We start from the raw sequence: 57,671 nt of genomic DNA on the forward strand, positions 1-57,671 counted from the left end.
CCTGCTGATCGTGGGCAGCCCCGTCTACCGCGCATCCTTCACCGGCCTCTTCAAGCACTTGTTCGACTTCGTGGGTCAGTACGAGCTCGTCGGCAAGCCGGTGCTGCTCGCGGCGACCGGCGGCGGCGAACGCCACGCGCTCATCATCGAGCACCAGCTGCGGCCGCTGTTCGCGTTCTTCCAGGCGCTGACGCTGCCCCTGGGTGTCTACGCCAGCGACACCGACTTCGACGGCTACGTGATCGCCTCCGACGTGCTCCACGCGCGCATCGCCCTCGCTGCCGAGCGTGCGCTGCCGCTCGTCGGCTATGCGGCATCCCGGCCGGCGGAGCTGCTCGTCTCCTGACCGTCTCGTCAGGCGTCGATCGGCGTAGCGTGGACGTATGACGAACCGGCTCGCCGACACGCTCAGCCCGTACCTCCGCGCCCACGCCGACAATCCTGTCGACTGGTATCCCTGGGGCCCGGAGGCCTTCGCCGAGGCGCAGCGCCGCGATGTGCCGCTGCTGATCTCGATCGGGTATTCGACCTGCCACTGGTGTCATGTGATGGCCAGGGAGTCGTTCGCCGACCCCGACACGGCTGCGCTGATCAATCGCGACTTCGTCGCGGTGAAGGTCGACCGCGAAGAGCATCCCGACGTCGACGGCGCCTACATGGCTGCTGCCTCGGCGTTCACGCAGAATCTCGGTTGGCCCCTCACCGTCTTCACGACGCCGCGGGGCCGCACGTTCTACGCCGGAACCTACTGGCCGCCCGAGGCGCGACAGCCGATGCCCGCGTTCCGTGACGTGCTCGCCGCGGTGCAGGAGGCGTGGACCCAGCGCCGTGCCCAGGCCGAGGAGTCTGCGGATGCCGTCACGGACGCCCTCGCCCGCGCAGGCGCCTCGACCCCCTCCGATCTTCCGGACGCCGATGCTCTCGCCGGCGCGGCGCGGACGATCGCGGCTCAGGAGGATCGCCGCTTCGGCGGTTACGGCGATGCGCCGAAGTTCCCGGTCGCGACGACCCTGAGGATGCTGCAGACACCGCTCGTGCGCAGAGAGGCCCCGGATGCCGCCGAGTCGGCCGACCGGGCGCTCGCCGCGATGGCCGCCTCCGATCTGCGCGATGCCGATGGAGGGTTCTTCCGCTACGCGACCCGACGCGACTGGAGCGTGCCGCACTACGAGCGGATGCTGACCGACAACGCGCAGCTGCTCGACGTGGCGCTCGACGCGGGTGACGACGCGACCGCACGCGGCATCGCCGACTTCCTCCTGGGCACGCTGCGCAGGGCGGGCGGCGGGTTCGGCGCGGCTCAGGACTCGGAGTCGTGGATCGACGGCGAACGCAGCGAGGGCGGCTACTACCTGCGACCGCCCTCGGAGAGGACCGGTCTCGAGCTCCCTGCCGTCGACGGCAAGGTCATCACGGGATGGAACGGACTGGCCATCACCGGTCTCGCCCGCGCGGGAGCTTCTCTGGCGGAAGGGTCCTGGGTGCGGGCCGCGGCCGAGGCTGCCGAGTACGTGCTGCGAGTCAACAGGGATGCGACCGGGGCTCTCGTGCGGGCCTCGCTCGACGAGGTCGCCTCGGGTGCGGTCGCCACCGCGGCCGATGTCGCTCTCCTGGCCGACGGGCTGTTCGCGCTCGCCGCGGCCACGGGCGAGGCGGCGTGGGCGGTGGAGGCACGCACACTGCTCGACGCGGCGATCGAGGGCTTCGAGGGCGACCCGCTGCTCGCCGAGCACGGCATCGCCGCAGCGCCCGATCAGACCGACGGCGATCTGCCGTCGGATGCGGCGGCCGTGGCTGCGGCATCCCTCACCGCCTGGCGTCTCGGCGCGGGGGATCGGTATCGCGAGGCAGCCGCGGAACGCGTGCGCGAGCATGCCGCGCCCGCCATCGCACAGCCGTTCGCGCACGGCAGCCTGCTGCGCGTGGCAGCGGGTCTCGTCGATGCGCCGAGGCAGCTCGTCGTCGTCACCGAGACGCCCGAGGGCGCACTCGCCTCGGCAGCCCGCAGGGCCGACGCGGACGTCGTCGCGATCGTCACCCCGGAGCAGGCCCAGGCATTCGCGGATGCCGGCTTCGAGCTGTTCGACGGCAAGGGCGACGCGATGGAGCAGGCGTTCGACTGCCGCTCGTTCGTGTGCCGGCTCCCGGTGCGCGACCCCGCAGACCTCCCGCTCGCGCGGTGAGCTCAGGCTGCGATCCTGGACGGCGGGCGGAGCCGCGTAGGCTGAGCAGTCTGCTCATCGCACGCAGGAGGCACGCGCATGACCGAGGTTCCCACCACGACGACCACGACCAAGGGTCTGCACCCCGGGCTGACCCGTCGGCAGATCTCGATGATGGGACTCGGCGGGGCGATCGGCGCCGGACTGTTCGTCGGGTCGGGACAGGCGATCAGCATCGCCGGTCCTGCCGTGCTCATCTCGTACCTCGTCGCCGGCGGCATCGTCGTGCTGATCATGGCGATGCTCGCCGAGATGGTCGCCGCCCGCCCGAGCTCAGGAGCCTTCAGCTCATACGCGCAGAAGGCGATGGGCCGCAGCGCCGGCAGCGCGGTCGGGTGGCTCTACTGGATCCAGCTCGTCGTCGTGATCGCCGCCGAGGCCACCGGCGCCGCCGGGATCATCGCGGCCTGGATCCCCGGCATCCCGGCTTGGGTGTGGGTGCTCGTCTTCGTCGTCGCCCTGACCGCGGTCAACCTCTTCGGGGTGCGCAATTACGGCACGTTCGAGTTCTGGTTCGCGGCGATCAAGGTCGCGGCGATCATCGTGTTCCTCGTGGTCGGCGTGTGCGCGATCCTGGGCTTCATCCCCGGCGTGCCCGCGACCGGCATCGGCAATCTCGTCGACAACGGCGGCTTCGCCCCGAACGGCCTCACGGGCATCGCGGCGGCGCTCCTCATCGTGGTCTTCGCGTTCGGCGGCACCGAGGTCGTCGCGATCGCGGCGGCGGAGTCCGACGACCCCGCACGCAACATCCGCCGGATCGTGCGCGAGGTCCTCGTGCGCATCCTGATCTTCTACGTCGGCTCGATCTTCGTGATCGTGTCGGTGCTCCCGTGGAACGATCCCGCCGTCAAGGACGGTCCCTTCTCCGCAGTGCTCGACACTCTGCAGCTGCCGGGCGTCGGCCTCGTGATGGACCTCATCGTCGTGATCGCGCTGCTGTCGGCGATGAACGCGAACATCTACGGCGCGTCGCGAATGGCCTACTCGCTCGGTGAGCGCGGGCTCGCACCGCTCGCGGCGACGCGAACGACGTCGACGGGCGTGCCGGTCGTGGCCGTGCTCGCCTCCGTCGCGTTCGGCTTCATCACGGTCGGGCTGAACTGGGCGTTCCCCGATGTGGTGCTGCCGGCGCTGCTCAACGTGGTCGGATCGACGCTGCTCATCATCTGGACGGCGACGGCGGTCTCGCAGATCATCCTCCGCCGCCGTGCCGATCGTGAGGGTGCGGCGATGCCGATGCGCATGTGGGGCTTCCCCTGGCTGTCCTGGCTGTGCCTGGCGCTGCTCGCCGGCGTGATCGCGCTCACCATGATCGACGAGGCTGCGCGTGTGCAGCTGCTGCTCACGATCGGCCTCACTGCGGTGCTGCTGGTCGTCGCCCGCCTGACACGCGGTGTCTCTCGCCCGGGGGTGGCCGGCGAGCGCGACGGAGTGGTCGAGGGCTGACCGCGCGCACGTGCTGCCGCTGGTCGGGTCAGATCCAGCCGGGCAGCCAGTTGTGCAGGAGCCAGAACTGGTAGGGCACGCTCATGCCGGTCCACACCGGGTAGAAGAACGCGGAGACCAGCACCACGACGGCGAGGAAGACGATCACGGTGCGCTCGCCCGACTGCCGGCGGTGCAGCGGATCCTCCCGGCGTCCCGCCATCTGACGGAGAACGACCGCGAGTGCGAGCACGAGGAACGGCGCCATCGCGACCGTGTAGAACTGGAAGATCGTCCGCTCAGGGAACAGCAGCCAGGGCACGTACGTCGCCGCGAGCCCGACCAGGGGGAACGTGAGGGCTGGACCGACGGGGCGACGTTCGGCCCACCCGCGCACGAGGCGGTAGAGCAGGTAGAGAGCCGCGGCGACACCGGCGTACCAGATCAGCGGGTTGGGGATCGTCGAGATCACCGCGATGCAGTGATCGACGCCGCAGGGCCCGGGGTCGCTGCCCACCCAGACGGCTGTGGGGCGCAGCAGCAGAGGCCACTCCCACGCGGGGCTCGCGTACGGGTGGCCCTTGCTGAGACCGACGTGGAAGTTCAGGATCGCCTCGTGGTAGTTCCACAGCGCGATCAGCGGATTCGGATCGCTCTGCCGGGCATAGCCGCCGGCGGTGACGAGCCACCCCGTCCAGCTGGCGAGGTAGGTGGCGAGCGCCGGCAGCACGAGCAGCACGAAGGAGACCGGTCCCTGACGGAAGGCCGCCGCGGTGGGCCAGAGCACGACGCCCGCGCGGCGTCGTGCCAGGGCATCCGTCACCACGACGTACAGGCCGAAGGCCGCGAGCGCATAGAGCCCCGACCACTTCACGGCGCAGGCGGCGCCGAGCGCGACACCTGCGGCGATCAGCCACGGACGCCGCCAGAGCACAGGACCCCACATCGGCGCGGGGGAGTCGGGGTCGGTATCGGGGTCTGCGCGTTCGAGCACGGGGATCACCCGGTCGCGGTCGATCAGGATGAAGAGCGCGCCGAGCATGAGGAAGAACGTCAGAGGGCCGTCGAGCAGGGCCGTGCGACTCATCACGATGCTGAGGCCGTCGATCGCCAGCAGGGTGCCGGCGACCGTCGCCACCACGATCGAGCCGGTCAGGCGGCGGGCGACCAGATAGACGAGCAGCACGGTGGCGGCGCCCAGCAGTGCCGTCGCGATGCGCCAGCCCACCGTGTTGTCGGGTCCTCCGATGGCCATCCCCAGGGCGATCAGCCATTTGCCCAGGGGCGGATGCACGACGAACGACCCGGCATCCGACAGCGGCAGCTGCTGCAGTGTGATGAACGCCTCGTTCGCATCCTTGCCCCAGGTGCCTTCGTATCCGAGAGTCCACAGCGACCAGGCGTCCTTGACGTAGTAGGTCTCGTCGAAGGCGAGCTGGTGCGGATGGCCGAGGTTGACCAGGCGCAGCACGGCGGCCAGGGCCGTCACCACGAGCGGCGCGAACCAGCGCACCATGCGCCCCGAGTCGGGGTCCTGCAGCACGCGGTCGCGCAGTCGCTCGTAGCGCGTCAGTCGCTGCTCGGGCGGAGGCAGCAGAGGCAGGGGCGCGGTCACCGCACCAGCCTAGACACTCCGCCGATGGGCGCCGCCTAAGCTGGGCGGGTGATCATCCTCGCCGCAACACCGATCGGAAACCTCGGGGATGTCTCGCGTCGCCTCGTCGAGGTGCTGGAGAACGCCGAGGTCGTCGTCGCGGAGGACACGCGCACCACGCAGCGGCTCATGCAGGCTCTGCAGATCTCGAACCGCCCCCGGCTGATCGCACTGCATGATCACAACGAGAAGCAGAGAGCGGCGGAGCTCGCCGCACTCGCGGTCGAGACGGATGTCGTCGTCGTGAGCGACGCGGGGATGCCGGCCATCAGCGACCCCGGGTACGGGCTCGTCGCCGAGGCGGTCGCTCAGGGAGTGACGGTGACGGCGATCCCGGGGCCGAGCGCAGTGCTGATGGCGCTCTCCATCTCGGGACTGCCGACCGACCGCTTCACGTTCGAGGGGTTCCTGCCGCGCAAGCCCGGGGATCGGCGCTCGACGCTGCGGGCGCTCGCCGCAGAGCCACGCACCATGGTCTTCTTCGAATCTCCCGCCCGCCTGGCGTCGTCGCTCGCCGACATGGGCGCAGCCTTCGGCGACGACCGCCGCATCGCCGTCTGCCGCGAGCTGACCAAGTTCTACGAAGAGGTGCGCCGCGGCACCTCCGCCGAGCTCGTCGAGTGGGCGACGGCGGGCGTCAAGGGCGAGATCGTCGTGGTGGTCGAGGGTGCAGCGCCTCGTGAGGCGTCGGCGGAAGACGCTCTCGCGCAGGTGCAGCGACTCGTGGCATCCGGCGTGCGTCTCAAGGAGGCCTGCGCCGAGGTCGCCGCGGCGACGGGCCTGTCGTCGCGCGACCTGTATCAGGCAGCGCTCGCCGCGCGCAGCTGATGGAAGGCACCTCGGACGCGGGCGTCGCCGCTGCCTACGACGAGCGGGCCGCGGAGTACGTGGAGCTCGCCGGTGCGATCGAGCAGATGGATGCCCGGGATGCTGCGGTCATCGAGGCCTGGCGTGACACGGCCCCCGGCCTGCTGCTGGATGCCGGCTGCGGGCCCGGGCACTGGACCCAGCTCCTGAGTCTCGGCGAACGCGTGGCGCAGGGGATCGACCTGTCGGAGGAGTTCATCGCGACGGCGAGGAAACGGCATCCGGGCATCTCCTTCGACGTCGGCTCGTTCCGCGACCTGCCGTTCGCGGCGGGGTCGGTCGGAGGCATCCTCGCCTGGTACTCACTGATCCACACCTCGCCGGCGGACATCCCCGGGATCCTCGAAGAGTTCGCCCGCGTGCTGGCTCCCGGAGGCAGCATCCTGATCGGCTTCTTCGACGGCGAGCCGCGCGAGCCGTTCGCGCATGCCGTCGCGCCGGCGTACTTCTGGTCTGCCGAGGCGCTCGCCGGGCTTCTCGCCGACGCGGGCTTCGAGGTCGTGACGAGTGACACCCGGGGCCGCGAACACGGCGAGATCAGCGCCCGCCCTCACGGCTCACTCGAAGCACGCAGGCGGTGACTCGCTCGCCGGGTAGCCTGGTGCACACGCAAGCGGAGGAGGACCGAGCGTGAGCAAGAGGGCGACCGTCTACGACGTCGCAGACCGCGCCGGAGTGTCGATCGCGACGGTCTCCCGCGTGCTGCGGCAGCCGGATGCCGTGCGCCCCGCCACGCGGGAGCGCGTGCTCGACTCCGTCTCGGCGCTCGGCTACGTGCCCAGCGGCAGCGCGCGCGGTCTGGCCGAGCGCCGCACCGGCGTGCTCGGGCTGTACTTCCCCGGTTTCGATGCCTCGGAGGACGCGCCCGTCCTCGACGTGCTGGCCGATGACCAGGGCGAGGCGCCGCCGTTCACGGTCGAGCAGGCGTCCGCCGACGCGGGCGCACCGCATCCGACCATGCTGTTCCTCGACGAGGTGCTGCGGGGAGCGGAGCTCGAAGCCTGGAAGCAGGGTTTCGTGCTCATGATCGGCGTCGGCCGTGACGATCCGACGCGCGAGACCGTGCGGGACATCGCCGGACGCGTCGACGGGCTGATGGTGCTGGCGCAGAGCGTGCCCGACGACGTGCTCGCCCGGCTCGCTCAGCGGATCCCCGTGGTGGTGCTCTCGGGGCCGGCGCGCGGCGACAGCTACGACCACGTGACCGTCAGCAACGCCGAGGCGATGTCGGAGCTGACCAGACTGGTGCTCGCGCAGGCCGATCAGGGGACGCTCGCTTTTCTCGCCGGCCCCGAGGACTCGCCCGACGGCGCCCAGCGCTGGGAGGGTTTCGCCGCGGCGGTCGCCGAGGCGGGCATCGCGACGGATGCCGTGACGGTGCTGCGCGGCGACTTCACCCGCGCATCCGGGCGGCGGGCGGCTGAGCAGCTGATCGCCGACGGCGTCCCCGCCGCACTCATCGCCGCGAACGACCAGATGGCCCTCGGGGCGATCGACGCGTTCCGCTCGGCCGGCATCCGCGTGCCCCACGATGTCCGGGTCACGGGCTTCGACGGCATCGAGGCGGCGGCGCTGTCGCGTCCCGCCCTCACCACTGTCCGCCAGCCGATGATCGATCTCGGGCGGGCCGCCGTGCAGCTGCTCTCGCGACGTCTCGAGAACCCGGACGGCGAGCCGATGACGGTGCGCCTGCCCGTGCAGATCCTCGTCCGCGAGAGCTCCCAGCGCCCCGACTGAGACGGGATTTGATACCGCTCCCACGCCGGTCGTCGCAGGGGAGTGGGGGCTCTCGGAGTCATGCGAGGGGGTTGCAGCGGTCAAATGTATGCGCTTACAATTGCTGATGCGGCTTCGGCCGCGGGGTGCCCCGACCCGTGGGACCCCCTTCATGACACAGACGACATGAGGTGGCAGTGTGGCGAAGACGCACATGCTCCGGCGCTGGCGGAGAGCCGCGATCGTGGGACTGGCGGCAGCGGCCGTCGTGCTCAGCGGTTGCAGCATCCAGATCAGTTCGCAGCCCGATCCATCGATCGGCGACGACACGATGCTCATCAACGCGGACAAGGGGAACCCGTTCTTCACGCGGAACTTCAACCCGTACCTCACCAACACGCGCACCGCGTCGCGGTGGATCTATGAGCCCCTGATCCTGGTGAATCCGCTCGACGGAACCGAGAACCCGTGGCTCGCGAGCGAATGGTCGCAGCCCGATGCCCGGACGGTCGTGATGACGATCCGCGATGACGTCGAGTGGAGCGACGGCGAGAAGCTGACACCCGACGACGTGGCGTTCACGTTCCAGCTGCTGAAGGACAACCCCTCCCTCGACATCAAGGGCGCCTGGCAGCACCTCGAGACCGTCGAGGTCGACGGCGACGACGTCATCATGCACCTGCAGACCGATGACGCGCCCTCGCTGCCGATCCTCGGCCAGACCATGATCGTGCCGGAGCACCTCTGGTCGGACGTGAAGGACCCGGGCACGTACCGCAATGAGAACCCGGTCGGCACCGGCCCGTTCGTGCTGGGCAACTACAACGACCAGCAGTACTCGATGGACAAGAACCCCGACTACTGGCAGGCCGACAAGATCGAGATCGAGCACATCATCCTGCCGTCGACGAACTCGCAGCTCGACACCGTCACCCGCGGCTACGACTGGGCGTACTCGTTCATCTCCGACGTCGAGGGCACGTGGGGTGCGGCCAGTGAGAACAACGACTGGTGGTTCCCGCCGGGAGGCGTGATCGCGCTGATGCCGAACCTCGAGGTCGCGCCGTTCGACGACGTGAACGTGCGCCGCGGCATCGCCCTCTCGCTCGACCGCGAGGAGATCGCCGAGACCGCCTCCGAGGGCTACATGGAGCCCGCAGGGCAGACCGGCCTCGTGCTCCCGAACCAGGAGGAGTTCCTCGACCCCGGCATCCCCGATCAGGGCATGATCACGCAGGACAGGGATGCCGCACTCGCGGCCTTCGCCGAGGCGGGGTACACCCTCGACGGCGACCGGCTGGTGAGTGCAGACGGCGAGCAGCTCGAGTTCGCGCTCACGACGGCCAACGGATTCTCCGACTGGACCCGCGCGGCGCAGACCGTGCAGAGCCAACTCGCCGACGTCGGCGTCAAGGTGACGCTCAAGCTCCCGCAGCCGGCCGGATACCAGAGCGCCATCAGCAACGGCGACTTCGAGATGGCCATCGGCGGCATGGGCAACGGCGACGTCTACCAGGCATACAACAACCTGCTCTCGAGCGAGTTCTACGTGCCGTCCGGCGAGACGACCGCGAACAACTTCGAGCGGTATCGGTCGGATGAGGCCGACGCGCTGCTCGCCGAGTATCGCGAGACGGTCGACCCCGCCCGCCAGACCGAGATCGTGCAGGAGCTGCAGGCCATCGTCTACGAGGAGATGCCGGTCATCGGCCTCTACTACGGCGGCATCTGGGGCCTGTTCAACGACTCCAAGTTCACCGGCTGGCCCTCAGAGGATGACCCGTACATGATCCCGCAGAACTACGACTCGGCACCGCTCGGCATCTTCACCCGGCTCGAGCGCGTGAAGGAGGACGACCGATGAAGTACGTCTTCCAGAAGATCGGGCTGTTCGTCCTCACGCTGTGGGCGGCCATCACCCTGAACTTCTTCCTTCCGCGGCTGATGCCCGGCTCGCCTGCCGACGCCGCCATCGCCAAGCTCTCGCAGAACGGCCCGGTGTCCGATGCGACGCGCGCCGCGATCGAGGCGCAGCTCGGTGTGCCGACCGGCTCGATCTGGGATCAGTACGTCGCCTACCTCGGTCAGGTCGCACGACTCGACTTCGGTGTCTCGTACACGTTCTACCCTCAGACCGTGTCGAGCATGGTCTCGACCGCGCTGCCGTACACGATCGGCCTCGTCGGCATCGTCACGATCCTCGCGTTCGTGATCGGCACCCTGATCGGCACCGCCGCCGCCTGGCGCCGCGGCACGTGGCTGGACTCGCTGCCGACGCTGACCGGCTCCTTCCTCAGCACCTTCCCCTACTTCTGGACAGCGCTGCTGCTGCTGTTCTTCTTCGGGTACGTGCTGCACTGGTTCCCCACCACCGGCGCGTATTCGGCGACGACCACGCCGGGCTTCACCTGGGACTTCTTCATCGATCTCGTGCAGCATGCGATCCTCCCCGCGGTCACGATCCTGTTGACCTCTCTCGGCGGATGGATCATCGGCATGCGCAACGCGATGATCAACACCCTGGGTGACGACTACGTGACTTTCGCCGAGGCGAACGGCCTGCACGGTCGCACCATCGCCCTCCGCTACGCCGCACGAAACGCGATCCTGCCGAACCTCACCGGCTTCGGGCTCACGCTCGGCGGCGTGGTCGGCGGATCGATCCTCGTGGAGCAGGTGTTCGGCTATCCCGGCATCGGATACCTGCTCTTCAACGCCGTGATCGGGCAGGACTACCCGCTCATGCAGGCGCTCTTCCTGATGATCACCGTCAGCGTGCTCGTCGCCAACTTCCTCGTCGACATCCTGTACGGCGTGCTGGATCCAAGGACCCGCCGATGACCTCCACCATGAATGTCAAGGTTCCCTCCGACCGGATCGCGGCTCCCAGCCCGTGGCGCTCGTTCGCCCGGATGGTGGGCACCCTCTGGTCCAACGGCAAGGCCCGTCTGGGCCTCATCATCCTCGGTCTGTTCGTGCTGGTGGCGGTGTTCGCTCCGCTGCTCGCCCCGTACGGACCGAAGGAGAACACCTTCGAGCGCAACGCCGACGCGTCGGCCGCGCACTGGCTCGGCACCACCGCCGCCGGCGAAGACGTCCTGAGTCAGCTGATCTACGGCTCGCAGATCAGCCTCCTGGTCGGCATGGCCGCCGGCATCCTCTCGACGATCGTCGCCGTGCTGATCGGGCTCAGCTGGGGCTACATGCGCGGATTCCTGGGCGAGGTGGTCGGCTTCATCGTCAACCTCTTCCTGGTGATCCCCGGTCTGCCGCTGATGATCGTGATCGCCGCGTACCTGCAGAACGGCGGCATCCTGATGATCATCGCGGTGATCGTCGTCACCGGCTGGGCCTGGGGTGCGCGCGTGCTGCGCAGCCAGACGCAGTCGCTGCGAGGCAACGACTTCGTCACCTCGGCGCAGTTCTCGGGTGACAGCAGGGCGCGCATCGTGTTCCGCGAGATCCTGCCGAACATGACCTCGATCATCGCGGGCACGCTCTTCGGAGCGGCGACCGCGGCGATCCTCGCAGAGGCGGGCCTCGAGTTCCTCGGGCTCGGCGACTCGAGCATCGTCAGCTGGGGCACCATGCTCTACTGGGCGCAGAACTCCAACTCGCTGCTCACCGGACAGTGGCTGCTGCTGTTCGCCCCTGGTCTCTGCATCGCCCTGCTCGCCCTGAGCCTGACACTGATCAACTTCGGCGTGGATGGGATCTCCAATCCGCGCCTGCGAGAGGGGAAGGGCCGATGAGCGCCATGGAAGCGAACATCCCCACGGATGACGTGCTGCTCGATGTCCAGGGCCTGTCGGTCGAGTACGCCTCGCCCGGCACCACGCCGGTCACCGCCGTCGAGGACGTCTCGTTCACGCTGCGTCGCGGCGAGTTCGTCGGTCTCGTCGGCGAGTCCGGCTCGGGCAAGTCGACGCTCGGCTTCGCGCTGACACGGCTCCAGAAGCCGCCGGCGCGCATCAGCGGCGGGCGCATCCTGTTCGACGGGCGCGACATCCGCGAGCTCGACGCCGAGGAGCTGCGCCGTCAGCGCCAGGGCGGGTTCGCGATGGTGCTGCAGTCGGGCATGAACGCGCTGAACCCGGTGCGCACGATCGGCAACCACTTCCGCGACATCTTCGCCGCGCACGGACACGTGGCCCGCGACGATCGGGATGCGAGGGCGCGCGAGCTGATCGGCAAGGTCGGTCTCGACCCCGCAGTGCTGGCCAGATACCCGAGCGAGCTCTCGGGCGGCATGCGGCAGCGCACCTCGATCGCGCTGGCACTGTCGCTCGAGCCGCAATTGATGGTGTTCGATGAGCCGACCACGGCGCTCGACGTGCTCGTGCAGCACGCCGTCATGGACACCATCAAGGACCTCCAGCGCACCGAGCACTTCACCGCGATCCTCATCAGCCACGACCTGGGCATCGTGCTCGAGGCGACCGATCGGGTGATGGTCATGCATGAGGGTCGGATCGTCGAAGACGCGCCGAGCCTCGACATCCTGCAGCGTCCTCAGGACGAGTACACGCGGATGCTGCTGAGCCACTACGCCGATCCTCGGGCCGAGTCGATCTCGATCCCCGGGTTCGTCGACCTCGGCACGCGCCGTCGCGAGGGGCGCTCACGCACCGACCTGACCGAGACCCTGCCCACCGTGTCGCAGCGCGACACGCGCCGGGCGGACGCCGCGATCGTGGTCGAGGGCGTGTCGAAGCGGTATCCGGCTCCGCGTCGGGGCGAGCAGCCCGTCACCGCGGTCGACGATGTGTCGTTCCGACTCGAACCCGGCGAGGCCCTGGCACTCGTCGGCGCCTCCGGTTCGGGCAAGTCGACGATCGCGAAGCTGATCACCGGTGTCGAGAAGCCGACCGAGGGCACGGTGCGCTTCGGCGATGTCGACGTCGCGGCCCTGCGCCGTGCGGGCCTGCGCGACCTGCGCAAGGACGTGCAGATGGTGTTCCAGGATCCGTATGCCGCGCTCAACCCGCTGCACACGGTGGAGTACGCGCTGAGCCGACCGATCCGCAACTACACGCCGTTGCGCGGTGACGAGGCGAGAGCCCGCGTGCTCGAGCTCCTCGAGACCGTGGGCCTGACACCTGTCGAGCAGTTCGCGGCCAAGCTGCCGCATCAGCTCTCAGGCGGTCAGCGTCAGCGCGTGGTCATCGCCCGGGCGCTCGCGAGCGATCCGCAGGTGCTGATCGCCGACGAGCCGGTGTCGATGCTCGACGTGTCGCTGCGTGCCGGAGTGCTCGCGCTGCTCGAAGACCTGCGCGAGAGGTGGGGCATCAGCATGCTCTACATCACGCACGACCTGCTCAGCGCGCGGCTCGTCACCGAGAACATCCTCGTGCTCAACGGCGGTCGCGTCGTCGAGCGCGGTGAGACCTCTCAGGTCCTCCAGCATCCGGAGGACCCGTACACGGTGCAGCTGCTCGACGCCGTGCCCAACCCATCCCGAATCTCGAAATAGAGAGGAGCACTCGTGCTCACATTCCCTGACGGCTTTCTCTGGGGCGCTGCGACCGCAGCCCATCAGGTGGAGGGGAACAACACGACCAGCAACTGGTGGGCCATGGAGCATGCTCCGGGCTCGACGATGGTGGAGCCCTCGGGCGATGCCGCCGACCACTTCCACCGGTACCCGGAGGACATGCGGCTGCTGGCGGATGCCGGTCTGAACTCGTACCGCTTCTCGATGGAGTGGGCGCGCATCGAGCCCGAGCGCGGCTTCGTGTCGCGGGCGATGCTGGATCACTACCGCCGCATGATCGACACGGCCCGGGAGAACGGTCTGGACCCGACGGTGACGCTGATGCACTTCACGGTGCCGCAGTGGTTCCAGAAGGACGGCTTCTGGCGTGCGGACGACGCGGTCGACCTGTTCTCCCGCTACGTCGAGACCGTGCTGCCGGTCCTCGAGGGCGTGACCTACGTCTGCACGATCAACGAGCCGAACATCGCGGCGATGCTCGCCGGGGGAGAGGATGCCTCGAACCTCGTCGCCTTCGGACTGCCGAACCCCGACCTCGCCGTCGCGGACACGCTGCTCGACGCGCACCACCGGGCCTCCGAGATCCTGCATTCCGTCTCGGGCGTGCAGGCCGGATGGACGATCGCGACGCAGGCCTTCCACTCCACCGGTGAGCCGGGGGCGGACGAGATGCTGGCCGAGTACGGCGACCCCCGCGACCACTGGTACCTCGATCAGTCGGCCGGTGACGACTTCGTCGGCGTGCAGGCCTACACCCGCACCTTCATCGGCCCCGAGGGTCCGCGTCCGGTCGCCGACGACGTCGAGACCACGCTCACCGGCTGGGAGTTCTTCCCCGAGGCGCTCGAGATGGGCGTGCGCAGCGCGTGGGAGCGCAGCGGCGGCGTGCCGGTGCTCGTCACGGAGAACGGCATCGCGACCGGCGACGACACGCGGCGCATCGCCTATACCCAGGGCGCTCTCGAGGGACTCCACCGTGCCATCTCCGACGGCATCGAGGTCAAGGCCTACCAGCACTGGAGCGCACTCGACAACTACGAGTGGGCGAGCGGATTCCGCCCGACCTTCGGCCTGATCGGCTTCGATCACGAGACGTTCGAGCGTTCGCCGAAGCCCTCGCTCGCCTGGCTCGGAGAGGTCGCACGCCGCAACGGGCTCTGAGCCGCACGACCCCGGGGCCCAGCCCCGGGGTTACGCTCTGATCATGACCCACGCAGTCCGCGCGAAGCGCGGAGACAGGCTTCGATCGGCGGCCGCCGGCTTGAGCGCGGCCGTCGTCGCGGTCGGCCTGGCAGAGCTGGTCGCAGCGATCGTCGAGCCGAGCGCGAGCCCCTTCGCCGTGATCGGCAGCGGTCTCATCGATCTCGCCCCCAGCTGGGCGAAGGATGCGGCGATCGCACTGTTCGGCACCGGCGACAAGGTGGCGCTGATCACCGGGATAGCGGTGGTGCTCGTCGGGGTCGCCGCGCTCGCCGGCATCCTGGAATCCCGCCGCGCGGGCGTGGGATCCGCGATCCTCGCCGCTCTCGGCGTGCTGGCGCTGGTGGCCGCGATGATCCGTCCGGGCGCGGGCCCCTTCGCCTGGCTCCCCGGTCTCGTCGCCGGCGCGACCGCGGTCGTCGCGCTGCGGCCGCTCATGCGCAAGGTGCATCCGATCCCCTATCTCCGCGCCGAGCATGAGGAACGCCGCCAGTTCCTGCTGTGGACCGCCGGCGTCGCCGCGACCGGCGTCGTGGCGCTCGTCATCGGCGGCGCAGCCCGCGGCGCGACGAGGTCGATCGAGGCGATCCGCTCGACGTTGCGGCTGCCGAAGGCTGCCGCCCCCGCGCCGATGGTGCCGGCCGGTGCAGAGCTCGACATCCCCGGCCTGGCTCCTGTCGTGACCTCCAACGCCGACTTCTACCGCATCGACACCGCACTGATCGTGCCGCGCATCGACCCGGCCGACTGGTCGCTGCGCATCCACGGGATGGTCGATCGCGAGATCGTGATCACGTGGGACGAACTGGTCGCGCTGCCGATGCAGGAGTCGCACGTCACCCTCGCCTGCGTGTCGAACCAGGTCGGCGGGGATCTGATCGGCAACGCCCTCTGGCTCGGGCATCCGGTGCGCGATCTGCTCGCGAGAGCGGGAGTCGATCCCGACGCCGACATGGTGCTGTCGACCTCATCCGACGGGTTCACGGCCTCGACGCCGATCGAGGCGCTCACCGACGAGCGCGATGCCCTGCTCGCGGTCGGCATGAACGGCGATGCGCTGCCTCTCGAACACGGCTTCCCGGTGCGCATGGTGGTGCCGGGCCTCTACGGCTATGTGTCGGCGACCAAATGGGTGACGGACCTCGAGGTCACCCGATTCGACCGGACGACCGCCTATTGGACCGACCGCGGATGGTCGGAGCGCGGACCGGTGAAGCTGCAGTCGCGCATCGACGTGCCCCGGCGGGGGACCAGGATCGAGGCCGGCGACGCCGTCATCGCGGGCATGGCGTGGCAGCAGCACGTGGGCGTCGAGGGTGTGGAGGTGCGGATCGACGACGGTGAGTGGCGTCGCGCCGAGCTCGGCGCCGCGATCTCCGACGACACCTGGGTGCAGTGGCGTCTCGACTGGGCGGCCGAGAGCGGAGCGCACACGATCGAGTGTCGCGCGATCAGCGCCGACGGGGAGACGCAGACCTCGGAACCGGCCGATGTCGTGCCCGACGGCGCCCAGGGGTGGCACCGCATCGAGGTGTCTGTCGCCTGAGCGTAACGACCCCCTGCATCCCACCTAGAATTGTCCCCATGCCCGCAGGCGAATCGTTCTACATCACCACGCCCATCTACTACCCCTCCGATGTGCCCCACATCGGTCACGGGTACACCTCGGTGGCGGTCGACGCGCTCGCGCGCTGGCACCGGCAGGGCGGCGATGACACCTGGATGCTGACGGGCACCGACGAGCACGGCCAGAAGATGCTCCGTGCCGCGGCCGCGAACAACGTCACTCCGCAGGAGTGGGTCGACAAGCTCGTCACCGAGGCGTGGTTCCCCCTGCTCGAGACGCTCGACGTCGCGAACGACGACTTCATCCGCACGACGCAGGAGCGCCACGAGACCAACGTGCAGACGTTCTTCCAGCGTCTCTACGACCGTGGCTACATCTATGCGGGCGAGTACGAGGCGCTGTACTGCGTGGGCTGTGAGGAGTTCAAGCCCGAGTCCGAGATCGTCGACGGCACCGGTCCGTTCGAGGGCCTCAAGGTCTGCGCCATCCACTCGAAGCCGCTCGAGCTGCTGCAGGAGAAGAACTACTTCTTCAAGCTGAGCGAGTTCCAGGACCGTCTGCTCGAGCTCTACAAGACCCAGCCCGACTTCGTGCGCCCCGATTCGGCGCGCAACGAGGTCGTCTCCTTCGTCAGTCAGGGTCTCAAGGACCTCTCGATCTCGCGCTCGACGTTCGACTGGGGCATTCCGCTGCCGTGGGACGAGTCGCACGTCATCTACGTCTGGGTCGATGCGCTGCTCAACTACGCCACCGCCGTCGGCTACGGCTCCGATCAGGAGACCTTCGACCGCCGCTGGCCCGCCTATCACGTGGTCGGAAAAGACATCCTGCGCTTCCACGCGGTGATCTGGCCGGCTCTGCTGATGGCCGCAGGGCTCGATGTGCCCAAGGGCGTGTTCGCGCACGGCTGGCTGCTCGTCGGCGGCGAGAAGATGTCGAAGTCGAAGCTCACCGGCATCGCGCCGACCGAGATCACCGACGTCTTCGGATCCGACGCCTACCGCTACTACTTCCTCTCGGCGATCGCGTTCGGCCAGGACGGCTCGTTCTCGTGGGAGGACCTCTCGGCCCGCTACCAGGCGGAGCTCGCCAACGGCTTCGGCAACCTCGCCTCGCGCACCACGGCGATGATCGAGAAGTACTTCGAGGGCATCGTGCCGCCGCCCGCCGACTACACCGAGAAGGATCTCGAGATCCAGAGGATCGTCGCGGATGCCGCCTCGAACGCGGATGCCGCGATCGAGCAGTTCCGCATCGACGAGGCCATCTCGTCGATCTGGACGATCGTCGACGCTCTCAACGGCTACATCACGGAGAACGAGCCGTGGGCACTGGCACGCGACGAGGCTCAGCGCGGCCGTCTCGGCACCGTTCTCTACACGTGCGCCGAGGGACTTCGCGCGCTCGCCGTGCTGCTCTCGCCCGTGATGCCGCAGTCGACGGAGAAGCTCTGGGTCGCCCTCGGCGCCGCAGAGAGCCTCGGACGTCTGCAGGACCAGCCGATCCGCGAGGCCGGAGCCTGGGGCGTGCTGCGTCCCGGCACCAGCGTCAACGGTCTCACCCCGCTGTTCCCGCGCGTGGAGTCCACCGCCTGAGCATGACGTACGTGCAGCAGCGAGACGGCGACGGACGTAAGGATCTCCGGTACCCCGCGGCTCCGGAGCCCCTTGCCGTGCCCGTCTACGACAATCACGCGCATCTCGAGATCCTCGACGGCGATGAGCCGCTGTCGCTGACCGAGCAGCTCGATCGTGCGGCGGCCGTGGGCATCGCCGGGGTGGTGCAGGCATCGGGTGACATCGAGTCGTCCCGGTGGGCGGTCGAGGCCGCCGAGTCGGACCCGCGCGTGCTCGCGGCTGTCGCGATCCACCCGAATGATGCGCCCGCCTACGCCGAGGAGGGTCGTCTCGATGAGGCCATCGCGGTGATCGACGAGCTCGCGGCGCACCCGCGAACGCGGGCGATCGGCGAGACGGGTCTCGACTTCTTCCGCACCGAGCCCGAGCGCCGAGCGCCGCAGTTCGAGTCGTTCGAGGCGCACATCGCGCTGGCGAAGAAGCACGGCATCGCGATGCAGATCCACGACCGTGACGCGCATGACGCGGTGCTCGAGACGCTGAGTCGCGTCGGGGCGCCCGAGCGGACGGTCTTCCACTGCTTCTCCGGCGACGATGCGATGGCAAGGATCTGCGCGGATGCGGGTTACCACCTGTCCTTCGCCGGCAACGTCACGTTCAAGAACGCGCAGAACCTGCGCGACGCGCTGAAGGTGACGCCCCTGGACCGCATCCTCGTCGAGACCGATGCGCCGTTCCTCACCCCGACGCCGCTGCGCGGTCGTCCGAACGCCCCCTATCTCGTGCCGATCACGGTGCGGTTCATGGCGGCGGAGCTCGGCATCGAGGTCGACGAGCTGTCGACCCGGCTCGCCGCGAACACCCTGCGGGTCTACGGCTCGTTCACCGACTGATCCGCCGGTGCGGCACTGACGATCTGCGAGATCGGCTTCCAGACCAGGACAAGGGTCAGCGCGGCGCCCACGAAGGCGAACCACCACGGAGCCGTGAGACCCCAGACCTGGGCGATCACCCCGCCGAGGGCCTGGCCGATGACCATGCCGCCGAACACGCCGACCATGTTGACCGAGGCCACGCGGCCCTGCAGCTCGGCGGGGACCAGACGCTGACGGACGGTCGTCGAGATCGTGCCCCACACGAACGCGTAGGCGCCGAATACGAACATGATCACGAGCGCCACCCAGCCCGCGGTGGTGAGTGCGAACGCGAGGTGCATCAGCACCTCGAGCGAGAGGACGACGCGCATCAGCGTCGCGAACGACACGTGGCGTTCGAGCCAGCCGAAGCAGAGGGTGGCGAGGATTCCTCCGGCCGCCGAGGCGGTCGTCAGGGCGCCGTAGCCGACCGCGCCCATGTTGAGATACTCCGTGGCATAGAGCACGAGCACGCCCCACGGGGCCGCCCAGGTGACGTTGAAGACGAGGATGATCAGCACCAGCATCCGCACCGGCGGGTTCTGCCACAGCCAGCGGAGTCCTTCGCCGATGTCGGTGTGCACGTGCGACTTCACGCCGTCTCCCGTTGACCGGGGCGGCACGGGGGTGCGGGCCATGCGCGAGATCAGCACGACCGCGAGGAGGACGCAGAGGATCTCGAGCAGGAACGGCCACGCCGCGCCGGCGGCGAAGAGGAACGCGCCGAGCGGCGGCCCGGCGAACTGGTTCGCGACGAGATACCCGGCCTGCAGTCGGGCGTTGCCGATGCCGAGGTCGGCCGGCTTCACGAGCATCGGCAGCAGCGTGCTGCCGGCGGTGTCGACGAAGACCTCCGCCGTGCCGTAGAGGAAGGCCACGGCGAGCACGATCCAGATGTTCGCGGTGCCGGTGAGCAGGAACGCGCAGAGCCCCGCGAGCACCACGGCCCGTGCCGCGTTGGCGAACATCACGAGGCGCCGACGGTCGAACCGGTCGGCGATGGCTCCGGCGTGCAGCCCGAACAGCAGCCACGGGAGGAACTGCAGGATCGCCCCGGACGCGACGAGGATGGGCGACGACGTCATCGACGCGATGAGCAGGGGAGCGGCCGCGAGGGCGACGCCGTCTCCGACGTTGCTCGTCCACGATGACGCGAGCAGCCAGCGGAAATCCCTGCCCATGCGCCGTGGTGCGATCAGTTCACCGAGGGAGGGCATCACAGCAGACTACTGGGCGGCTCGGACACCGGCGGGGGTGGGGGACAATGGAGCAATGACAGTCACCCTGCTCGGCGCCACCGAGATCCGCCGCCTCGCCGCTGAGCTCGACGTCACCCCGACCAAGAAGCTCGGACAGAACTTCGTCGTCGACGCGAACACCGTGCGCAAGATCGTGCACGCCGCCCGGGTCCAGCCGGGGGAGCGGGTCGTCGAGGTGGGCCCGGGGCTCGGCTCCCTCACCCTTGCGATCCTCGAGGCCGGCGCATCCGTCACCGCTGTCGAGATCGATCACCGGCTCGCCGCCCGGCTCGCCCAGACCGCCGAGGAGCACGGCGTTCCCGCCGACATGCTCACGGTCGTCGATGCCGACGCGCTGCGCATCACGGAGCTGCCGGGCGAGCCGACCGTGCTCGTCGCGAACCTGCCCTACAACGTCTCGGTCCCCGTGCTGCTGCACTTCCTCGAGAACTTCTCCTACCTGAAGCGCGGCGTCGTGATGGTGCAGGCCGAGGTCGCCGAGCGTCTCGCCGCGAAGCCCGGGTCGAAGATCTACGGTTCGCCGAGCGTCAAGGCCGCCTGGTACGGCGAATGGAAGCTCTCGGGCACGGTCTCCCGTCAGGTCTTCTGGCCGGTCCCGAACGTCGACAGCCTGCTCGTCGGGTTCGACCGGTCGGAGGGCGAGCGCGGCCCCGAGGACGAGCGCCGTCGCACGTTCCAGATCGTGGATGCCGCCTTCAACCAGCGACGCAAGATGCTGCGTCAGGCGCTGTCCGGACTCTTCGGCAGCTCCGCCGCGGCATCCGAAGTGCTGATCGCGGCCGGAGTCGCCCCCACCGCTCGCGGGGAGGATCTCACGGTCGAGGACTACCATCGTGTCGCTCAGCATGTCGCGCAGATCGAAGACGCCGCCGTCACCGGCTAATCTGGCACCGTGACCGACTCTCCTCGCTTCCGTCCGAACATCCCCGAGCTGCACCGGCCGTACGCCGCCGACGAGAGCCGCTACCAGCAGTTCGAGTACCGCCAGGTGGGCACCTCGGGGCTGTTCCTGCCGCCCATCTCGCTGGGCCTGTGGTGGAACTTCGGCGACAACATCCCGCTCGACAACCAGCGCGCGCTGCTGCGTCACGCCTTCGACCGCGGCATCACGCACTTCGATCTCGCGAACAACTACGGCCCGCCCTACGGCTCGGCCGAGAAGAACTTCGGCCGCATCTTCGCCGAGGACTTCCGCCCCTACCGCGACGAGCTGATCATCTCGTCGAAGGCGGGCTGGGACATGTGGCCGGGTCCGTACGGCGACTTCGGCAGCCGCAAGTACATCCTCGCGAGCGCCGAGCAGTCGCTGACCCGCATGGGCCTCGACCACGTCGACATCTTCTACTCGCACCGCGCCGATCCCGTGACGCCGGTCGCCGAGACGATCGGGGCGCTCGACACGCTCGTGCGCCAGGGCAAGGCCCTCTACGTCGGCATCTCGTCGTACAGCGCCGAGCGCACGGCCGAGGCCGTCGCCGTCGCCACCGACCTCGGCACCCCGCTCGTCATCCACCAGCCCGCCTACTCGATCCTCAACCGCTGGGTCGAAGACGGCCTCACCGACACCCTCGAGCAGTCCGGCGTCGGTGCGATCGCGTTCACACCTCTCGCGCAGGGGCTCCTCACCGACAAGTACCTCGGCGACGGCACGGCCGCCCGTGCGCAGAAGCGCGGTTCGCTGCCGGATGCGCCGCTGTCGGATGCCGCCGTGCAGACCCTCCGCTCGCTCAACGCCATCGCCGAGCAGCGCGGGCAGTCCCTGGCGCAGATGGCGATCCAATGGACGCTGCGCAACCCGGTCGTCGCCTCCGCGCTGGTCGGGGCATCGCGTCCCGAGCAGCTCGACGAGAACATCGCCGCCGTCAACGGTCCGTCATTCACCGACGACGAGCTCGGCCGCATCGACGAGGCGGCCGGTGCCATCGACGTCGACCTGTGGGCGACGTCGACGGAGCTGTGACGGGAACACCGACATGAGCTTCGCCGCCCCCGTCGACTCCGTGCACGTGCGCGCGCCCGGCAAGATCAACGTCTATCTCGGTGTGGGCGGCCGCCACGACGACGGGTATCACGCGCTGGCCACCGTGTTCCAGGCGGTCTCGCTCTATGAGGACGTGATCGCCCGGCACGCCGATGACTTCTCGATCACCGTCTCGGGCGTCGACGACCCCGACACCGTGCCGCTGGACGATCGCAACCTCGCGATGCGCGCCGCCAAGCTGCTCGCGACCGCCGCCGAGTACGACGGAGGGGTGGCGCTGGAGATCCGCAAGAGCGTGCCTGTCGCCGGAGGCATGGGCGGCGGGTCGGCGGATGCCGCGGCCGCTCTCGTCGCGTGCGACGCACTGTGGGGCACCGGGTTCTCGACCGCCCGCCTGCATGAGCTGGCCGCCCGCCTCGGCGCGGACGTCCCGTTCGCGTTGCACGGCGGCACCGCTGTCGGAACCGGCCGAGGAGATCACCTGAATCCCGCGCTGGCGAGGGGGCGGTTCGACTGGGTGCTCGTCCCGAGCGATGACGGGCTGTCCACGCCCGTCGTGTATGCGCGACTCGATGCGCTGCGAGACGCTGAGGGCTCTCTCGCCGACGATCCGCCGCTGTCGCTCGAGGTGCCGGCTCCCGTGCTGCAGGCGCTGCGTTCCGGCGATCCCGAGCTGCTGTCCGAGAGCATCTACAACGACCTGCAGGAGGCCGCCCTGTACGAGCGGCCCGAGCTGGAGACCACGATCCTGCGCGGCATCCACGCCGGCGCTCTGCAGGGCATCGTGTCGGGTTCGGGACCCACCGTCGCTCTCCTCTGCCCGAGCCCCGCGGGTGCGCAGGAGGTCCAGTCGCTGCTGCGTGAGCACGGACTCGAGTCGCTGCACGTGCACGGGCCTGTGCCCGGCGCGCGCATCCTCGCCTGACCCGGCCCGCCCGCATCCTCGCCTCGGCGAGGTGCGCTCCGCGCGCCTGGCATACATAATGAAGAGACGATGTGACCGTGCACATACAAGGAGGTCTGTGATGTCGACTGCCTCCGAGCGTGCCCGGATGCCGAGCATCCGCGACGTCGCGAGACTCGCGGGGGTGTCGCACCAGACCGTGTCGCGGGTGCTGAACGACCACCCCAGCATCCGTCCCGAGACGAAGGCGAAAGTCCTCGACGCCATCGCCGTGCTGGACTACCGCCCCAACCTCGCGGCGCGGGCGCTCGTGACGAGCAAGTCCAACATGCTCGGCATCCTCTCGGCCACGGTGGGGGAGTTCGGACCGACGTCGTCGATCGTCGGCATCGAGGACGCCGCTCGCGAGGAGGGGTACTCGGTCTCGACCCTGAACCTCTCGGCCACGACCCCCGAGGCGATCGGCAACGCCCTGCGGCAGCTGGCGCGCGAGCAGGTCGACGGCATCGTGGTGCTCGCCCCGCAGGTCCGGGCGTTCCATGTGCTGAAGGGCATGGCGGTCGAGATGCCGTTCGTCTCGCTGCAGACGGCCTCCGGCTCCGACGGGGTGACCCTGTCGGCCGACCAGGTCGCGGGCGCGCGCACCGCCACCGAGCATCTGATCGGGCTCGGGCACAGCGACATCATCCACATCGCCGGGCCGCAGGACTGGATCGAGGCCGAGTCGCGCATGCGCGGATACCTCGATGCTCTGCGGGAGGCCGATCTGCCCACCTTCCCGCCGATCCGCGGAGACTGGACGGCCGACTTCGGCTATTTCGCGGGGCAGGAGCTCGCCCGACGGCGTGACTTCACGGCCGTGTTCGTCGCGAACGACCAGATGGCGATCGGGCTGCTGCACGGGTTCAGGGATGCCGGCATCCGCGTGCCCGAGGACGTGAGCGTCGTCGGGTTCGACGACATCCCGGTCGCGGCGCATGTCGCACCGACGCTGAGCACGGTGCATCAGGACTTCCCCGAGCTGGGTCGCCGCGCCGTGCGCATCCTGCTCGCGCAGATCCGTGGTGAGCAGGTGCCGCAGTTCGGGCCCCTGCAGACGACCCTTCGAACGCGGGAATCGTCCGCGCCTCGATAAGGCCACATTTTCGCGAGTGGTCTTGACACCGTCTCAGCGAGCGTAGACTATGTAATCCAATGTGAACGGTCACATCGAAGGTGACCGCCCGTCGCGAGGAAGATCTTGTGAGCACCACAGCAACGTTGCCGGTCGTGTCAGGCCCCATCCTGGAGATGCGCAGCATCACCAAGGAGTTCCCGGGTGTCAAGGCGCTGTCCGACGTGTCCATCACCGTCCGGGCCGGAGAGATCCATGCGATCTGCGGCGAGAACGGCGCCGGGAAGTCGACCCTGATGAAGGTCCTCTCCGGCGTGTACCCCTACGGCACGTACGAGGGGGAGATCCTGCTCTACGGCGAGGAGCAGCGCTACCGCGACATCGCGGCGAGCGAGCAGGCCGGGATCGCGATCATCCACCAGGAGCTCGCGCTGATCCCTGAGCTCTCGATCACCGAGAACATCTTCCTCGGCAACGAGATCCGCCATTTCGGCGCGATCGACTGGCGCGCCCAGCGTCAGCGCACGGTCGAGCTGCTGGCCCGCGTCGGCCTGCGCGAAGACCCCGACGTCGCCATCAAGACGCTCGGTGTCGGAAAGCAGCAGCTGATCGAGATCGCGAAGGCCCTCAACAAGGACGTCAAGCTCCTCATCCTCGACGAGCCCACCGCGGCACTGAACGAGAACGACTCGCAGCACCTCCTCGACCTGATCCTGGGTCTGAAGGCCAAGGGCATCGCGTCGATCATGATCAGCCACAAGCTCAACGAGATCGAGCAGATCGCCGACGAGATCACGATCATCCGCGACGGTCGCACGGTCGAGACGCTCGACATCTCGCGCGGCGAGATCAACGAGGACCGCATCATCCGCGGCATGGTCGGCCGCTCGCTCGAGAGCCGCTACCCCGACCGCACCCCCGAGATCGGCGACGTGTTCTTCGAGGTCAAGGACTGGTGGGTGCAGCACCCGACCGTGTCCGAGCGGATGGTCGTCAAGGGGTCGAACCTCAACGTGCGTCGTGGCGAGGTCGTCGGCATCGCCGGTCTGATGGGCGCGGGTCGCACCGAGTTCATGATGAGCATCTTCGGTCGCTCCTACGGCACGTTCCTCGGCGGACAGATCGTCAAGGACGGCCAGGAGATCACCATCCCCGACGTCTCCTCGGCGATCAAGCACGGACTCGCGTACGTCAGCGAGGACCGCAAGGTGCTGGGCCTCAACCTGCTCGACACCATCAAGCGGTCTGTCGTGGCGGCGAAGCTGTCGAAGATCTCGAAGCGCGGCGTCGTCGACGAGCGCGAGGAGTACTCGGTCGCCGAGCGCTACCGCAAGGCGCTGCGCATCAAGACGCCCAGCGTCGAAGAGGGCGTCGGCAAGCTCTCGGGAGGAAACCAGCAGAAGGTCGTGCTGGCCCGGTGGATGTTCACCGACCCCGACCTGCTGATCCTCGATGAGCCCACGCGCGGCATCGACGTCGGCGCGAAGTACGAGATCTACGCGATCATCAACGAGCTCGCCTCCCAGGGCAAGGGCGTCATCGTCATCTCCAGCGAGCTGCCCGAGCTGCTCGGCATCTCGGACCGCATCTACACAGTCTTCGAAGGTCGGGTCACCGACTGCATCCCGGCCGACCAGGCGACACCCGAGGCTCTCATGCGCAGCATGACCTCCGCGACTCAGAAAGCATCCGCATGACCACCGACCTCACGACAACGAAGCGCGGCTTCCACTTCGGCGACATCCGCAAGATGTTCGGAAGCAACGGCACCTCGTCACTGCGCCAGTTCGGCATCCTGGGCAGCCTCATCGTCATCATCGTCCTCTTCGAGGTGCTGACGCTGCTGCGCAACGGACCGAACGGCGCGACGCTGACGTCGGGCAACCTGATCAACGTCATCAACCAGTACTCGTTCATCCTGATCCTCGCGATCGGCATGGTGATGGTCATCATCATGGGGCACATCGACCTGTCGGTCGGCTCCGTGGCGGCCTTCACCGGCATCATCGTCGCGAAGTCGATGGCCGACTGGAACCTCCCTTGGCCGCTGGCGATCCTGCTCGGCCTCGGCGTCGGTGCCCTGGTGGGCGCCTGGCAGGGGTTCTGGGTCGCCTACGTCGGGGTGCCCGCGTTCATCGTGACGCTCGCCGGCATGCTCTTCTTCCGTGGCGCGCAGCAGTGGATCGGTGACGCTCAGACGATCCCGGTGCCCAAGGGCTTCCAGGTGATCGGCACCGGCTACCTTCCTGAGGTCGGGCTCCCGCTGGACTTCAACGTGCCGACCATGATCCTCGCGCTGGTCGCGGTGGCGTGGCTGGTCTTCTGGGAGATCCGCACCCGTCGCCAGCAGCACAAGATGGGCTCCGACAGTGCGCCCCTCTGGGTCAGCGTCGTCAAGGTCGTGCTGCTCTCGGTCGTCGTGCTCGCCGCTGCGTGGATGTTCGCGACGGGTCGCCCCGGCACGAGCTTCCCGGTTCCGGGGCTGATCCTGCTCGCCCTCGTGATCATCTACTCGTTCATCACGCGGAACACCGTCTTCGGTCGCCACATCTACGCCGTGGGTGGCAACCGCCAGGCCGCACGCCTCTCCGGCGTGAAGGACCGCTGGGTCGACTTCTTCGTCATGATGAACATGTCGATGATGGCCGCACTCGCCGGCATGATCTTCGTCGCCCGTTCGCAGGCATCCGGACCGAACGACGGCACCGGCTGGGAGCTCGACGCGATCGCGTCGGTGTTCATCGGTGGTGCTGCGGTCGCCGGTGGTATCGGTACCGTGATCGGCTCGATCATCGGTGGTCTGGTCATGGCGTTCCTCAACAACGGTCTCGCTCTGCTCGGCCAGGGTGCCGACGTCGTCTCGATGATCAAGGGCCTCGTGCTCCTGCTCGCGGTCGGCATCGACGTCTGGAACAAGCAGCAGGGCCGTCCGTCGCTCATCGGTCTCCTGACCCGCCGGTCGGGCCGCAGGAGCGACCCGGAGGCCACCGCGACCTTCGAACCCAACAGGACTTACCAAGCCCCTCCCGTCGATAAGACGAGGGCCGAGTAAGCGGACTCTCCGCGCAGTGCTCGCACGCAGAATCCGTCACATCACACAGAAAGAGATCACATGAAGAAGATCATCGTCACAGCGACAGCGCTCGTCGCGACGGCTGCCTTCGCACTCACGGGCTGCTCCGGTGAGCGCGGCGGCGGAACCGACACGGGATCCGGCGAAGAGGCCGAAGCAGGCTTCGCCGCCGACTCCTCGATCGGCGTCGCCCTTCCCGACAAGACCAGTGAGAACTGGGTCCTCGCGGGTCAGCTCTTCACGGACGGCCTGGAAGAGGCCGGCTTCAAGGCAGACGTGCAGTACGCTCCGGCGAGCAACACGGTCGCCGAGCAGCAGAACCAGATCCAGGCCATGGTCACCAACGGCGCCAAGGTCATCATCATCGGCGCGAAGGATGGCAAGCAGCTCGCCACCCAGGTGCAGGCGGCCAAGGATGCCGGCGCGTACGTGATCGCGTACGACCGTCTCATCGAGAACACCGAGGCAGTCGACTACTACGTCGCGTTCGACAACTTCAAGGTCGGCCAGCTGCAGGGCCAGGCCCTGCTCGACGGTCTCGCCGAGCGTGCGGGCCACGAGGCTCCGTACAACATCGAGCTCTTCTCCGGCTCGCCGGATGACGCCAACTCGAAGGTCTTCTTCGACGGCGCCATGGACGTGCTCCAGCCGGAGATCGACAACGGCAACCTGGTGGTCGTGTCGAAGCAGACCGAGATCGCGCAGACCGCGACCGAGGGATGGCTTCCGGAGAACGCGCAGAACCGTATGGACACGCTGCTCACCTCGTCGTACAGCGGTGACACCGTGGTCGACGGCGTGCTGTCGCCGAACGACACCCTTGCTCGCGCCATCATCACCTCGGTGCAGCAGGCCGGCAAGCCGGTTCCGGTCGTCACGGGTCAGGACTCCGAAGTCGAGTCGGTGAAGTCGATCATGGAGGGCATCCAGTACTCCACGATCAACAAGGACACCGCACTGCTCGTCGAGCAGTCGATCAAGATGGTCGGCCAGCTGCAGAAGGGCGAGACCGTCGATGTCAACGACGAGGAGTCGTACGACAACGGCGCCAAGGTCGTTCCGGCGTACCTGCTCGACCCGATCATCGTCACCAAGGAGAACGCTGCTGAGGCGTACGCCAACGTTCCGAGCCTCCTCGAGATCGTGAAGTCGTACCAGTAAGCGACATCGCACTCACCGCAGACGAGCCGTCCGGACCTTCGGGTCCGGGCGGCTCTTCGCCATGTCGGGTCGACTTTCCACACCGCGCGCGGGCGAGCCGCTGGCGGAAAGTGGACGTCCTGTCGGAGGACGTCCGCACACGGCGCTAGCCCCAGACGGGGTCGTCGGGATCGGGAGAGTCTGTGCCGTCGGCATCTGTCATGATGCGCGCTTCAGCGATCCACGACGTCAGAGGGCCATCGCGGAGGAGATGAGGCCGCGGTGTGTCGAGCAAAACAGAGGCGGCGACCTTGTCCAGCGGCTCATCGCTCGCGAAAATGACGACGTTGCCGAGTGGCCCTTCCGCATCTTCCGGCTCTGCGTCGAGCACGACAGCGACGTGCTCGAACACGGTGCTCAGGGTCGCGGCCTGTCGTCGTGAGTATTCGAACGGATGCCCGTCGAGCAGGTTCACGGCGACCACGCCCGCTGCTGCGGAGCGCGCGGCGACCCGACGATAGAACTCCTGGCTGGCCACACGATGCCGGATGACGGCGGCATCCCAGAGATCGACGACGGTGAAGCACGCCTCCACCCAATCGGTGTCGATTGCGGTGCGATAACTCGCGGCGTCGTCAAGTCCGGGGGACGGAGGTGACTGCACCGGCGATGTCTTCTCATTCGGAAAAGCGGCGTCCGCGACCGTTCGAGCGTCACCGAGGATGACTCGTATGTCAGACCCGGGAGGCAACGGCAGCGCGTCGATGACGGCGGCATAGAGCGCGGGTTCGAACTCCACCACCAGCTGAGGTGATCCGGCGCGCGTCGCCTGGACGTAGCGTGCCAGCGTGAGTGCTCCGGCCCCCAGATGCACGGTGAACAGCGGCGCATCAGGCTCGGCGGCGGCATCCATTGCGCGGGCGATGTGTTGGGTGTAGCTGTACTCGAGGGCGGTCGGCTCGGTCATCGAGACGACGGACTGCGCAATTCCATCCACGCTGAGCTCGAAGCGACCGGGGCGCCTTCTCGACTGCACCAGCTTTGCCGTGCGATTGGCTAGTGAGAGCGAGAACACCCGGCGACTCCATGGCACCTGTCTAGTTTAAGCCGGAGGGGATCGGTCGGCGGCTGCCTCTGGAGGAGCAGAGCGCCGTAGGCGAACTCGCTCTCGGAAGGCCGAGCCTCCTCGAGATCGTACGAGTCGTACGAGAAAGCGATCAGCCATCTGGCAGAAGAGGGCCGCTCGGACCTTCGGGGCCGGCGGCTCTTCTTGTTGTCGTGCTGCTGTGGTGCGTTCTTCAGCAGCCGACGCCGGCCGGGTTCTCGTGGCAGGTGTGGGCGACGAGCGCGGTGCGGGCCTCGAGGATGCGGATCTCCTGCGTGGCGCCGCTGGTCGTGAGCTGCCCGGGAATGTCGATCCATCCGCCGCCGAGGTCCACCTGCGCGGTGAATCGGATGTCCACGCGGGCCGGGTACACGCCGGGTTCGCGGTAGACGTGGCTGGTCGGGGTCGGCGTGAACTGCGCCTGACCGAGCGCCTCCCAGGTCTGCCCAGGTGTCGTCACTGTCGCGGAGCTGCCGTCGCCGTACGTGTAGTCGTATCCGGCCGGGACAAATCGCACGCGCAGTGGCACGCCGAACAGCTCGCCGTCTTGGATCTGCGTGGATGCTGCGGCCGTGAAGTTCGTCGGCATCCCGGCGATCCCGACGTTGCCGGGTTCGGCGGTCGCGCGGATTGATGCCGGTGCGAATCGCGCCAGGTCGGAGATGGTGATCGTCGGCGCGCCCGGCGTCGACGCAGCGGAGGCCGGGGGAGCGGGCCGGTTCGGGCGCGGCGCACAGCGCGTGGTGCCCGAGTCGTCCATGCATGCCGCGAGGTCGATCGCCTCCTGGCTCGGACCCGACGGTTCACCCGGACCCGTGCCGTCGCCCGGACCGCCATCACTCCAATTCGAGTCGGTGCCGGGATCAGTGCTCGGCTGCTGCTGGGTGCCGGAGATGGTGAGGGAGGAACCATCCGTCGAGCCGCAGAGTCCCATTTTCTCTGCAGTGCTGGCGCAGCCCGTTGACGCGCCTTCTGCGCTCAGCGGGAGCGAGATGAGCAGGCCTAGAGCCAACGCCCCAATGGCGATCTTGCTCAACATGAGTTCTCGTCTGCCGAGCTCTCGAGACTGATTCTGAGACTCGCGCGGTCCCCCGTGAACTGGACGAGTTGAGAAACAACATCGCCGCGACCTGCGGGGGTGACATCCACGCCATCTGTGTTCAGGACGCGGAGCTCGGACACGTCGATGCATACGTAGCCCGTCACGTCCGCGATGCGGCCGTCGACATCCGCGTTAGTGCCGAGAAACAGAGCGACGCTAGCCTCTCCATCGGCGCTTAGTCCCCACTCGCGGAACGAGTTCTGCGCGTCGATGTCATTCTCAAGCGCCACTCCTTCAAGAAACTCCTGCGGGTCGGGCTCGGCCTCGCCCCGATTCCTGGCATTACCCGCCTCGTTGTACGCCCGGTACACCTTCTCCGCCGCAGCGAACGCCTCCTCCTCGTTGGCGAAGGCCGCGGTGGGCGTAGGGGCGGGCTCCGGTTCAGTGGTGCATCCCGCGAGAGCGCCAACCCCCAACGCCACTACGGCGACAGCAACTATGCGCGCGCCCATCCGTGGAACTGCCGCACCACCGCCTCTGCCGTGACGAATCGCAAGAACGGACAAGGGGCGCAATGGAGGAGGAGTCACCGCGCCACCGTAGTGAAATCGGCCAGGCTCGCGTCGCGTTTCTCCACAGGTCCGCGCCAGCGCGAACGTCTCCGCTCAGAACGGCGCGCGCACGGCATCCGATTCGGTGAAGATCACCGTGTTCGGTGCAGGGGGAGTGTCGATGTACGTCCGCCCGATGGGACTCGTCCACTCCATGACCCCGCCGGGCTTCTGCTCGACGTGCCATGGCGTGTGATGTTTCAGAACGTGATGTCGGCGACAGAACGATGCCAGATTCGATTCGCAGGTCGCGCCACCCGTCGAGGCAGCATGGTTGTGGTCGAGGTCGCATTTCCGCGCCGCCACTCCGCACGCTGGGAATCGACATCGCTGGTATCTTGCCCGCAGGTGCCTGCGCAAGTGACGGCTCGGTCGGTATCGGTCGACGGCGAGGACATGACCGGTGATCGGATGCGTCAGCACCCGTTCCCATCCCTTCGTCTGCCCGGCCAATCGGCGCGCAGTATCGACGTCGATCGGAATCACGCCGTCGAGCTCGGCGGGCGGCGCCGCCTCGGCATCCGGAGCACCCGACCCCTCGTGCGCATCGTCGTCCATCAGGGTCGTCACCGGAACGGTGATCTCAATGCGCGCACTGATGGCCGCCAGCAGTCCGTCTTCGCTGTCGTGCCCGGTCGGCTGGCCGCTGAGCACGAGGTCGGCGAGCAGGTCGGCGCGGATCTCGTCGACCGTCCGATCATCCGCCTCGAACTCATCGCCGTCTCGAGCCGCCCGCCGCTTCGCGCGAAGGTTCTCGACGCGCAGTGCGTGCGCCATCTGCGAGAGACGGTCGAACATGCCGTGGACGAGCGCGGCAGGCGCGTGCGTGTGCAGCGCCGCCATCCCGTCTTCGCCATCCGTCGCCCAGACTCGCCGCTGAGATCTGGCGCGACGATGCCGCTCCGACACTGTCGTCGGAGCGAAGCGCTCGGCCACACGGCGCGCCAGCGCGCGCAGTCGGTTCGGCGATTCCACCTCCGCCAGCGGAAGGATCACCGCGGAATATGCCTCGCGGTGATCGGGCGACTCGAGGCCCGAACCTACGTCGACGATGACACGGGAGTGCGCGGCGCTGATCCGCCCCGCTCCCTGTGCGGCCCAGACGGCGGGGAACCGATCGACCAGCAGCTCCGCCGCCGCCATCCGGCGCTCGATGGTGCGATCGCTGACATGCTGCACGGCTCCGATCTCGGCCGCGATGGTCCTGATCGAATGGTCTCCCCGGTCCGGGTGATCACCCTGCTTCGCGATGTCGACCGCGAGCCGACTGGCGATCGCCAGCAGCCCGTCGCGCGCGGCGCTCATGCTGCTCACTGTCGCCTCTGCGACTTGCAACGCGGCGACGAGATCGGCGAGATTCGCGATCTGCGTGTCCGTCGCGTCGAGCAGTGCTGTCATGTCTCCGAGTAGATCACGGACCACCGACATTCGAACGAAGATTCGATACATTCCCGAATCGACATGATCCCGGAAGAGGGGTGACTCATGCGACACTGACGTCATGCTCCTTCACGCCGTCGACGTCGGCGACGGCCCTCGTACGGTGGTTCTGCTCCACGGGATGATGGGCTCGGCCGACAGCTGGTGGCGTGTGATGCCGGTGCTCGCTGCTCAGGGCTTCCGTGTGCTGGCAATCGATCTCCCCGGTCACGGTCTGTCACCGCGAGACCCGCGTCTGACGATCGAGCAGGCTGCATCGTCGGTGGTCGAGACCGTCCGAAGTCTCGCCCCGGGACGGCCGCTCGCGGCCGTCGGGCACTCCTACGGGGCGAGCGTGCTCGCACAGGCGGCCCCGTTGCTCCGACCTGAACCGGGCATCTATGTCGATGCCGCACTCGTCCTCCCCGGCGGCAGCGACCGTGACGATCTCATCGAGCGGTACGTTCGCGATCGCGAAGCTCGACAGTCGCCGGAGAACCTCCGTGCCTCGCGTCCGTTCTACTCGGAGAGGGATGCCGAGATCGAGGCACTCGCCGCCCGCCGCTTCGACCCGACGACGATGGCATCCGTCTCCTGCGGCCGCGATCACATGTGGCTTCCCGACCCGGGGTCGATCATCGTCCGCGCCGACCCGAGCGACTGGGTGACCGCCGCCGACGTCGCCCGGTTCGAGGCGAACGGCATCGACGTGCGCAGCATCCCCGGAGCCGCGCACACTGTCTGGTACAGCCACTTCGAGGAGTTCACGGCGTCGCTCCCGGAGCTGTTCGGCCGGCGCGCTCGTGCGCAGGGTGCCGGATGACGAGGCAGCCGTGACAGGAGGCTGACCGGGCCACGCAGACCGCGCGACTACCCTGGGGAGTGACATGGCACATCTTCTCGGGGCAGAAGCCCTTCATCTCGAATATCCGACGAGGGTCGTCTTCGACTCCGTGACCCTCGGCATCGAAGAAGGTGACCGCATCGGCATCGTCGGCCGCAACGGCGACGGCAAGTCGAGCCTCCTCGGAATGCTCGCCGGCATCAAGGAGCCGAACTCGGGCCGCGTCACGGTGCGAGGCGGCACGACCATCGGCGTCCTCGACCAGGCCGACACCCTCAGCGACGACCTGACCATCAGCGCGGCGGTCGTCGGTGACACCCCGGAGTACGAGTGGGCCGGCGACCCGCGCATCCGCGACGTGATCGAGGGACTGCTGAAGGACCTGCCCTGGGATGCGGAGATCGGCTCCCTCAGCGGAGGCCAGCGCCGACGCGTGTCACTCGCCAAGCTGCTGACGGGGGACTGGGACGTCATCGCCCTCGACGAGCCCACCAACCACCTCGACGTCGAGGCCATCACCTGGCTCGCCGGACACCTCAAGAAGCGGTGGAGCCCGAACTCCGGAGCGCTCATGGTCGTGACTCACGACCGGTGGTTCCTCGACGAGATCTGCACCGAGACCTGGGAGGTGCACGACCGCATCGTCGAGCCCTTCGAGGGCGGCTATGCGGCGTACATCCTGCAGCGGGTCGAGCGCGACCGCATGGCGGCGGCGACAGAGGCCAAGCGTCAGAACCTCGCCAAGAAGGAGCTCGCGTGGCTCCGTCGAGGCGCACCCGCGCGAACCGCGAAGCCGAAGTTCCGCATCGATGCGGCCAACGAGCTCATCGCCGACGTGCCGGAGATCCGCGACAAGGTCTCCCTGCAGTCGCTCGCCGTCTCTCGTCTCGGCAAGGACGTCGTCGACCTGCTCGACGTCGGAGTGACCTATCCGACCGCCGACGGCGGCACCCGCGAAGTCCTCCGCGACGTCGAGTGGCGCATCGCGCCGGGGGAGCGCACCGGCATCCTCGGTGTGAACGGCGCCGGCAAATCGACGCTGCTCGGGCTGATCTCGGGCACCGTCGAGCCCACGGTCGGCCGTGTGAAGCGCGGCACGACCGTGAAGGTGAAGACGCTCACGCAGCGCCTCGACGAACTCGAGGACGTCCGACGCGAGCCGGTGCGTGTCGTGATCTCGCGACTGCGCACCTCGTACACGATGGGATCCGGCTCGAAGGCGCAGGAGCTCACGCCGGGCCAGCTCCTCGAGCGGCTCGGCTTCGATTCGGCGCAGCTCTCCACCCCCGTGAAGGATCTCTCCGGAGGTCAGCAGCGCCGCCTGCAACTGCTTCTCGTGCTCCTCGACCAGCCCAACGTGCTGATCCTCGACGAGCCCACCAACGACCTGGACACCGACATGCTCGCGGCCATCGAGGATCTGCTCGATTCGTGGTCGGGAACCCTGCTGGTGGTCAGCCACGACCGGTACTTCCTCGAGCGCGTCACCGATCAGCAGTTCGCGATCCTCGACGGCCACCTGCGGCACCTGCCCGGCGGCGTCGACGAGTACCTGCGCCTGCGCCAGTTGCAGACCTCGGCACCGGGCAGGTCGCAGACGGCCGTCAACACTGAGAAGAAGGCCCCCAGCCTCGACGGTGCCGCACTGCGCGCCGCCCAGAAAGAGGTCTCGTCGCTCGAGCGCCGCATCCAGAAGCTCACGCAGCAGGTCGACAAGGCGAAGACCGCTCTGGCGGATCACGACCAGTCGGACTTCGCCGGCCTCGGCGACAAGATGAAGGCGATCAGCGACCAGCAGGCCGAGATCGAGGAACTCGAACTCCGCTGGTTCGAGCTGACCGAACAGCTCGACTGACGAGAGGTCTGGCCCTTCCGCCCTCGCGGGAATACGGTGGCAGTCGAATGCGCTGTGCTCTGGGCGGGGTTCGATGCCAGCCGGGATCGCACAGCTTGATCCTGCGGTACCCGGGAGGTTCAGATGGAAGGACTCGAGGTCACCGTCCTGATCGGACTCACGATCCTCGTGGGAACGTTGATCGCGCCGCGCGTTCGACTCGCGCTGCCGCTCGTCCTCGTGATCTTCGGACTCCTCCTCGGCTTCGTCCCGCAGCTCCGCGAGATCCAGCTGCCCCCTGAGACGGTCCTGCTGCTGTTCCTCCCGGTGATGCTGTTCTGGGAGAGCCTCACGACCTCGCTGCGATCGATCCGCCGTGACTTCCGCTACATCCTCCCGATGAGCACGGTGCTCGTCGTGGCATCCGCATTCGCCGTCGCGGGCATCGGTCTGCTGTTCGGGATGCCGTGGGAGACCGCGCTGATCCTCGGCGCGGCAGTGGCCCCTCCGGATGCGACGGCCGTGGCAGCCCTCGGCAGGCTGCTGCCCCGGCGCATGTTCATGAAGCTCAAGGCCGAGAGCCTCACGAACGACGGAACCGCGCTCGTGCTCTACGCGATCGCCGTCTCGCTGGCTCTCGGCGGCAACATCACACCCCTGTCGGTGACGATGTCGGTGCTCACCTCCTATGTCGGAGGAATAGCGGCCGGTGTCGTGATCGCAGGCCTCGGGTACCTGCTGCTGCGTCGCACCTCTTCGACGATCGTCATCAACGTCGCGCTGCTGCTCATCCCGTTCAGCGCGTTCCTCCTTGCGGAGATCGTGCACGCCTCCGGCGTGCTGGCCGTCGTCGTCGCCGGTCTCATCGTCGCCTATGTCTCCCCCCGGGTGACGACAGCCTCGTCGCGGCGGCAGGCCGACGCCGCATGGCCGTTCGGCGTCTTCCTGCTCAACGGAGCGCTGTTCGTGCTGATCGGGCTCGAGGTGCAGTTCGTCGCGCATGAGATCTCCGCGGCAGCGATCGGTCGGCTCGTGCTCATCACCCTCGCGGTGTGGGGGACGCTGCTCGTCGTCAGATATCTCTTCCAGCTGCTGAACGCGCCCTTCCAGCGACGCAATCCGGCGCTTCCGTCCCGTGGTGCCAAGGCGCGATCGATGGCGGTGTCGACGGTCGCAGGCATGCGGGGTGCCGTCTCGCTCGCGATCGCGCTGTCGGTTCCGGCCGCCAGCGCGACCGAGGGCGAGATCGCCGGACGCGACGAGATCGTGTTCGTCACGGCGGGAGTGATCCTGCTCAGTCTGCTCGTACAGGGGCCGCTGCTGCCGGCGATCGTTCGCTGGGCACGTTTCCCGGTCGATCACATGGAGGCCGAGGAGTACGAGCTCGCCGAGCGGACGATCTCGGGCGCGGCACTGGCCGCCCTCGACGACCTCGCCGTCGAGCACGGCGTCGGCCAGGAGATCCGAGACAAGGTGCGTGCCGAGGGCTACCAGATGCTCGAGTTCTCGAACGCGCGTGCGCTGGCGCGCGAGCAGGCGATCGTCGATGCCGAGGCCCAGGCGCTCGACGTCATGCTCGACGAGCCCGATCCGCTGGGCGGCGGCCAGCAGATGAACGGGGGAGCGGATGCCGGTGCCGCGGAGGCGTCGGTCGCGCTGCGACTGCCGGACGCGACTCGTGTCGGCGACGACGGTGAGCTCGCGGACGGCGAGGTCAGGACTCTGCAGATGATCGCCACCTCGGCCGACGTCGACGTCATGCAGCGGTCGCCGCTGCTGCGTCACGAGGAGCACACGCGCCTCAAGCTCGCGCTCATCGACCGCAAACGCGAGGTGCTGCTCGGACTGCGCAGAGACGGGACGGTCGACGACCTCGTGGTCCGTCGGATCTCGGCACGACTCGACCTCGAACAGGTCCGGCTGCAGGGCATCGAGGACTACGACTGAGAGCTGTGACGCTCTGTGACACTCGATTGTCGCGCAGCGCGTCGCCCTGCCTAACGTATTCGAGTCCCCCAAGAGAGGAACCCTAACACTCATGTCCATCACAGCATCCCGTCGGACCACATCCGTCATCGCCGCGCTCGCCGCGGTCCCGCTCTTCGTCGCACTCGCAGGCTGCGCGACCGCATCGTCCGACGCCGGTTCCGGCGGCTCCGAGGACGAGACCGTCAAGATCGGTGTCGTCGGCAAGGGAGACGCACAGTGGGCTCCTTTCGTCGAGGCAGCCGCTGACGAGGGCATCACGGTCGAGCTCGTCGACTTCGGCTCGTACGAGCAGCCGAACCCCGCTCTGACCGAGGGTGAGATCGACCTCAACCAGTTCCAGCACATCGTGTACCTCGCCGAGTACAACACGGCATCCGGCTCCGACCTGACGCCGGTCGGCTCGACGGCGATCTACCCGCTGGGCCTGTACTCGCAGAAGTACGACGATGTCGACGACATCCCCGAGGGGGAGACCGTCGCGGTTCCCGACGACGCATCGAACCAGGCTCGCGCGCTGCTCGTGCTGCAGTCGGCCGGACTCATCGAGCTCAAGAGCGGCGGCACGATCTTCTCCGACCTCTCCGACATCGACACGGGCAAGTCCAAGGTCGAGGTCACCGCGCTCGAGGCCGCGCTGATCCCGACGTCGCTGCCCGACGTCGCGGCGGCGATCATCAACAACGACTTCGTCGAGGATGCGGGTCTGACCTTCGAGGACGCGATCGCTCAGGACGACCCTGAAGACCCGAACGCGCTTCCGTACGTGAACATCTTCGCGGCCCGCGCCGAGGACGCCGACAACGAGACGTACCTCAAGCTCGTCGAGATCTTCCAGACCAATGAGGACGTCCAGGCCGGCCTGCTCGAGTCGTCGGGTGACACCGCCGTGCCGCTGCAGACCCCGGTCGAGGATCTCGTCGCCTCGCTCGAGAAGGTCCAGAAGGACACCGAGGCCAACAAGTAGGACGACCGGGGTGGCCGACACCCCCGTCCGATGAGGGAGAATCGGGTGGCGCTTCGTGCGTCACCCGATTCTTCGTTCCCGAAGCAGACAGACCGGAGCACCGCATGCCGATCGTCACCCTGACGAATGTCTCGAAGACCTACCCCTCCCGCACGCGCGACGAGTCCGAGGTCGTGGCCGTGGACGACGTGACCCTGTCGATCGAGAAGGGCGACGTCTTCGGGATCATCGGATACTCGGGCGCCGGCAAGTCCACGCTCGTACGACTGATCAACGCGCTCGAGCCGGCGACGAGCGGGACCATCACTGTCGACGACGTCGACATCACAGCTCTCAAGGAGAGCGAGCTGCGCAAGGTCCGCGGCGGCATCGGGATGATCTTCCAGCAGTTCAACCTGTTCTCCTCGCGCAGCGTCAAGGCGAACATCGCCTACCCGCTCAAGCTGGCCGGATGGTCGAAGCCGGACATCGAGAAGCGGGTCGCCGAGCTGCTGAGCTTCGTAGGCCTGGCCGACAAGGCGAAGGCGTACCCCGAACAGCTCTCCGGTGGCCAGAAGCAGCGCGTCGGCATCGCCCGCGCCCTCGCCACCGGGCCGGCCATCCTCCTCGCCGACGAGGCCACCAGCGCACTCGACCCGCAGACCACGCACGAAGTGCTCGACCTGCTCAAGCGGGTCAACCAGGAGCAGGGCGTCACGATCGTCGTCATCACCCATGAGATGGACGTCATCCAGACCATCGCCACCAAGGTCGCGGTCATGGAGAACGGACGGGTGATCGAGCGGGGCGATGTCTTCGACGTGTTCTCGGCCCCGCAGAATCCGGCCTCGCAGCGCTTCGTCGGAACGGTCGTGAAGGGCATCCCGTCGCCGTCTGAGCTCGGCGTGCTGCGGGAGCGCCACCGGGGCCGCCTCGTCACGTTCTCGTTCCGCGACGGCGACTCGTCGCAGGCTCAGGTCTTCCTCGACCTCGCCGGGGCCGGACTCGACTTCGAGCTCGTGTACGGCGGGATCAACGACATCCGGGGGCGCGCCTTCGGCCACCTCACACTCGCGATCCGGGGTGAGAGCGCCGTGATCGACCGCACGCTCGAGCAGATCGGCCAGCGCGTCGAAGTCACCGAGATCGCAGAAGAGGAGGCACGCTGATGGATCGTCTGAACGAACTGTGGCCCGACCTCTGGAAGGCCGCCCTCGAGACCCTGTACATGACGTCGTTCGCACTCGTGCTGGGCGGCATCCTCGGTCTCGCGATCGGCGTCATCCTGTATGTCACCCGTCCGGGCGGGCTCGCCGAGAACCGGGCCGTGTCGGTCATCGCGAACCTCGGGGTGAACTTCTTCCGCCCGATCCCGTTCGTGCTCTTCGTCGCCGTGGCGCAGCCGTTCGCCCGCGCGGTGGTCGGCACCGGCATCGGCACCACGGCCGGCGCGTTCATGATCGGTCTGGCCGCGGCGTTCGCCATCGGCCGCATCGTCGAGCAGCACCTCGTGTCGGTGTCGCCCGGCGTGATCGAAGCCGCGCGCGCCATGGGCGCAGGCCCCGCGCGCATCCTGTTCACGGTCGCGATCCCCGAGTCGCTCGGACCGCTGATCCTCGGCTACACGTTCATCGTGGTGGCACTGATCGACATGACCGCGATGGCAGGCCTCATCGGCGGCGGCGGCCTCGGCGCGTTCGCCCAGATCTACGGCTTCCGGCAGTTCGAGCCGGTCGTCATGTGGACGGCGATCGTCCTCATCGTCGTCTTCGTCCACCTCGTGCAGATGCTCGGCACGTGGCTCGCGCGCAGGATCATGCGGCGCTGACGGGAGCCTCCTGCAGCGTGCGCGTCGTGGTGAAGACCCGCGGCGCGCCGCTCAGCGGATCGACGAAGTGCAGCTCGCGCGCGAGCAACTGCATCGGCTTCTCGAAGTCGTCGGGCTTCTCGCCACGCAACTCGGGGTAGAACGGATCGTTCAGGATGCCGAGCCCCAGCGCGGCGAGATGCACGCGGAGCTGATGCATCTTGCCGCTGTGCGGGTGCAGGAGCGTGTGCACGACGCGATCGTCGGCATCGATCACATCGATCTGCGTCTCGGCGTTCGGCTCCCGCTCGTCGTCGACCTGGACCTTCAGCTCATTGCGGAGCTTCACGATGTGGTTGCGGTAGACGAGCGGGAATCGTGAGGCATCCCAGTCGGCCGGACGAGCCGACACGGCCTCGTACACCTTCTGCACCTGCCGCGTCTCGAAGAGCAGCTGATACGGCCCTCTCGTGGCCGGTCGCGCCGAGAACATCAGCACTCCTGCCGTGGCCCTGTCCAAGCGGTGGATGGGGGCGAGCTCGTCGTTGTCGAGAAGGTTGCGCAGTCGGATCAGCGCCGAGTTCTGCAGGAACTTCCCGCCGGGGATGGTGGGCAGGAAATGCGGCTTGTCGATGACCACCAGATCGTCGTCCTGATGGAGGACCTCGATCTCCACGGGGAGACGGGTCTCGACGGGCGGGTCGCGGTAGTACCAGATGAACTCCTCGACCCCCAAGGGCGTGTCCCGTGCGAGAGGGGTGCCGTCGCGGGCGACGATCTCACCGCGATCGAAGCGGCTGAGCAGCCCCTCGGGATCGAGGTGGAAGAAGCGCTCGATCATGTACGCGCCGACGGTCGGCCATTCGCCGCTCATCGGCACGTGCAGACGTGTCGCGCCGACGCCGTCGCGCACCGGAAGAGGGGAGAGCATGCCCATCCGTCAGCCCCTCACGCGTCGAAGCTCAGGCTCAGCTTGCGCAGCAACGCAGCGAGCCGATCGCGGTCACCGCGGGACAGCGCCTGCAGCAGGTCGTCCTCGACGTCGACGAGGCGCGTGATCGCGGCATCCACCCGGATGCGTCCGTCGTCCGTGAGCGTCACGAGCACGCTGCGGCCGTCGGCCGGGTCGCCCTCCCGTCGCACGAAACGTCGGCCGACCAGACGGTCGATGCGATTGGTCATGGTGCCGCTCGACACCAGCGTCTGCTGCAGCAGCTGCTTGGGGGAGAGCTGGAAGGGCGCGCCCGCGCGGCGCAGAGCCGACAGCACGTCCCATTCCCAGGCCTCCAGGTCGCTGCGTCGGAACACATCTCTGCGAGCCCGGTCGAGCAGCCTGGTCAGGCGATCCATCCGCGACAGCACCTCGAGAGGCGAGAAGTCGAGGTCGGGGCGCTGGGTGTTCCAGGCGCCGACGATCCGATCAACCTCATCCGCCTCAGTCATCCGTCCATTATCGCCGGTAGCACGCAGGTGGACGTGGCAGACTTGATCCGCGGCGCCCTCGGGGGCCGCGGTCCGCCGTGGTGTAATGGCAGCACGACAGCCTTTGGAGCTGTTAGGTCTAGGTTCGAGTCCTGGCGGCGGAGCATGACTGGGAACAATCTCGCGATCATCGTCCTCGCCGCAGGCCAGGGCACCCGCATGCGCTCGCGTCTTCCGAAGGTGCTGCATCCGATCGGCGGGCGTCCGCTCGTCGGCCACGTGCTGACCACCGCGACGCGACTCGGCGCCGATCATATCGAGGTCGTCGTGCGGCATGAACGCGACCAGGTCGTCGCCGCACTCGAGAAGGACTATCCGACCGCGGTCTTCATCGATCAGGACGACGTCCCCGGCACCGGACGCGCAGTGCAGGTGGCTGTCGACGCGCTCCCTGCCGACTTCGACGGCGACGTGCTCGTGCTCTCGGGCGACTGCCCTCTCGCGGATGCGGACACGCTGGGCTCGTTCCTCGACGCGCACCGCGCCGCGCAGGCGGAGGCGACCCTCATGACCGCCGTGGTCGAGGACCCGACCGGCTACGGCCGCGTCATCCGCGACGCCGACGGCGGCGTCGATCGCGTCGTCGAGCAGAAGGATGCGACGACCGAAGAAGCTGCCGTCAGCGAGATCAACGCAGGCATGTACGTGTTCCGCGTCTCGACGCTCCGCAAGTACCTGCCGTCGGTGGGCGTCGACAACGCGCAGGGCGAGATGTATCTGACCGACGTGCCGGGGCTCCTCCGCCGCGACGGCAGCCGTGTGGCGGCATCCGTCGTCTCCGACGTCACCGTCACCTACGGCGTCAACGACCGCGCTCAGCTCGCGGAGGTCGGTCGTCTGCTCAACCGCCGCATCGTGCGGCGCTGGCAGCTCGAGGGCGTCACCGTGATCGATCCTGCGACGACGTGGATCGACGACGACGCCACCCTCGCGCCCGACGTCACGATCCTCCCGAACACGCACATCCTGCGGGCGACGACGATCGCCGAGGGCGCCATCATCGGACCGGACACCACCCTCGTCGACTGCGAGGTGGGAGAGGACGCGATCGTCCGCCGCACCGATGCGACGCTCGCGGTGATCGGTGCCGAGGCCACGGTCGGACCGTTCTCGTTCCTGCGGCCGGGCACCGTCCTGGGGGCCAGAGGCAAGATCGGCGCCTACGTCGAGACCAAGAACGCCGAGATCGGCGAAGGCAGCAAGGTGCCGCACCTGTCGTACGTCGGAGACGCGACCATCGGGCGAGGCGTCAACCTCGGTGCGAGCACGATCACCGCGAACTACGACGACGTGAACAAGCACCGCACGGTGGTCGAGGACGAGGTGCACACCGGCTCGCACACGACCCTCGTCGCGCCCGTTAGGCTGGGAGCCGGCGCCAAGACAGGTGCTGGCGCTGTCGTCCGCAAGGACGTCCCCGCCGGCTCCCTTGCCATGAGCGTCGCCCCTCAGCGCAACATCGAGGGTTGGGTCGAGAAGAACAGGGCAGGCACGGGCGCGGCAGACGCCGCAGCCCGAACCCGAGTGGCGGAGTAGGCAGAACGATGGCGCGCAAGAAGAAGACGGTCGATCTGGACAGGGACAACGGCATCGCTCCGGGTCTCGTTGCCAAGACCAAGAAGCGACTCGTGGTCGCAGGTGGTCGATCGCACCCCGAGCTCACCGCGGCGGTGGCCGCGTCGCTCGGAACAGAGGTCGTGCCGACAGAGCACCGCACCTTCGCATCCGGTGAGATCTACGCCCGGTTCGAGGTGTCGATCCGAGGCTGCGACCTCTTCCTGATCCAGACCTTCGGTGAGCCGGTCAACGAGTGGCTCATGGAGACCCTCATCATGATCGACGCCGCGAAGCGCGCGTCCGCCAAGCGCATCACCGTCGTCGCCCCGTACTATCCGTATTCGCGTCAGGACAAGAAGGGCCGCGGCCGTGAGCCGATCAGCGCCCGCCTCGTCGCCGACCTGCTGAAGACCGCCGGCGCAGACCGCGTGATGAGCGTCGACCTGCACGCCGCACAGATCCAGGGCTTCTTCGACGGTCCCGTCGACCACCTGTTCGCCAAGCCCGTGCTGCTCGAGTACTTCCAGCGCACGCTGAGCCCCGCCGACCGAGAGATCCTCACGGTCGTCTCGCCCGACATGGGTCGTGTCCGCGTGGCCGACACATGGTCCGACAGCCTCGGCGCCCCGCTGGCGATCATCCACAAGCGACGCGACCCGAAGGTCGCGAACCAGGTATCGGTGCACGAGATCGTCGGAGCGGTCGAGGGTCGCACCTGTCTGCTCGTCGACGACATGATCGACACCGGTGGAACCATCGTGAAGGCCGCGCAGGCGCTCAAGGCCAACGGCGCGCATCGCGTGATCGTTGCCGCGACGCACGCGATCTTCAGCGATCCGGCCTCGGAGCGTCTGCAGGACGCCTCGATCGACGAGGTCGTGATCACCGACACGATCCCGCTCACCGAGTCGCGTCGCTGGGACAAGCTGACGGTCCTCCCGATCGCCCCGATGCTCGCGCGTGCGATCCACGAGGTCTTCGAAGACGGATCCGTCACGAGCATGTTCGGCGGAGACGCGTAAGCGACTCATATATCGGGCACAGCCTGCACATAGACGGGCTCCCTACGGTCGAATCAACACATCGATCAAGGCCGGGAGGACCATCATGATCCGCACGACTGTACCGACTTCTGTTCGCAAGAGCGCCGCCCTGGTCGGCGTCGCCGGGCTCCTCGTGCTCGCCGGTTGCTCCGGCACCGCGGATGCCGAAGACCAGTCCACCGACGCCGGAACCGACACGAGCACCGAGTCGACGGATTCGGGCGCATCGACGAGCGGCGACTACACCGACGGCACGTACACGGCCGACGGTTCGTACCAGACCCCCGAGACGGTCGAGAAGATCAGCGTGACCCTCACCGTCGCCGACGGCCTGGTCACCGAGGTCGAGGTGACCGGTGACCCGCAGGCACGCGAGAGCGAGCAGTACCAGGGGCAGTTCATCGACGGGATCTCGGATGAGGTCGTGGGCAAGTCGCTCGACGAGATCGAGGTCAGTCGAGTGGCCGGATCGTCGCTGACCAGCGGCGGGTTCAACGAGGCCGTCGAGTCGATCAAGGAGCAGGCGGCCGCCTGAGGCGCCTGACCACGTATGGCGATCTGGCGTTTCGACGCGATCGGCACGGCCTGGGAGATCGAGACGTCGCACGAGCTCGACGAGCATGACCGTGAGCGAGTCGGGGCCGAAATCGACCGGTTCGACCGAGAGTGGTCGCGGTTCCGTGACGACTCCTCGGTCACCCGGGTCGGCCGTGACGGCGGCTCGATCTCCTCGCCTGATGCGGGAACGATGCTCGATGCCTTCCGCGAGCTGTCCCGCGCGACCCACGGGGCGGTCAACCCGCTCGTCGCCGACAGCCTGTCGGCCCTGGGCTACGACTCGTCGTACTCGCTCGTCGCGCACGATCCCGTTCCTGCGCCCGGCGACTGGACGTCCCTGCTGGACTGGACGCCGGGGGAGGCCACGGCATCCGTTCCCGCCCTGCTCGATGTCGGGGCCCTCGGCAAGGGACGCCTCGTCGACCTCGTCGCCGCGGTGCTGTCCGACGTTCCCGGGAGTGTCGTGGTCGATGCCGGCGGTGATATGCGGGTTCGCGGCGATGCGGTTCGGGTGGGCCTCGAGCATCCATACGATCCGACGAAGGCGATCGGCGTGATCGAACTGCAGGATGCCGCGCTCTGCGCCTCGGCGGTAAATCGCCGTGCGTGGGGCGACGGACTGCATCACGTCCTCGACGCTCGCACCGGCGTGCCCGTGCGGACATGGGCGGCCACGTGGGCGATCGCCCCCGACGCGATGCGAGCGGACGCTGTCGCGACTGCCCTGTTCTTCGAGGGCGGGCCAGAGATCGCCGCATCGTGGGGCGTGGAGTGGGTGCGGATGACGACCGACGGGCGGGCGGAACGCTCGAACGGCTGCCCCGCTCAGCTGTTCACCACCCGCCGTTGAATCATCGAAGTAGGGAAGAGTAGACCTGTGATCACCTCCATCACCGCACTGCGGCAGCGGGTCCTTGCGTTGCTCGGCGGCATCTCGATGTATCGCCTGGTGCTGTTCGCGCTGTTGACGCTGGCGCTCATCGCGGTGGTGCTCTCGGCTCTCGGCGTGATCGTCTCACCCACGCCGGTCGAGATACTCGCATCCTTCGTCGTCCTGGCCATGGTCATCTCGCTGGTGGACGCAGCGGCCCAGCGAATCCTGCGCCTTCCGTGGCGGATCGAGTCGTCGCTGGTCACCGCGCTGATCCTGCTCTTCGTGCTCCGCCCCGGCATCGAGCCGAATGCCCTGCTCGGCCTCGCCATCGCCGGAGCCGTCGCGAGCCTCTCCAAGTACCTGATCGCGTGGCGAGGTCGGCACATCCTCAACCCGGCGGCGTTCGGCGCTGCCGTCGTGTCGATCCTCGGGTCGTTCGGAGCGTTCGAATGGCTCGGGACCTCGTCGTCCTGGTGGGTGGGGACCCCGTCACTCTTCATCCCCGTCCTGATCCTCGGGCTCGCCGTGCTGTGGCGCACCGAGAAGGTGCGGATCGTCTTCGTGTTCCTCGTCGTCGCCATCGCCGTCTCGGTCCTTCGTCAGGCCGTGCAGGCGCAGGAGTTCGCGATCGACTTCGACGCCGTCTCCGCCCTCTCGTTCGCGATCCTGCAGTCTCCGTTCCTGTTCCTCGGTGCGTTCATGCTGTCGGAGCCGTTGACTCTGCCGCCGCGCCGGTGGCAGCAGTTCTCGGTGGCAGTTCTCGTCGGCGTGCTCGCCGGCTGGCCGATCGCGATCGGCGGCCTCTTCACGCTCGGGCAGGAGCGTGCTCTGCTCATCGGAAACCTCCTCGCCTTCGCCTTCGCGCTGCGCGGATCCGTTCGTCTCGTGCTCGAGAAGCGGCAGTTCATCACGCCGACGGCTCAGGAGCTGACGTTCCACGCGAAGGGCACGCTGAAGTTCCTGCCGGGGCAGTACCTCGAGCTGGACGTGCCGCACTCCCGCCCGGATGCGCGCGGAACCCGTCGCGAGTTCAGCATCGTCTCAGCGCCCGCCGACCTCCCGACGCTGCGCATCGCCTACAAGGACGGCGATCAGAAGCATCCCTCGAGCTACAAGCGCGCGCTGGCGGCCGCCGAGCCGGGTGCTGCGCTCGCGGTGACCGGCACATGGGGCGACTTCCTGCTTCCACGCGCCGAGACCCCGGTGCTGATGGTGGCCGCGGGCATCGGCGTCACGCCGTTCGTGTCGCAACTGCGACAGCTGATGCTGACCGAGCAGCAGCGTGACGTGGTTCTCGTCTACGTGGCATCCGACAGCTCGGAGCTCGCGTTCCGCGATGAGCTGGCCGCGACCGGTGCGCGCGTGATCGTGTTCACCCGGGACGAGCCTGTCGACCTGCCCTCGCGCTGGACCTGGGCCCAGGGTGTGCGCCTCGACGCGGCGGCTCTCGAGCACTACGTCCCGGACATCGGCGAGAGGCATTCCTACATCTCCGGCCCGCCGCGGCTGATCGCCGACCTCGCTCCCGCCCTGCAGAAGGCGCGGTCGCTCACGACAGACGCCTTCGCCGGGTACTGAGTCCGGTCTGTTCGGTGTCGCCCGGCGCCACGTGCAGGACGCCAGCACGTTCTGCGGGCCGGTTCTCCTGATTCCGTCCTGCATTCGTGCCCGGGTCGTGCAATCGGTACAGGCGGTGCGTCGACGGAGCGCTCTGTAGATCGCCGAAGTGGGTCTCCCCGGTGCCGCGTGCAGGACGCCAGCACGTTCTGCGGGGTGGTTCTCCTGATGCCGTCCCGCATTCGTGCCTCGGTCCTGCAACCGGTAGGTCAGATGCGTGCGCGAAGGCGATCGACGGCCGCAAGGATGGCGGCTTCCACGACCGGCCAGTCGTGGACGATCATCGCGTAGTCGAAGCGCAACGTCTCATATCCCTGCCTGGATGCCTCCGCATCGCGCAGCAGATCTCGATGGCGGTGCGATGCGCTGTCGTGATTCTCCGCCCCGTCGGCTTCGAGGATGAGCAGCTCATGGAGCACGAAGTCCACGCGTCCGACCGAAGGTATGTCGACCTGACATTCGAGACGGATCCCGAGCAGGTGAAGCCGAAGACGTAGCAGCGACTCGAGGCCGCTGTCGGCATCCGTCCGAGCCAGATCGACCAGCCACCGAGCCTTCGCCGGCAGGCGGGATCGGATGCGGGCGCGCCCTGCCGCTCCGATCTTGCGCAGCTGCAGGGCCGACTCGATCGAGACGAAGAACGACTCATCGCCCTTGCAGAGATAGACGTGAACAAGGGCGTCCTCGAGGGGAGCGAGGCCGAGAACCGTCCGTCCGCCGAAGTAGTGGCCGGTGCACGTGCATGTGATGTGGTGGTTTCGGCCGTGCGTGCCGAGCCAGACATGCGGATTCGTATCGTCCTCGAGCGTCCAGATGCCGTGCAGCCGCAGTGCACGAGAGCAGGTCAGCGCGCCTCCGTGCGCGGCAGCGGTGAGAACGTCGGCGGGAGCGGATGGCGTCGCGAACACGCCGTTGCGGACGCGAGTGATCGTGCCGTCGCGAACGGCTGACGAGAGCATCCGTCTGCTCAGCCCGAACTGGCGAAGAGTCGTACCCCTGGCCAGATCACCCAGGTGAGAGAGGACGTGTGCGGCGGTCGGCATCTGATCGATCCTGCCCGTTCTGAGGCGGGGGACGGATCGGAATCGAGGGTCGTGGAAGGTATCGGCTGATAGCCCGACCTGTGCAGAAGAGAAGTCGTGGGTCCGTGCGGTCGTCTGCTTCACCGTCTGCAGGATGAGAGCACGGTTGCAGGACCGAGGCCGCCCGTTCGTCCTGCGAACGTGCCGCGGCTCCGCAAGCGGCCCCGGGGGAGGGCCGGCGCAGAGGGGAGCGTGTTCCGTCTGCAGGATGAGAGCACGGTTGCAGGATCAAAGTCGTCGGTTCGTCCTGCAAACGTGCCGCGGCCCCGCAGCCGGCCCTCGGGGGATGGGCCGGCGCAGAGAAGGGCGTGTTCCGTCTGCAGGATGAGAGCACGGTTGCAGGACCGAAGTCGTCGGTTCGCCTTGCAGAAGTGCCTCGGTCCCGCAGACGGCTCTGCGGGACCGAGGGGAGACGAAGACGCGGTCAGTCCGAGGCGGCCGCCGGGTTGATCGGGAGCCGCACGCTGAAGGTCGTGTCTCCGGGCTCGCTGTCGACCGTGAGGTGACCGCCGTGTCCTTCGACGATCGCTTTCGCGATGGCCAGTCCGAGCCCGGTGCCGCCGGTCTGGCGGGCGCGGGAGCTGTCACCGCGGGCGAAGCGTGCGAAGAGCTCGTCGCGCACGCCGGGGTCGATGCCCGGGCCGTTGTCGTGCACGCGCAGCACGGCCTCGTCGCCTTCGCGGGCCACGCTGAGGGTGATCGACGTACCGGCAGGCGTGTGCGTCCGCGCATTCGCGAGCAGGTTCGCGACGACCTGGTGCATGCGGCCGGCATCGCCGACGATGACGATGGGCTCGTCCGGCGCCTCGATGTTCCAGTGGTGGTCGGCTGCGGTCGGGCGCGCGTCGGAGAGCCCCTCCAGCGCGAGCTGCGTCAGATCGACGGTGCCGTAGACGAGTTCCCGTCCCTCGTCGAGACGGGCGAGCAGCAGCAGATCCTCCACCAGGCGCGTCATGCGCAGGGACTGGGCCTGGATGCGCTCGAGCGACGTCGTGGTGCTCTCGACGGCCGCCTCTCCGCCCTGCTGCTTCAGCGCACGCAGAGAGAGCTCGGAGTAGCCGCGGATCGACGACAGAGGTGTGCGCAGCTCGTGGCTCGCGTCGGCGACGAACCGACGCATCCGCTCTTCATTCCTCTGACGGGAGGCGAGAGAGGCGTTGACATGGTCGAGCAGCTTGTTGAGGGAGGAGCCGACGAGACCCGTCTCGGTCCGCGGATCGGCCTCCGCGGCAGGCACCCGCTCGGTGATCTGCACCTCTCCGCGGTCGAGGGGCTGGTTCGCCACCCGCGTCGCCGTCGCGGCGACCGCACGCAGCGGTCTCAGCCCGACGCGGATCGTGATCGCCGTCGTGAGCGCGAGGAGGATCAGACCGCCGATCGTCGCGAGGGCGATCACGGTGAGCAGTGTGGCAAGCTGATTCTGGATCTCGGTCCGGGGGAGACCGGTGACCACGTTCACCCCGTTCGGCGCCTGCTTCGCGAAGACCATGTACGAACCGAAGTCGTCCAGGGCGACGGTGGCGCTGGGCTGGCCGGCAAGTGCCGCGTCGATCCGTTCGAGGTCCGCGCTGGTCAACTTCTGCGGGACGCCGCCCCACTCGTCTTTGGTGTCGGGAAAGAGCACGCCGCTGGTGCCACCCTCCGTGCTGGACACCGCCAGCAGGAGTCCCGGAACCCGTGCATCGTTGATCTCCAGGATGTTGTCCATGTTCGCGAACTGGGCCGGCACCCGGCTGACCCATTGCGTCACCTGTTTCGAGTAGCTGAGCAGGCGATCCTCGAGCTGCCGTTCGAGCGTGCTGCCGAGCAGCGCACTGGTGATCACGGCGACGATCACGAGGATGAGCGAGACGAAGCCGATCACGGCTGTCATCAGCCGTGTCTGCAGACTCATCGGCCGTCTGGCCATCCCCGTGCTGTTCACTGAGGCGCCTTGATCATGTAGCCGACACCGCGCACGGTGTGCAGCAGCGGGGTGCGTCCGGCGTCGATCTTCTTGCGGAGGTACGAGATGTACAGCTCGACGACCGAGGACTTGCCGCCGAAGTCGTAGCTCCACACGCGATCGAGGATCTGCGCCTTCGACAGCACTCTGCGTTCGTTGCGCATGAGGTAGCGGAGCAGCTCGAACTCGGTCGCGGTCAGCTCGATCTCGGTGCCATCGCGCATGACCTCGTGGCTGTCCTCATTGAGGGTGAGGTCGGCGACGCGGAGGATCGACTGACCGTCGTCGGCGGTCGCGTGTCCCGTGCGACGGATGATCGCGCGCAGACGTGCGATGACCTCTTCGAGACTGAACGGCTTGGTGACATAGTCGTCGCCGCCGGCGGTGAGGCCGGCGACGCGGTCGCCCACGGCATCCTTCGCGGTCAGGAACAGCACGGGCACGAGGCTGCCCGACTCGCGGAGGCGCCGCAGCACGGCCATGCCGTCGAGGTCGGGCATCATGATGTCGAGCACGAGAGCGTCGGGTTCGAACTCGCGCGCGACCTGCAGAGCTTCGAGGCCGGACGACGCCGTGCGCACCTCCCAGCCCTCCATCCGCAGAGCCATCGCGAGCAGGTCGGTGAGCATCTGCTCGTCGTCGACGGCGAGGATGCGCAGGGGGGAGCCGTCGGGGCGGCGCAATTCGGGAAGATCAGTGCTCATGAGTACATTCTGCGGAATCACCTATGGGGTTTCTATGGAGTGCGCTATGCGTCGCCTGTGAGAAAGCACCCATAGCCTTCTCATCATCGGTCCCTCGATCTCGCAAAAGTCCGGTCTTTAGCGTCGACATCGGCCCCGCGAACGGCGCGGCAGAAGGAGACACATGTACGGGACATATCTACGGCGCGAGTTGGCGGGCCGCAAGAAGCAGACCATGATCGTCGCGATCGGGCTCGCGATCGCGATCGCCCTGGTGATCATCGTGAACGCCCTCACGGCAGGAGTTCGGGATGCGCAGGCGCAGGCGCTGGAATCGGTGTACGGCGTGGGCACCGACCTCACGGTCACCGGTGCCGCGGCGGAACCGGGGGAGGGCGGCGGGCAGCGCTTCGACTTCGGCTCGGAGGACGGCGCGACCGAGGGCGACACGACCACACTGAGCCAGTCGACTCTCATGACGGACTTCATGCGCGGCACGCTCGACGCGTCCGTGCTCGACACGGTGACCTCGACGGATGGGGTGACGGCGGCATCCGCTGCTCTCAGCCTCACGAACTCGACCTTCTCGGGCGAGCTGCCCAGCGGCGGGTTCGGTGAGCAGGACGCCACGACAGAGAGCACTGCGCCGACCGAGGGTCAGGCGCCGCCGCAAGGCGGAGCGGGTGGCGCGGGTGGCGGCTCGTTCGGCGTCGATTCATTCACCGTGCTCGGCATCGACCCGGCCGTGACGTCAGCGGGTCCGCTCGCCTCGGTCGAGGTCGGCGATGGCCGGACTCTCGACACGGATGACGCCGGGGCACTCGTCGCGCTCGTCGACGCGACCTACGCGACCACGAACGAGATCGCCGTCGGCGACACCATCGACGTCGCAGGCTCCGATGTGGAGATCGTGGGGATCGTGGCTTCCACCGCGGACTCCGCCGACACCGCTGCCGACGTCTATCTGCCCCTCGACACGGCGCAGGAACTCTCCGGCGCCGGAGACGTCGTCTCCACGGTGTACGTGCAGGCCGAGTCGGCATCGTCGATCGACACGGTGCAGGCGGCCCTCGCAGACGAGCTGCCCGACGCGACGATCACGTCGCAGTCCGAGCTCGCCGCGACCGTCTCCGGTTCGCTGTCCGGTGCCACGTCGCTGATCACGAACCTCGGCACCTGGCTGTCGATCATCGTGCTCGCCGTGGCCGTGCTGCTCTCGGTGCTGCTGACGCTGTCCGGCGTCTCGCGCCGCACCCGCGAGTTCGGCACGCTCAAGGCGATCGGCTGGTCGAACGGTCGCGTCGTGCGCCAGGTCGCGGGCGAGTCGATGGTCCAGGGACTGATCGGTGGGGTCGTGGGGCTCGCACTCGGCATCGCCGGCATCGTTGTGATCGATCTCGTGAAGCCGACCGTCGCGGCTGCTGCCGCGAGCACTGCGGAAGGCGGCCCCGGCGGGATGGGCGGCGGGCCCACCGGAGGTGGCGACATGTTCCAGACGCAACAGGCGGCCGACATCGTGCTGCACGCACCGTTCACACCGTGGGTGCTGGTCGCCGCGGTCGGCCTCGCCGTGCTCGGCGGTCTCGTGGCAGGAGCATTCGGAGGCTGGCGCGCGGCCCGCCTCAGCCCGGCAGAGGCACTGCGCTCCGTCGCCTGACGGACGCTCGACCACCCATCGCACGACAAGGAGATACGACATGACCATCGCAGACATCGCCCCTTCCGCGAGCGGCACGGATGCCGCGGCGCCGCTGTACCGCGCGCAGGGTGTCACTCGCACGTACACGCAGAAGGGACGCACGGTGAAGGCGCTCACGGGGGTCGACCTCACGATCCTTCCCGGTGAGTTCGTCACCATCCAGGGGCCGACCGGAGGGGGCAAGTCGACTCTCCTGCAGATGCTGGGCGCGCTCGACAAGCCCTCCTCCGGCTCGTTGAAGCTCGGTGACATCGAGCTGGCGTCGGCATCCGCGAGGGAGCTCAGCCGCATCCGTGCCCAAGAGATCGGCTTCGTGTTCCAAGGGTTCAATCTCATCCCCACGCTGACGGCGGCCGAGAACGTGGACATGGCCCTCGAGCCCACTGACCTGAGCCGGACCGAACGGACGGGTCGCGTCGCCGAGGCTCTCGCTCACGTCGGGCTCGCCGACCGCGGCGACCACCTGCCTACCGAGCTGTCGGGCGGTCAGCAGCAGCGTGTGGCGATCGCGCGGGCGATCGTGAAGCGACCCCGCGTGCTGCTCGCGGACGAGCCCACAGGCAACCTCGACGAGAGCATGCGCGATGAGATCCTCACGCTGCTCCAGGGGCTGTGCGCGGAAGGGATCACCATGATCGTCGTCACTCACGACTCGGCGGTGGCGCGCCGGGCCACCAGACGCCTTCGGCTGGCGAAGGGCACGATGCAGGACATCACCCGGTGAGACATGACGAAGGCCCCGGCGGAATCGCCGGGGCCTTCGTCATGTCTGCGACGCGCTCAGTGCGTGTCTTCGGCTTCGATCTCGGTGCGGTCGCCCGACCACTGCGTGTGGAAGGTGCCCGGCTTGTCGATGCGCTTGTAGGTGTGCGCCCCGAAGAAGTCGCGCTGGCCCTGCACGAGGGCTGCGGGGAGGCGGTCGGCGCGGATGCCGTCGTAGTACGACAGCGACGACGAGAACGCCGGAGCCGGGATGCCGGCCTGTGCCGCCGCGACCACGACGCGACGCCACGGCGCCTGAGCGCGCGTGATCGCCTCGGTGAAGTACGGAGCCGTCAGCAGCACGGGAAGACCGGGCTCTGCCGCGTATGCATCGGCGATGCGGTTGAGGAACTGCGCACGGATGATGCAGCCGCCGCGCCAGATCTTGCTGATGGCGCCCAGGTCGATGTTCCAGCCGTATTCGGCAGCGCCCGCGCGGATCTCGTCGAAGCCCTGCGAGTACGCGACGATCTTCGATGCGTAGAGCGCGAGACGGACGTCCTCGATGAAAGCGGCCTCGTCGGCGACGACGAACTCCTCGTCCGGGCCCGGGAGGGCTCCGGCGACCTCGCGCTGCTCGGGGTGCGACGACAGCGAGCGGGCGAACGTGGCCTCGGCGATGCCGGAGACGGGAACGCCGAGCGACAGCGCGGTCTGGACGGTCCACGCTCCGGTGCCCTTGGCTCCGGCCTGGTCGAGGATGACGTCGACGAGCGGCTTGCCGGTCTCGGCATCGACCTGGCGCAGCACCTCTGCGGTGATCTCGATCAGGTACGACTCGAGCTCGCCCTTGTTCCATTCGGCGAAGATCTCGGCGATCTCAGCGGGCGACTTGCCCGTGCCGCGGCGGATGAGGTCATAGGCCTCGGCGATGAGCTGCATGTCGGCGTACTCGATGCCGTTGTGCACCATCTTGACGAAGTGTCCGGCACCGTCGTGTCCGACGTGCGTGACGCACGGCTCGCCCTCGGCGATCGCGGCGATCGACTTGAGGATCGGGCCGAGGGTGATCCACGACTCGTCCGAGCCGCCGGGCATGATCGACGGGCCCGTGAGTGCGCCCTCCTCGCCGCCCGAGATCCCGGCGCCGACGAAGTTGATTCCGGTCTCACGGACCGCCTTCTCGCGGCGGATCGTGTCGGGGAAGTACGCGTTGCCGCCGTCGACGATGATGTCGCCCGGCTCGAAGACCTCGACCAGCGAGTCGATCACGGCGTCCGTCGGGCCGCCGGCCTTGACCATGATGATCGCGGTGCGCGGCTTCTGCAGCGAGTCGGCGAACTCCTGGTAGGTCTGGGCGGGGATGAAGCCGGCCTCAGGGTGATCGGAGACGAGCGTCGCGGTCTTCTCGTAGCTGCGGTTGAAGATCGCCACCGTGTTGCCCTCGCGGCTGGCGAGGTTGCGGGCGAGGTTCGAACCCATGACGGCGAGTCCGACGACTCCGATGTTCGCTGATGCTTCGGGCACAGATGGCTCCTAGATCGAGAAGAAGGGGATGCTCCCAGATTATCGCGGCGTCCGGGGTGGTGCTCCCGTGTGACGGGTGGTGACGGACGCGAGGAGGTCAGTCCTTGCGGTATCCCGAGCGCCCCAGGGAGAACAGGGCCGCGAAGGTGAAGCCTGCGGCGCACACGGTCATCGCGCCGATGAGCCAGGCGATCGCGTGGGAGAAGAAGACGCCGTCGAGCATGAGAGAACTCCGTGTTCTGCAGAGAGGGGATCGGTGTTCTCAGCCTACCGGCTCATCCGGTACCATGAGAGGAGTACCTCGGCGAGGGATGCTTCTGCGCGTGCGCTGGCATCCGTTATCGACGCGGCGAAGCAAGCCGGTGGCTTTCCTCACGTGTCTGCGTTCGAGAACAATTCCACGACCACCGCGTAGCTGTCGCTGCGTGCCCCGAAGGAGAACCCCATGTCTGAAGACACCAAGGTCAAGGCCGAGCTCCGCGAGAGCTTCGGCAAGGGCTTCGCCCGTCGTCTGCGCGCCGCAGGCAAGATCCCCGCCGTGATCTACGGCCACGGCACCGACCCGGTGCACGTCGCACTGCCCGGCCACCAGGTCTCGCTGATCATCCGCCGTGCGAACGCTCTGCTCGAGCTCGACATCGACGGCAAGGACCAGCTCGCCCTCGTCAAGGACGTCCAGCGCGACCCGGTGCACCAGATCATCGAGCACATCGACCTGCTCGTCGTCCGCAAGGGCGAGAAGGTCACGATCGACGTTCCCGTCGTCGTCACCGGAGAGTCGGCTCCCGGAACGATCGTCAACCAGGACGCGAACACGCTGTCGATCGAGGCCGAGGCCACGCATCTTCCGCAGAACGTCGAGGTCTCGGTCGAGGGTCTCGAGGACGGCACGCACATCACCGCCGCCGAGGTCAAGCTCCCCAAGGGCTCGACGCTGCTGACCGACCCCGAGGTTCTCGTCGTCGCGATCTCGATCCCGGCCGAGGAGTCGCTCGAAGAGGACGAGGCCGGCGCCGACGAGGCTGCCGCCGAGGAGGCTCCCGCCGCGGAGTGATCTCCGCAGGCGCAGCGCACAGCTGACTGCAACACAGAGGGGGCGCGAGCATATCGCGCCCCCTCTGTCGTATTCTGACCCGGGCACCGCGAAGGGCCCGCATTCCGAGAGGACGACCACATGGCATCCACCTGGCTCGTGGTGGGGCTCGGCAACCCCGGCCCCCGATACGCGGATACGCGTCACAACATCGGCCAGATGGTCGTCGATGAGCTCGCCTCACGCCGCGGCGAGAACTTTCGGGAGCACAAGGGCGGCGCGCGCGTCGTCGAGACCTGGCTGCGCCCGGGCGGCGACAAGCTCGTGCTCGCCAAGCCGAACACGTTCATGAACGTGTCCGGGACGCCGGTCGCCGCCCTGGCGCGGTTCTACTCGGTGCCGCCGGAGCAGATCATCGTCGTCCACGATGAGCTCGACATCCCGTTCGACACCGTCAAGCTCAAGATCGGCGGAGGCCACGGCGGGCACAACGGCGTCCGAGACATCGCCCGTGCCATCACCACTCCGGATTTCCCGCGGGTGCGGGTCGGCATCGGTCGACCGGTGGGGCGCCAGGACCCCGCGGACTGGGTGCTCTCGCCGTTCGGCAAGGACGAGCGCGCGAACCTGCCCATACTCGTGTCCGACGCGGCGGACGCGGTCGAGCTGCTCGTCGAGGACGGACTGCTCGCCGCTCAGCAGAAGCACCACGCTCCACGGTGAGACACGGGGCGGTGCACCCGTCGCGTGCCCCGCGGCTACGGCAGGAAGCCGGTCGCCGTTCCCGTCGACAGTGTCACCAGCAGCACGACCCAGAAGATGATCGGGCCGAGCACGGCGACCACGAGGGCGGCGATGCCCGCACCGCGCGCGTGCTTCTTGCGAATGGCGATGATGCCGATGACGATGGCGGCGATGCCGAGGATGGTCCCCGTCCAGAACGAGATCTCCGCCCACAGGACTTGGTCCCTCGCGGGAGAGAGGATCGACAGGAAGTCCGGTGCCGTCGTGTCGAGACCGCCCGGAAGACGACGTCCGATCTCGAAGCCCATGATGCCGGCGACGATCGGTGTGACCACGGCTGCCACGATCGCCAGGACCAGAGCCAGGATGCCGAGCAGCGCTGACTTCTTCTCCGCGATCACCGGTGCCTGGTATGCGCCCGCGGGCGCTGCGTAGCCTCCGACCGGAACCTGATAGGCGCCGGGAGGAGCCGCCTGCGGTGCGGGAGCGCCTTGGTACGAGGGCGGAGCACCCTGATAGGCCGGGGGAGCGCTCTGGTATGCGGGCGGAGCACCCTGATAGGCCGGGGGAGCGCTCTGGTATGCGGGCGGCGCCGGGGGAGTCGAGGAATACGCAGCGGGCGCTGGCGGCACGGGCGGCGCGAACTGCTGCTGCTCGTCGGCCGATCGTGGCGCGGGAGGCACAGGGGGGACGGCACCGGACGGGGGCTGCTGCGGATCAGTCACGCCCCCATCCTATGGCTGGCCAGGTCAGACGCGACGAAGCAGTCCGACCCGGTCGTAGACCGCTCCGAGAGTGGCGTCGGCGACGGCATCCGCACGCGCGGCGTTCTGCGCGAGGATCCGATCGAGTTCAGCAGGGTCGTCGAGCAGCTCGAGCGCGCGGGCACGCACCGGCTCGAACTCGTTCACGACGACCTCGGCGAGTCCCTTCTTGAAGTCCCCGTAACCACGGCCCGCGTACTCATCCTCGATCGCCGGAACCTGACGTCCCGACAGCGCGGCGTAGATGGTCAGCAGATTGGACACGCCGGGCTTGGTGTCGCGGTCGAAGCGCACCGATCCTTCGTTGTCCGTGACGGCCCGCATGATCTTCTTCGCCGACTTCGCCGGGTCGTCGAGCATCCAGAGGACTCCCGCATCGCTCTCGGCGGACTTCGACATCTTCGACGTCGGGTTCTGCAGGTCGTAGATGCGCGCCGTGTCCTTCTGGATCACGGGGCGGGGCACGACGAACGTGTCCCCGAAACGGGAATTGAAGCGCTCGGCGAGGTCGCGGGTCAGCTCGACGTGCTGCTTCTGGTCGTCGCCGACCGGCACGACATCGGTCTGATACAGCAGGATGTCAGCTGCCATCAGCACCGGGTAGGTGAAGAGACCGACGCTGGTGGCATCCGCTCCGTAGCGCGCTGACTTGTCCTT

51 protein-coding genes and 1 tRNA gene (2 of these 52 running past the window's edge) are annotated in these 57,671 nt (G+C 68.1%); 37 read left to right on the forward strand and 15 right to left on the reverse strand.

Going from position 1 to position 57,671, the window contains the following annotated elements; all coding sequences use genetic code 11:
• From msuE to ACZZZF_RS17605, 3 genes are all read left to right on the forward strand, one after another.
• Positions 1-346, forward strand: partial view of an FMN reductase gene (msuE, locus tag ACZZZF_RS17595; protein WP_053099190.1) — the 3' portion only. Its footprint begins 224 nt before the window's first position; only the last 346 of its 570 coding nucleotides appear in the window; its start codon lies beyond the left edge, outside the window; it ends in the stop codon at positions 344-346.
• 37 nt (positions 347-383) lie between these two features.
• Positions 384-2,183, forward strand: a complete 1,800-nt coding sequence (locus ACZZZF_RS17600; protein WP_463499780.1) for a thioredoxin domain-containing protein — start codon at positions 384-386, stop codon at positions 2,181-2,183.
• Between the two features lie 78 nt (positions 2,184-2,261).
• Entirely contained in the window at positions 2,262-3,671 is a 1,410-nt protein-coding gene (locus ACZZZF_RS17605; protein ID WP_053097123.1) for an amino acid permease, read from the forward strand.
• A gap of 28 nt (positions 3,672-3,699) precedes the next feature.
• Here the strand turns inward: ACZZZF_RS17605 and ACZZZF_RS17610 are convergent, their stop codons facing one another.
• Positions 3,700-5,265, reverse strand: coding sequence for a dolichyl-phosphate-mannose--protein mannosyltransferase (locus tag ACZZZF_RS17610; RefSeq protein ID WP_463499782.1), 1,566 nt, complete (start codon positions 5,263-5,265; stop codon positions 3,700-3,702).
• A 48-nt stretch (positions 5,266-5,313) separates the two neighbouring features.
• Between ACZZZF_RS17610 and rsmI the strand changes: the two genes are divergently transcribed.
• From rsmI to ACZZZF_RS17665, 11 genes are all read left to right on the forward strand, one after another.
• Positions 5,314-6,132, forward strand: coding sequence for a 16S rRNA (cytidine(1402)-2'-O)-methyltransferase (rsmI, locus tag ACZZZF_RS17615; protein ID WP_056279993.1), 819 nt, complete (start codon positions 5,314-5,316; stop codon positions 6,130-6,132).
• Entirely contained in the window at positions 6,132-6,752 is a 621-nt protein-coding gene (locus ACZZZF_RS17620; protein ID WP_463499784.1) for a class I SAM-dependent methyltransferase, read from the forward strand. The genes rsmI and ACZZZF_RS17620 overlap by 1 nt, the downstream gene beginning before the upstream one ends.
• A 49-nt stretch (positions 6,753-6,801) precedes the next feature.
• The gene (locus ACZZZF_RS17625) at positions 6,802-7,908 is read left to right on the forward strand and encodes a LacI family DNA-binding transcriptional regulator (protein ID WP_072591560.1); all 1,107 of its coding nucleotides are present in this window, start codon (positions 6,802-6,804) and stop codon (positions 7,906-7,908) included.
• Between the two features lie 178 nt (positions 7,909-8,086).
• Positions 8,087-9,751, forward strand: coding sequence for an ABC transporter substrate-binding protein (locus tag ACZZZF_RS17630; protein ID WP_232224459.1), 1,665 nt, complete (start codon positions 8,087-8,089; stop codon positions 9,749-9,751).
• Positions 9,748-10,728 (forward strand): ABC transporter permease, encoded by a 981-nt coding sequence (locus ACZZZF_RS17635; protein WP_056280002.1) that lies wholly within the window; start codon positions 9,748-9,750, stop codon positions 10,726-10,728. Before ACZZZF_RS17630 ends, ACZZZF_RS17635 begins: the two co-directional genes overlap by 4 nt.
• Entirely contained in the window at positions 10,725-11,639 is a 915-nt protein-coding gene (locus ACZZZF_RS17640; RefSeq protein ID WP_053097105.1) for an ABC transporter permease, read from the forward strand. Before ACZZZF_RS17635 ends, ACZZZF_RS17640 begins: the two co-directional genes overlap by 4 nt.
• On the forward strand, positions 11,636-13,360 hold the full coding sequence (locus ACZZZF_RS17645) for an ABC transporter ATP-binding protein (protein WP_083569357.1): 1,725 nt from the start codon (positions 11,636-11,638) through the stop codon (positions 13,358-13,360). Before ACZZZF_RS17640 ends, ACZZZF_RS17645 begins: the two co-directional genes overlap by 4 nt.
• Before the next feature lie 12 nt (positions 13,361-13,372).
• On the forward strand, positions 13,373-14,542 hold the full coding sequence (locus tag ACZZZF_RS17650) for a glycoside hydrolase family 1 protein (RefSeq protein WP_463499786.1): 1,170 nt from the start codon (positions 13,373-13,375) through the stop codon (positions 14,540-14,542).
• Between the two features lie 43 nt (positions 14,543-14,585).
• Positions 14,586-16,127 (forward strand): molybdopterin-dependent oxidoreductase, encoded by a 1,542-nt coding sequence (locus tag ACZZZF_RS17655; protein ID WP_463499788.1) that lies wholly within the window; start codon positions 14,586-14,588, stop codon positions 16,125-16,127.
• 38 nt (positions 16,128-16,165) lie between these two features.
• Complete coding sequence (gene metG / locus ACZZZF_RS17660; RefSeq protein ID WP_187250516.1) at positions 16,166-17,743, forward strand: methionine--tRNA ligase; 1,578 nt, start codon at positions 16,166-16,168, stop codon at positions 17,741-17,743.
• A gap of 2 nt (positions 17,744-17,745) precedes the next feature.
• Positions 17,746-18,618 carry a TatD family hydrolase gene (locus ACZZZF_RS17665; protein ID WP_295102096.1) on the forward strand — a complete coding sequence of 291 codons (873 nt, stop codon included), beginning with the start codon at positions 17,746-17,748 and terminating at the stop codon, positions 18,616-18,618.
• Here the strand turns inward: ACZZZF_RS17665 and ACZZZF_RS17670 are convergent.
• A complete protein-coding gene (locus ACZZZF_RS17670; protein WP_072591556.1) occupies positions 18,597-19,856 on the reverse strand; it encodes an MFS transporter in 1,260 nt (419 codons plus the stop codon). The genes ACZZZF_RS17665 and ACZZZF_RS17670 overlap by 22 nt on opposite strands.
• A gap of 55 nt (positions 19,857-19,911) precedes the next feature.
• Between ACZZZF_RS17670 and rsmA the strand changes: the two genes are divergently transcribed.
• From rsmA to ACZZZF_RS17705, 7 genes are all read left to right on the forward strand, one after another.
• The gene (gene rsmA / locus ACZZZF_RS17675; RefSeq protein WP_463499790.1) at positions 19,912-20,781 is read left to right on the forward strand and encodes a 16S rRNA (adenine(1518)-N(6)/adenine(1519)-N(6))-dimethyltransferase RsmA; all 870 of its coding nucleotides are present in this window, start codon (positions 19,912-19,914) and stop codon (positions 20,779-20,781) included.
• Positions 20,782-20,790: 9 nt separating this feature from the next.
• Positions 20,791-21,858, forward strand: a complete 1,068-nt coding sequence (gene mgrA / locus ACZZZF_RS17680; protein ID WP_463499792.1) for an L-glyceraldehyde 3-phosphate reductase — start codon at positions 20,791-20,793, stop codon at positions 21,856-21,858.
• 13 nt (positions 21,859-21,871) lie between these two features.
• Positions 21,872-22,804, forward strand: coding sequence for a 4-(cytidine 5'-diphospho)-2-C-methyl-D-erythritol kinase (locus ACZZZF_RS17685; RefSeq protein ID WP_463499794.1), 933 nt, complete (start codon positions 21,872-21,874; stop codon positions 22,802-22,804).
• A gap of 100 nt (positions 22,805-22,904) precedes the next feature.
• Positions 22,905-23,918 (forward strand): LacI family DNA-binding transcriptional regulator, encoded by a 1,014-nt coding sequence (locus tag ACZZZF_RS17690; RefSeq protein WP_053097086.1) that lies wholly within the window; start codon positions 22,905-22,907, stop codon positions 23,916-23,918.
• A 155-nt stretch (positions 23,919-24,073) separates the two neighbouring features.
• Entirely contained in the window at positions 24,074-25,594 is a 1,521-nt protein-coding gene (gene mmsA / locus ACZZZF_RS17695; RefSeq protein WP_222839478.1) for a multiple monosaccharide ABC transporter ATP-binding protein, read from the forward strand.
• On the forward strand, positions 25,591-26,949 hold the full coding sequence (mmsB, locus tag ACZZZF_RS17700) for a multiple monosaccharide ABC transporter permease (RefSeq protein ID WP_053097084.1): 1,359 nt from the start codon (positions 25,591-25,593) through the stop codon (positions 26,947-26,949). Before mmsA ends, mmsB begins: the two co-directional genes overlap by 4 nt.
• A 60-nt stretch (positions 26,950-27,009) precedes the next feature.
• A complete protein-coding gene (locus ACZZZF_RS17705) occupies positions 27,010-28,131 on the forward strand; it encodes a substrate-binding domain-containing protein (protein WP_053097082.1) in 1,122 nt (373 codons plus the stop codon).
• A 145-nt stretch (positions 28,132-28,276) separates the two neighbouring features.
• On the opposite strand, the gene ACZZZF_RS17710 is transcribed toward ACZZZF_RS17705, so the two are convergent.
• The 4 genes from ACZZZF_RS17710 to ACZZZF_RS17725 form a co-directional block, all read right to left on the reverse strand.
• Complete coding sequence (locus ACZZZF_RS17710; protein ID WP_463499796.1) at positions 28,277-29,107, reverse strand: polyamine aminopropyltransferase; 831 nt, start codon at positions 29,105-29,107, stop codon at positions 28,277-28,279.
• Positions 29,108-29,408: 301 nt separating this feature from the next.
• Positions 29,409-30,149 (reverse strand): hypothetical protein, encoded by a 741-nt coding sequence (locus ACZZZF_RS17715; RefSeq protein WP_463499798.1) that lies wholly within the window; start codon positions 30,147-30,149, stop codon positions 29,409-29,411.
• A gap of 98 nt (positions 30,150-30,247) precedes the next feature.
• Positions 30,248-30,769, reverse strand: coding sequence for a hypothetical protein (locus ACZZZF_RS17720; RefSeq protein WP_463499799.1), 522 nt, complete (start codon positions 30,767-30,769; stop codon positions 30,248-30,250).
• Positions 30,770-30,922: 153 nt separating this feature from the next.
• A complete protein-coding gene (locus ACZZZF_RS17725; protein ID WP_463499801.1) occupies positions 30,923-32,266 on the reverse strand; it encodes an HNH endonuclease signature motif containing protein in 1,344 nt (447 codons plus the stop codon).
• Positions 32,267-32,369: 103 nt separating this feature from the next.
• Between ACZZZF_RS17725 and ACZZZF_RS17730 the strand changes: the two genes are divergently transcribed.
• From ACZZZF_RS17730 to ACZZZF_RS17755, 6 genes are all read left to right on the forward strand, one after another.
• Complete coding sequence (locus ACZZZF_RS17730; RefSeq protein WP_463499803.1) at positions 32,370-33,110, forward strand: alpha/beta fold hydrolase; 741 nt, start codon at positions 32,370-32,372, stop codon at positions 33,108-33,110.
• Between the two features lie 64 nt (positions 33,111-33,174).
• Positions 33,175-34,986: an ABC-F family ATP-binding cassette domain-containing protein gene (locus ACZZZF_RS17735; protein WP_463499805.1), complete on the forward strand. Its 1,812-nt coding sequence runs from the start codon at positions 33,175-33,177 to the stop codon at positions 34,984-34,986.
• 123 nt (positions 34,987-35,109) lie between these two features.
• A complete protein-coding gene (locus ACZZZF_RS17740) occupies positions 35,110-36,912 on the forward strand; it encodes a Na+/H+ antiporter (protein WP_285364236.1) in 1,803 nt (600 codons plus the stop codon).
• 91 nt (positions 36,913-37,003) lie between these two features.
• Positions 37,004-37,918, forward strand: a complete 915-nt coding sequence (locus ACZZZF_RS17745) for a MetQ/NlpA family ABC transporter substrate-binding protein (RefSeq protein ID WP_053097067.1) — start codon at positions 37,004-37,006, stop codon at positions 37,916-37,918.
• Positions 37,919-38,022: 104 nt separating this feature from the next.
• Entirely contained in the window at positions 38,023-39,066 is a 1,044-nt protein-coding gene (locus tag ACZZZF_RS17750; protein ID WP_463499807.1) for a methionine ABC transporter ATP-binding protein, read from the forward strand.
• Positions 39,066-39,725 (forward strand): methionine ABC transporter permease, encoded by a 660-nt coding sequence (locus ACZZZF_RS17755; protein WP_053097064.1) that lies wholly within the window; start codon positions 39,066-39,068, stop codon positions 39,723-39,725. The genes ACZZZF_RS17750 and ACZZZF_RS17755 overlap by 1 nt, the downstream gene beginning before the upstream one ends.
• Here ACZZZF_RS17755 and ACZZZF_RS17760 read toward each other — a convergent pair.
• Positions 39,712-40,635 carry a pseudouridine synthase gene (locus ACZZZF_RS17760; protein ID WP_198032322.1) on the reverse strand — a complete coding sequence of 308 codons (924 nt, stop codon included), beginning with the start codon at positions 40,633-40,635 and terminating at the stop codon, positions 39,712-39,714. The genes ACZZZF_RS17755 and ACZZZF_RS17760 overlap by 14 nt on opposite strands.
• Before the next feature lie 17 nt (positions 40,636-40,652).
• A complete protein-coding gene (locus tag ACZZZF_RS17765) occupies positions 40,653-41,147 on the reverse strand; it encodes a MarR family winged helix-turn-helix transcriptional regulator (RefSeq protein WP_053097060.1) in 495 nt (164 codons plus the stop codon).
• Positions 41,148-41,218: 71 nt separating this feature from the next.
• Between ACZZZF_RS17765 and ACZZZF_RS17770 the strand changes: the two genes are divergently transcribed.
• From ACZZZF_RS17770 to ACZZZF_RS17795, 6 genes are all read left to right on the forward strand, one after another.
• Positions 41,219-41,290: transfer RNA gene (locus tag ACZZZF_RS17770), tRNA-Gln, on the forward strand.
• Between the two features lies 1 nt (position 41,291).
• Entirely contained in the window at positions 41,292-42,722 is a 1,431-nt protein-coding gene (glmU, locus tag ACZZZF_RS17775) for a bifunctional UDP-N-acetylglucosamine diphosphorylase/glucosamine-1-phosphate N-acetyltransferase GlmU (protein ID WP_072591547.1), read from the forward strand.
• Between the two features lie 8 nt (positions 42,723-42,730).
• Positions 42,731-43,765: a ribose-phosphate diphosphokinase gene (locus ACZZZF_RS17780; RefSeq protein ID WP_053097056.1), complete on the forward strand. Its 1,035-nt coding sequence runs from the start codon at positions 42,731-42,733 to the stop codon at positions 43,763-43,765.
• An 85-nt stretch (positions 43,766-43,850) separates the two neighbouring features.
• Positions 43,851-44,321 carry an FMN-binding protein gene (locus ACZZZF_RS17785; RefSeq protein WP_053097053.1) on the forward strand — a complete coding sequence of 157 codons (471 nt, stop codon included), beginning with the start codon at positions 43,851-43,853 and terminating at the stop codon, positions 44,319-44,321.
• 15 nt (positions 44,322-44,336) lie between these two features.
• Entirely contained in the window at positions 44,337-45,194 is an 858-nt protein-coding gene (locus tag ACZZZF_RS17790; protein ID WP_463499809.1) for an FAD:protein FMN transferase, read from the forward strand.
• 27 nt (positions 45,195-45,221) lie between these two features.
• The gene (locus ACZZZF_RS17795) at positions 45,222-46,796 is read left to right on the forward strand and encodes an FAD-dependent oxidoreductase (RefSeq protein WP_463499811.1); all 1,575 of its coding nucleotides are present in this window, start codon (positions 45,222-45,224) and stop codon (positions 46,794-46,796) included.
• Between the two features lie 248 nt (positions 46,797-47,044).
• On the opposite strand, the gene ACZZZF_RS17800 is transcribed toward ACZZZF_RS17795, so the two are convergent.
• The 3 genes from ACZZZF_RS17800 to ACZZZF_RS17810 form a co-directional block, all read right to left on the reverse strand.
• The gene (locus tag ACZZZF_RS17800) at positions 47,045-47,878 is read right to left on the reverse strand and encodes an endonuclease domain-containing protein (RefSeq protein ID WP_463499813.1); all 834 of its coding nucleotides are present in this window, start codon (positions 47,876-47,878) and stop codon (positions 47,045-47,047) included.
• Positions 47,879-48,341: 463 nt separating this feature from the next.
• Positions 48,342-49,811: a sensor histidine kinase gene (locus ACZZZF_RS17805; protein WP_463499815.1), complete on the reverse strand. Its 1,470-nt coding sequence runs from the start codon at positions 49,809-49,811 to the stop codon at positions 48,342-48,344.
• A gap of 26 nt (positions 49,812-49,837) precedes the next feature.
• Positions 49,838-50,566, reverse strand: a complete 729-nt coding sequence (locus ACZZZF_RS17810; RefSeq protein ID WP_056280043.1) for a response regulator transcription factor — start codon at positions 50,564-50,566, stop codon at positions 49,838-49,840.
• Between the two features lie 163 nt (positions 50,567-50,729).
• Between ACZZZF_RS17810 and ACZZZF_RS17815 the strand changes: the two genes are divergently transcribed.
• Both ACZZZF_RS17815 and ACZZZF_RS17820 read left to right on the forward strand, forming a co-directional pair.
• Entirely contained in the window at positions 50,730-52,202 is a 1,473-nt protein-coding gene (locus ACZZZF_RS17815) for an ABC transporter permease (RefSeq protein ID WP_463499817.1), read from the forward strand.
• A gap of 40 nt (positions 52,203-52,242) precedes the next feature.
• Positions 52,243-52,968 (forward strand): ABC transporter ATP-binding protein, encoded by a 726-nt coding sequence (locus tag ACZZZF_RS17820; RefSeq protein ID WP_463499819.1) that lies wholly within the window; start codon positions 52,243-52,245, stop codon positions 52,966-52,968.
• Positions 52,969-53,024: 56 nt separating this feature from the next.
• Here ACZZZF_RS17820 and gndA read toward each other — a convergent pair whose 3' ends face one another.
• Together gndA and ACZZZF_RS17830 are read right to left on the reverse strand one after the other, a co-directional pair.
• Positions 53,025-54,473 (reverse strand): NADP-dependent phosphogluconate dehydrogenase, encoded by a 1,449-nt coding sequence (gndA, locus tag ACZZZF_RS17825; RefSeq protein WP_053097041.1) that lies wholly within the window; start codon positions 54,471-54,473, stop codon positions 53,025-53,027.
• A 97-nt stretch (positions 54,474-54,570) separates the two neighbouring features.
• Complete coding sequence (locus ACZZZF_RS17830) at positions 54,571-54,696, reverse strand: hypothetical protein (RefSeq protein WP_256381367.1); 126 nt, start codon at positions 54,694-54,696, stop codon at positions 54,571-54,573.
• A gap of 222 nt (positions 54,697-54,918) precedes the next feature.
• Here ACZZZF_RS17830 and ACZZZF_RS17835 point away from each other — a divergent pair, with 222 nt between their 5' ends.
• Positions 54,919-55,527: a 50S ribosomal protein L25/general stress protein Ctc gene (locus tag ACZZZF_RS17835; RefSeq protein ID WP_053097039.1), complete on the forward strand. Its 609-nt coding sequence runs from the start codon at positions 54,919-54,921 to the stop codon at positions 55,525-55,527.
• A gap of 120 nt (positions 55,528-55,647) precedes the next feature.
• Positions 55,648-56,229 (forward strand): aminoacyl-tRNA hydrolase, encoded by a 582-nt coding sequence (gene pth / locus ACZZZF_RS17840; RefSeq protein WP_072591542.1) that lies wholly within the window; start codon positions 55,648-55,650, stop codon positions 56,227-56,229.
• 35 nt (positions 56,230-56,264) lie between these two features.
• Here the strand turns inward: pth and ACZZZF_RS17845 are convergent, their stop codons facing one another.
• Entirely contained in the window at positions 56,265-56,975 is a 711-nt protein-coding gene (locus ACZZZF_RS17845; RefSeq protein WP_463499821.1) for a hypothetical protein, read from the reverse strand.
• A 24-nt stretch (positions 56,976-56,999) separates the two neighbouring features.
• Positions 57,000-57,671, reverse strand: partial view of a tryptophan--tRNA ligase gene (gene trpS, locus ACZZZF_RS17850; RefSeq protein ID WP_072591541.1) — the 3' portion only. It continues 333 nt past the right edge of the window; the window shows 672 of its 1,005 coding nt (coding positions 334-1,005); its start codon lies off the right edge, out of view; it ends in the stop codon at positions 57,000-57,002.

It is taken from the genome of Microbacterium sp. AC215 (assembly GCF_979258645.1).

Excerpts from the sequence above, each read along its gene's own strand:
- ACZZZF_RS17730 (WP_463499803.1), top strand. The coding sequence starts at position 32,370 with ATGCTCCTTCACGCCGTCGACGTCGGCGACGGCCCTCGTACGGTGGTT.
- ACZZZF_RS17750 (WP_463499807.1), top strand. The coding sequence starts at position 38,023 with ATGCCGATCGTCACCCTGACGAATGTCTCGAAGACCTACCCCTCCCGC.
- glmU (WP_072591547.1), top strand. The coding sequence starts at position 41,292 with ATGACTGGGAACAATCTCGCGATCATCGTCCTCGCCGCAGGCCAGGGC.
- ACZZZF_RS17820 (WP_463499819.1), top strand. The coding sequence starts at position 52,243 with ATGACCATCGCAGACATCGCCCCTTCCGCGAGCGGCACGGATGCCGCG.
- ACZZZF_RS17635 (WP_056280002.1), top strand. The coding sequence starts at position 9,748 with ATGAAGTACGTCTTCCAGAAGATCGGGCTGTTCGTCCTCACGCTGTGG.
- rsmA (WP_463499790.1), top strand. The coding sequence starts at position 19,912 with ATGACAGTCACCCTGCTCGGCGCCACCGAGATCCGCCGCCTCGCCGCT.
- ACZZZF_RS17780 (WP_053097056.1), top strand. The coding sequence starts at position 42,731 with ATGGCGCGCAAGAAGAAGACGGTCGATCTGGACAGGGACAACGGCATC.
- ACZZZF_RS17605 (WP_053097123.1), top strand. The coding sequence starts at position 2,262 with ATGACCGAGGTTCCCACCACGACGACCACGACCAAGGGTCTGCACCCC.
- ACZZZF_RS17645 (WP_083569357.1), top strand. The coding sequence starts at position 11,636 with ATGAGCGCCATGGAAGCGAACATCCCCACGGATGACGTGCTGCTCGAT.
- ACZZZF_RS17800 (WP_463499813.1), bottom strand. The coding sequence starts at position 47,878 with ATGCCGACCGCCGCACACGTCCTCTCTCACCTGGGTGATCTGGCCAGG.
- ACZZZF_RS17725 (WP_463499801.1), bottom strand. The coding sequence starts at position 32,266 with ATGACAGCACTGCTCGACGCGACGGACACGCAGATCGCGAATCTCGCC.
- ACZZZF_RS17655 (WP_463499788.1), top strand. The coding sequence starts at position 14,586 with ATGACCCACGCAGTCCGCGCGAAGCGCGGAGACAGGCTTCGATCGGCG.
- ACZZZF_RS17745 (WP_053097067.1), top strand. The coding sequence starts at position 37,004 with ATGTCCATCACAGCATCCCGTCGGACCACATCCGTCATCGCCGCGCTC.
- ACZZZF_RS17735 (WP_463499805.1), top strand. The coding sequence starts at position 33,175 with ATGGCACATCTTCTCGGGGCAGAAGCCCTTCATCTCGAATATCCGACG.
- pth (WP_072591542.1), top strand. The coding sequence starts at position 55,648 with ATGGCATCCACCTGGCTCGTGGTGGGGCTCGGCAACCCCGGCCCCCGA.
- ACZZZF_RS17685 (WP_463499794.1), top strand. The coding sequence starts at position 21,872 with ATGAGCTTCGCCGCCCCCGTCGACTCCGTGCACGTGCGCGCGCCCGGC.
- ACZZZF_RS17670 (WP_072591556.1), bottom strand. The coding sequence starts at position 19,856 with ATGCCCTCCCTCGGTGAACTGATCGCACCACGGCGCATGGGCAGGGAT.
- ACZZZF_RS17665 (WP_295102096.1), top strand. The coding sequence starts at position 17,746 with ATGACGTACGTGCAGCAGCGAGACGGCGACGGACGTAAGGATCTCCGG.
- ACZZZF_RS17705 (WP_053097082.1), top strand. The coding sequence starts at position 27,010 with ATGAAGAAGATCATCGTCACAGCGACAGCGCTCGTCGCGACGGCTGCC.
- ACZZZF_RS17720 (WP_463499799.1), bottom strand. The coding sequence starts at position 30,769 with ATGGGCGCGCGCATAGTTGCTGTCGCCGTAGTGGCGTTGGGGGTTGGC.
- ACZZZF_RS17600 (WP_463499780.1), top strand. The coding sequence starts at position 384 with ATGACGAACCGGCTCGCCGACACGCTCAGCCCGTACCTCCGCGCCCAC.
- ACZZZF_RS17830 (WP_256381367.1), bottom strand. The coding sequence starts at position 54,696 with ATGCTCGACGGCGTCTTCTTCTCCCACGCGATCGCCTGGCTCATCGGC.
- ACZZZF_RS17740 (WP_285364236.1), top strand. The coding sequence starts at position 35,110 with ATGGAAGGACTCGAGGTCACCGTCCTGATCGGACTCACGATCCTCGTG.
- ACZZZF_RS17690 (WP_053097086.1), top strand. The coding sequence starts at position 22,905 with ATGTCGACTGCCTCCGAGCGTGCCCGGATGCCGAGCATCCGCGACGTC.
- mmsA (WP_222839478.1), top strand. The coding sequence starts at position 24,074 with ATGCGCAGCATCACCAAGGAGTTCCCGGGTGTCAAGGCGCTGTCCGAC.
- ACZZZF_RS17835 (WP_053097039.1), top strand. The coding sequence starts at position 54,919 with ATGTCTGAAGACACCAAGGTCAAGGCCGAGCTCCGCGAGAGCTTCGGC.
- ACZZZF_RS17620 (WP_463499784.1), top strand. The coding sequence starts at position 6,132 with ATGGAAGGCACCTCGGACGCGGGCGTCGCCGCTGCCTACGACGAGCGG.
- ACZZZF_RS17815 (WP_463499817.1), top strand. The coding sequence starts at position 50,730 with ATGTACGGGACATATCTACGGCGCGAGTTGGCGGGCCGCAAGAAGCAG.
- metG (WP_187250516.1), top strand. The coding sequence starts at position 16,166 with ATGCCCGCAGGCGAATCGTTCTACATCACCACGCCCATCTACTACCCC.
- ACZZZF_RS17715 (WP_463499798.1), bottom strand. The coding sequence starts at position 30,149 with ATGGGACTCTGCGGCTCGACGGATGGTTCCTCCCTCACCATCTCCGGC.
- ACZZZF_RS17755 (WP_053097064.1), top strand. The coding sequence starts at position 39,066 with ATGGATCGTCTGAACGAACTGTGGCCCGACCTCTGGAAGGCCGCCCTC.
- ACZZZF_RS17765 (WP_053097060.1), bottom strand. The coding sequence starts at position 41,147 with ATGACTGAGGCGGATGAGGTTGATCGGATCGTCGGCGCCTGGAACACC.
- ACZZZF_RS17805 (WP_463499815.1), bottom strand. The coding sequence starts at position 49,811 with ATGAGTCTGCAGACACGGCTGATGACAGCCGTGATCGGCTTCGTCTCG.
- ACZZZF_RS17640 (WP_053097105.1), top strand. The coding sequence starts at position 10,725 with ATGACCTCCACCATGAATGTCAAGGTTCCCTCCGACCGGATCGCGGCT.
- ACZZZF_RS17760 (WP_198032322.1), bottom strand. The coding sequence starts at position 40,635 with ATGCTCTCCCCTCTTCCGGTGCGCGACGGCGTCGGCGCGACACGTCTG.
- ACZZZF_RS17785 (WP_053097053.1), top strand. The coding sequence starts at position 43,851 with ATGATCCGCACGACTGTACCGACTTCTGTTCGCAAGAGCGCCGCCCTG.
- ACZZZF_RS17790 (WP_463499809.1), top strand. The coding sequence starts at position 44,337 with ATGGCGATCTGGCGTTTCGACGCGATCGGCACGGCCTGGGAGATCGAG.
- mmsB (WP_053097084.1), top strand. The coding sequence starts at position 25,591 with ATGACCACCGACCTCACGACAACGAAGCGCGGCTTCCACTTCGGCGAC.
- ACZZZF_RS17810 (WP_056280043.1), bottom strand. The coding sequence starts at position 50,566 with ATGAGCACTGATCTTCCCGAATTGCGCCGCCCCGACGGCTCCCCCCTG.